Origin of the sequence: Aeromonas sp. R1-2, from assembly GCF_040908505.1 — a bacterium.
GTDB classification, from domain to species: Bacteria; Pseudomonadota; Gammaproteobacteria; order Enterobacterales; family Aeromonadaceae; genus Aeromonas; species Aeromonas veronii.
This window is the reverse complement of the sequence record NZ_JBFODU010000055.1, coordinates 1-56911: the sequence shown is the minus strand read 5'-3', so window position 1 is coordinate 56911 and position 56911 is coordinate 1. Positions and strand designations below refer to the sequence as shown.

Sequence of the window (56911 nt, the reverse complement as noted above, 5' to 3'; positions counted from 1 at the left end):
ACCGGAGGCTTTGCGTCCCGACCTTTCGGTCGGTTTGCCAAATGACTAGATGATTAGTGATGGGCCAAATGTTCGGCCATCAGCATTGTGCACTGCATTGATTCGCTATTTGAAGTTGAATGTTTAAATGCATCATCCAATGGCGCGTAAATCATTCTAACTGGCTGTTTTTAAATTGTTCTCTTATTTGTGAATGGCGTCGAATACCGTTGAATATGCCAATAAGATGCATGCTTGCTGCGTGTTTTGCGGCGTAAAAAAACCTGCCAGCTGAGCTGGCAGGTCGGATGACAAGGCGACACAGATTGACGCCATCAATGGCGGGCGTGCTGCTCGCCGGCGGGGGGAGACAGGGGCGCCATCATCGGCGCCGCGGCGGACTCCTTGCCCAGTTTGAACACCGCAAGTCGCTCATCCAGACTGCGGGAGAGACCGGCCAGCAGCTCGCTCTCCTGCGCCAGTTGCGAGGCGGACTGTGACATCTCCAGCGCCGAGTCGTTGATGCCGCTGACGTTGCGGTTCATATCCTCGGCCACCATGCTCTGCTGCTCGGCGGCGGTCGCGATCTGGGTCGCCATGTCGCTCACATGCTGGATGTGGTTGACGATCAGGGTGAGATCCTGCCCCGCCTGCTGGGATTGGTTGACGCTGCTCTCCGCCAGTTTGCGGCTGGTATCCATGGCATTGGCGGCGGTGACGGCCCGTTGCTGCAGCTGGGCAATGGTGCTCTGGATCTCCTCGGTGGACTGGCGAGTGCGGCTGGCCAGCTGGCGCACCTCGTCGGCCACCACGGCAAAACCGCGGCCCTGCTCGCCAGCCCGTGCTGCCTCGATGGCGGCGTTGAGGGCCAGCAGGTTGGTCTGCTCCGAAATGGCGCTGATGACGGCGGTCACTTCGCTGATCTGCATCACCCCCTCTTTGAGCTGGTTGACCTGCTGGGTGGCCTGCTCCACCTCGGTGGCCAGCGCCTTGATGCCGTGCACGCTGGCGTGAACGTCGCGGTTGCCGAGCCCGGCTTCACCGGTCGCTTCCTGGGTATCCCGCGCGGTATTTTCGGCGTGTCCGGCCACATCGGAGATGGTGGCGCTCATCTCGTTCATGGCGGTAGCGAGCTGGGCCAGCTGATCCCGCTGGCTGGTGACTGCCTGATTGGTCTGCTCGGCAGAGGCGGCGATGCGCAGGGCGGCATCCGCCACGTTGCGAGCCCCCTGGCTGGCTTCCAGCAGGGCGTGGCGGATGGCATCGAGACTCTGGTTGGTACAGCGGGCAACCACTCCCAGTTCATCCTTGCCCTGTACCGGGATGCTCACTACCAGATCCCCCTTGGCGACCCGCTGCATGGCGTGGTTGATCTGGCTGAGGGGGGAGACGATGGAGTGGGTGATGCGCCAGCCCAGCAGCCCCATCAGCAGGATCACGATGGCGGTGGCGGTACCCATCTTCATGTACTGGGCCCAGATGGTCTGCTGAATATCCTGCAGCAGCATGCCGGAACCGAGGATCCAGCCCCAGGGCTGATAGCCGGAGACCATGGAGAGCTTGTCGGCGGTCTCACCCGACGGGCCGACCCACACATATTGCAGAGTGCCCTGTTTGCCCCCTTTGGCGATATCCACCATCTGATACCAGAACTGCCCGGCGGTGGCGGCGCCCCCTTCACCCATTTTCTGGCCGACCAGTTCGGGACGGATAGGGTGAACCACCATGGTGCGGTTCTCGTCGATGACGAATAAATAGTTGTTGCCATCAAAGCGGGTGTTGGTCAGCAGCTTGCGCGCCTCCTGCTGGGCCTGCTCTGCTGGCAGGGTGCTGGCCAGAAACTGGATCTGGCTCATGGCCTGCTCCAGTACCGCATTGAGCCGCGCCTCTCGCTCGCTCATCAGATTGCGCTGGAGCGCGTTGGCCGAGATAAGTAGCAGCGAGACAAAACCGACAAACGCCAGTGCGAGCAGCAAAATCAATTTGCGGCTCACGGTAATATCACCGAGCTTGAACATGACTAAACCCTCATTTCCCTGTTGATTTTATGTGGCTCTGTACCGCGGCAGCCAGTTCGTAAGAGTTAACAACTCATTTACTTTCAGTCTCTTGCCGAGCTTTCTCAAATGAGCGTTTTAACATCAGTATAGTCAGCAGACAGCAACCCCCACTTTTTGGTAGCGTGTTGATGCGCATCCCTGCGCAATTTTTGCCAAAGAGTGTGAATGGTTTGGCATTTCTTCAAAAAAAGGAGTGGGCCCCGCTGCGGGTGACCCCATAACAAGAGGGAATTTATGAGTTCCATTGCCAGGAATTACTTCAACCAGCTCAACGCCGACTACCTGCAGGTGCACAGGCGCAAGGAGGATCTCTTCTGGTCCACCTATATGGGCACCAGCGATGATCAGGCCGGTTTCACCGCGGCCGAGCAGGCCTACAAGGCCTTTTGTGCCAATCCGGCCCGTCTGCCCGAATTGCGGGAGATGTTGGCGCAGGCCGACGAGGATGATCTCAAGCGCGGTCTGCAAGGCTGGATCGCCTTCTTCGAGTGCAATGTGATTGAAGATCCCGCCGCTGCCGCCCTGATGGATGAGCTGGTAGCCGCCGAGGCGGCGCTGTTCGCCCGCCGCAAGGGGCTGAAACTGACCCTGCTGGATGAGCAGGGCCAGCAGGTCGCTGGCAGCCTGCCTGCCGCCAGTACCTCGCTCGCCGCCAGCCCGAACGAGGCGGTGCGCCAGAGCGCGCTCGCCATGTTCCACACCCTGGAGCAGTGGGTGGTCGGCAACGGTTTTCTCGAGGTGGTGGCGATCCGCAACCGCTTTGCCCGCACCATGGGCTATCGCGACTACTTCGACTACAAGGTGCGCAAGAACGAGCAGATGAGCCCGGAGCAGCTGTTTGCCATCCTCGACGACTTTATTGCCCGCACCGACGCCCGGTTGCAGCAGAGTCTGGAAGAGCTGAAGGTTGCCAAGGGGGAGGCGGCCCTGCTGCCCCACAACCTGCGTTACAGCGTGAGCGGTGATGTGACCCGCCAGCTAGATCCTTATGTGCCCTTCTCGCGGGCACTGCGGGATTGGGTCGAGAGCTTCCGCAGGCTCGGCATCCAGTATCGTGGTGCGACCCTGACCCTGGATTTGCTGACCCGGGAGGGGAAATACGAGAACGGCTTCTGCCACAGCCCGGTACCGAGCTTCTTCCAGCAGGGGGAGTGGGTGCCGGCGGTGGTCAATTTCACCAGCCTGGCCGATCCGGCGCAGGTGGGCAGCGGCTGGAGTGGCCTCAACACCCTGTTCCACGAGGGAGGCCACGCCGCGCACTTTGCCAATGTCACCGGCAATGCCCCCTGCTTCTCACAGGAGTTTCCGCCCACCTCCATGGCCTATGCCGAGACCCAGTCGATGTTCTGCGACAGCCTGCTGGACGATGCCGATTGGCTGAAACGTTACGCCAGAAATGCGGCGGGAGAGCCAATCCCCGATGCGCTTATCAAGGAGATGATCGAAGCGCGTCAGCCGTTTCGTGCCTTCAACGAGCGCCAGATCGCGCTGGTGGCCTACTTCGAGCGGGATCTCTACGCCATGGATGAGGCCGAGCGCACCCCCGAGGCTGTGTTGGCGCTGGCCCGCCAGTGGGAGCGCAAGATCCTCGGGGTAGAGAGCCCGCGCCCGCTGCTGGCTATTCCGCACCTCCTTAATCAGGAGTCGGCCTGCGCCTATCACGGCTACCTGCTGGCGCTGATGGCGGTGGAGCAGACCCGCGCCTTTTTCCTCAAGCGTGATGGCTACCTCACCGACAACCCGCGCATCGGGCCGGATCTGGCTGCCCACTACTGGGGGCCGGGTAACGGCATGACTCACGATGAGACCCTGCGCAGCCTGACCGGCGAGGGATTCAGCGCGGTGCCGCTGGCCGAGGCATGCAACCTGAGCGCCGCCGAAGCGTGGCAACAGGCGCAAGCCTGCATGGCCGCCGCCCAGCAGCGCCCCGCGGCTGGCGAGGGAAGCCCGCTTGATGCCCATATCCGGGTGGTACATGGCGCCGAGCTTATCGCCGACAACAGCGAGTCGGAAACCCGCATGCTGGCCGACTTCGAAGCGTGGGTAGCCCAGCGCATCAAGCATTGACGCAGGATGCGGCTCCTTAGGTTGAGCCATTTATGTGGATATAGTCCTGCAACCCGTGCAGGGCTATATCATATCAGCGTAATGATTTTGCAGAAAAATCCGTGTAAACCCAATGTTTCAGTATTTTAATGTTGTTGATAGTGCAATGGATGAAGTAATAAGTTGTCACACTATAGAGTTGACTAATTATTATCCTTTGGACAGAATTGGAGACCTTGCCACCCCCGATGTGAACCGGGTCCGGAAAGTTACAGATCTCTTTAGAGATGGCTGGGCTGCCTTTTCGTGAGGTTTAGATGACTCACCACAAGATACAGGTAGCTCCCGGTCTGGTTCATGCAAGATATCTGCACAATTTGGCCCGTTCCTGAACCCTTGTGGTGCTGATAGGCGACTGCTGTTTTTGTACACGGACTGTATTTTTAGTCTGTCGTCAGTGGGGGTTCTCTCCTGCGTTCTCATCCTCTCCAGCATTTTTAATTATTGAAGTCACTTGAACAGTCATACAGGGCAGCTAATAACTGATTTGTTCAACCGACTGTAGTGATCTCGGATTTTTTGAATGGAGTTGCTTGTGATGAAAAAGATCATGATGGTGTCGGGTACCCGCCCGGAAATAATCAAGCTTGCCCCTCTCTACCATGCTCTCAAGCAGAAGCCATGGGCAGATGTATGCTGGGTGCATACCGGTCAGCATGATAGCATGGCTGTTCAAGTGCTTGATTGTTTTGATATTACCCCCAATTATGCTCTGCTTCGTCATGGTTCCAGCTTGTTTGATTTCAGTCAGGGGTGTCGTGCTCAACTCGAGTCATTGATGGTGCAAGTCGAGTGGGACATGGTGATTGTCCAGGGGGATACAGAAAGCGCCTTTTTGGGTGCCTTGACCGCCTTCTATCATCAGGTTCCCATTACTCATGTTGAGGCCGGATTGCGTACTTATCGCCTCGATCGCCCTTTTCCTGAAGAGGGTCTTCGCCAGATGATTGGGCGTCTTGCCCAATTGCATATGGCGCCGACGGATCGCGCGCGTGACAGCCTGTTGGCTGAACAGGTGCCGACAGAGAGGGTACATGTGACTGGCAATACTGTCATTGATGCCCAGTTATGGGCCAGCAAACGTCACGGTATCAAACGTAAAGGAGATCAACCGGGACATCTGCTGGTGACGGTACACAGGCGCGAAAATTGGGGCAATGAAGTTGCGGGGATCTGCCGTGCCATCGCGCGGCTTGCTACCGCCAATCCCGGTATGCGAGTGCTTTTCCCGGTACACCTAAACCCCGTCATCAAGCAGGTTGTCTACCCACTGCTTGGTCATTTATCCAATGTCACGTTGACTGAGCCTCTGGATTATCTGGCGATGCAACAGGCTATCGCTGATGCATGGTTGGTTATGACGGATTCTGGAGGTTTGCAGGAAGAGGCGCCAACCTATGGGGTGCCACTGCTGGTATTGCGTGAAGAAACGGAACGCCCCGAGGCTGTCGATTCCGGTTACGCACAACTGATGGGGACGGATGAGGAACTCATTGTCCAGCGAGTCAGTGAGCTATGGCAAGCCGGGGACTTTGAGCCACGAGAGATGGCAAATCCGTTTGGGGATGGCCAGGCCTGTTCCCGCATCGTGGCTATCATGGCAGACACTCTGCTGAGGTAATCGGGATGCCGGAATATTGGTTGGTGGATGGTTTTGCTACCTATCTATATGGTCTGAAGCTGATCGCTATCGTAGTGGCAATAGCCATGCTGGTGAGTGGACTGGATGACCTTTTCATCGATGTCGTTTATTGGCTCCGAAGTGCTTGGCGGCGGCTGACGGTTTATCGACAGCACGATCGGCTGAATTATCTGGCGCTTTATGAACGGGAGGAGCAACCTCTCGCCATTATGGTGCCAGCCTGGCATGAAACGGGCGTAATTGGTCAGATGGCGGAGTTGGCTGCGACCCGTTTTGACTATGAAAACTATCAGATCTTCGTCGGTACCTACCCCAATGATCCGGATACTCAGAAGGATGTGGATGAAGTTTGTGCCCGTTTTCCTAATGTGCACAAAGTTGTGTGTGCCCGTCCTGGGCCGACCAGCAAGGCGGACTGTCTCAACAATGTGCTTGATGCCATTTTCCAGTTCGAGCGCAAGGCCAACCTCTCTTTCGCAGGTTTCATTCTTCACGATGCCGAAGATGTTATTTCGGACATGGAGTTGAGGCTTTTCAACTACTTGGTAGGCCGCAAGGATCTTATCCAGATCCCTGTCTATCCCTTTGAACGTAGTTGGTTCAATTTTACCAGCTTGCATTATCTGGACGAGTTTGCCGAATTGCATAGCAAGGATGTTCCGGTGCGTGAGGCTGTGTCAGGTCAGGTACCCAGCGCTGGCGTTGGTACCTGTTTCAGCCGCCGTGCCGTCATCGCGCTGTTGGAAGATGGGGACGGTATCGCTTTTGATGTGCAAAGTCTGACTGAAGACTACGACATAGGTTTCCGTCTTAAGGAAAAGGGGATGGAAGAGATATTCGTCCGTTTCCCAGTCATTCGTGAGGTCAGAAGTACCCCGAATAAGCGTTGGCGACTTGGTATGCATGAGCGGGATACCAATGTCATCTGTGTAAGGGAGTATTTTCCCGATACTTTCCAGACGGCTGTGCGCCAAAAGTCACGCTGGATCATTGGTATAGTCTATCAAGGTTTCAAGACTCACAAATGGAGCCGCAACTGGAAGCTTAACTACTTCCTGTGGCGAGATCGCAAGGGGGCTCTGACCAATTTTCTCAGTTTTACTGCCAGTCTTATTTTGCTCCAGTTACTTGCTCTCTTGTGTTATCAGTGGCTTGCCGAGGATCCCTACTACTTTCTATCTATCTTCGAAGGTGACAACTGGTTGGTCACCCTGCTTTGGATCAACCTGTTTCTTATGCTTAATCGAATGTTGCAGCGCTTGATTTTCGTAACTCGCTACTACGGCATAGTGCAAGGATTTATGTCCATTCCCCGCCTTTTCTGGGGGAATGTAATCAACTTCATGGCCAACTGGCGTGCGCTTTCCCAAATCATTGCACAAGGGGATCCGCGTCGGGTTGCTTGGGACAAAACTACCCACGACTTCCCAAGCTTGGGAGAAGAAAACCGGGCACGGCGACCGTTAGGCCAGATCCTGATTGATCAGGGCGCACTGACCAAGGAGCAGCTTGAACAGGTATTAATGAACCGATTGCCCGGTTTGCGCTTGGGCAGCAACCTGGTGCAACAAGGGTTACTAACCAGTGAACAGCTGGCTGCAGGGGTGGCTGAGCAGAGTGGGGTGAATTGGGAACATGTCGATGCCTATGGTCTGGAGCGATATCTGCTGCACAAGGTTCCGCCCAACGTTGCTATGCACTATGGGGTGTTACCGCTACGTATTGAGGATGGGGTGCTGGTGCTTGCATGTGAGGTTTATTTAGACCCTGTCTCTCTTGGCGCGCTATCTCGCAAACTCCGGTCACCCGTTACCTATGTGATCGCCTGCAGAGGAGAAGTGACCGTGGGCCTTCGTCGCTGGTATGCCCGTGGTCAGCGTATCGACCCAAAAGCATTGCTGCAGCGAGCACTGACGGATGGTCTGGTTACTGAAGAGCAATCAATTACGATCTGGAACCGATATCTGGCCAGTCAGGTGATGTTGCCCGAACTGCTGATCACGCTCGGCCATATAGATGAAGCGGCGTTGCGTTCCTTGTTGCTGCGACATGAGCGAAGCGAATTGACACTCGCCCATTTTCTGGTCGATCAAGAAGTGATCTGTGAGCAGGTGTTGGCTCAAGCTCTTACGCTGCAAGGGGCTTATCAACTGAACCTGTACGAACTGCTGCGGGAAGCGGGAGTGAATGATAGCTGGTTGGCGCAACGCTCGGAGGAGACTATCTGATGCGTCCCGAATTTTTGCTTTTGTCAGGGCTGTTGCTTGGTCAGGGAGTTATGGCTGCTCCCCATGAATATGAATTGGGGCCCGGAGTGAGCAGTTATCAGCGTTTCGTGCTTTATCCTCATTTGCAGAAAGGGTTCTCTGCCATTGAGCGGGGACATCGTGATCGCGCAATTTCCGAGTTCGAACAGGCTCGCAAGCTGCAACCTAAAAACCCGGTCATAGCCCTCTATCTTGCCCGAGCTTATGAGCATTTTGGTCAAGACAAGCAGGCTATGGCGCTGGTGCGCCAGCAGTTAGCTATCACGCCGCAGGATGCCGAGCTATTAACCTTCGCTGAAGGGTTGCAGCGTAAAAAACCATTCGATCCTGACTGTAATTTGCTCGAGTGCAAGGTCGCAAGGGCCGAGCGAAAGTTGTTGGATGCGGACCTGCAAGGGTTGGCTACTTTACTGGATGACCCCGAACTTGCAGCCACCCCACAGGGGTTGACACTGCGGCATGACCTTCTTGCCCGCTCACTGGGTGAACGGAATTGGGGCTTGGCTGCTGGGCAGCTTTCCTGGCTCGATAAAGCAGGAAAACTGAGCCTTGGAGAGCTGAAGCAGTGGTTCAATATGCTACTGACACAAGGGGATGTCACCCAAGCTGTTGTATTGCGTCGCCGTTTGCCGAGTCAAGATGGTGAAGTGGATTCGGCCATCGCACTTGCCCTTGCCAAGGAGCCGGATAGTGCAGCGTTAAGGCGTTATCTGCGGTCTCATTCACCACATTTTGCCAAGGCAGCTCAGGAGCGTGAATGGTTGCAGCTCTCAGCCAATACAGGAATCCTGAAGGGCGACGAGGTGTTGCAATTTGCTGAGAATCAGCGATTTTATGCCAACTTGATGTTGCCTGTATTACGCCAGGAAGGGCGTTGGGCGGAGCTGGATAAATTGCTGGTGAGCGTGCCGTCACACGAGAGTGCTGAGTTGGCATTCGAATCGGCCTTGCATCAGCGCCAATGGCACAAACTGATCAGAGAGGGGCGCTGGTTGATCCGGGACTATGGACAACCAATGAGGCAGTTGGATCGGCTTACTTACCAGTTGCAGCGTGCAGGTTTATTGACGGCGGCTCGCGAGCTGCTCATCGAATATTGGCCCTATCAGGGAGCCAACTTGTCGGATCGAGAGACGTTGATTCGGCGTTTGGCTCTGCTGCAAAAGGATAAGGGGTCTGGCACATTGCCCGATCACCTATCTGAACCATTGAGCGATCCGGCGCTGCGTACTCTGCAGGCCAATCTGTTGGCACTGTCTGGTCAATGTGACGGGGTTATGCGGGTGCTGGGTGATCTCTCAGCCCGTTATGATGCTGACAGCTGGCGTGCTCTCGGAGGTTGTTATCGACACCGCAAGCCGGGCTTGGCTGAATATGCCTTTTCTCGGGCCGCCAGTTTTGGATTGCCTGGTGATGTACGTCAATTTGCCTATCAGGCGTATGAAAATCAGCACTACGATGCAGCGCTCAAGGCCTGGCAGCAGGTTACGCTGGCTTCTGATCAACAAGAGCAAATGGCAGCGATTCGTTCAGCCCTCGCTGCCGGAGATATTGTTCAAGCTCGGCGGTGGCTTGAGCAATATCTGCAGTCAGGGTTGCCTCAGGATGCTGAATACTGGCGAACTTTGGCCAAGACCCAGCAGGATGAACAAGCGATTGCAAGCCTTGAGCAGGCTATTGCCTTGATGCCGCAAGCTGCTGACTATGCCCAGGTGGCGGATCATTATCAAAAACGTGGACAAACGTCGCAGGCGAGTACGGCATTGCAGGTAGCAAACCGCCTTGAGCCGAATAATCGGGAATACCAGCTGGCTTACGGCTATGCCCTTCTGAACAATGGCGAGAAACAGGCGGCCAGTGACTGGTTGGAGTCCCTATATCGGGAGGGGGATACCGAGTTGGCGGAGCAGCTTGTTTATATCAATCAATCCCTGGCTCACAACCCGAAAGCGCGAATGTATGCCACCAAAGCCATTGATGGCGATCAACCGGCGCAATTACGTTACGACTTGAGACGATTGTATGAAGATCTGGGTCGGCGCTGGACTTACAGTTTTGATGCATGGACCGGGAATGGTCAGGGCACGGTCAGTGGCATCGGCGGTAATGCCGTGGCTCAGAGCTATGCCCAGACAGAGTTAGAGTACCGTTTGGGAGAAGAGACCATCCGTGATGGCAAGACGCTCTCCTTGTATGGCCGTCTCTATGGCAGCAGTCAGAGCCAGCGGCTTTACCATTTAGATGAGGGCGACCCGAATGACGGCACCTATATGGAGAAGACTGGCAGCAACCCGCTTGATTTCCGGGATCCCACCCTGGGGATAGGGCTGCGCTGGAAACCATTCGGAAGTCAGACTCTCTTCTTCGCGGCCGAAGAGCTGCTGCCACTCAACAGCAGTCAAGGGGGCGAACACGATACTCTGATCCGTGCCAGCGCTTCTTTTTTGAATGGTGGCAAATATAGTGATGAGTGGCATGTCGGTGATAGTGGCTGGTGGGCACAGAACCTCTATCTGGATGTAGCTCGTTACCTGCGTTCACAGCAGAGCAGTCTGGTGGCTGATTATCGGGTCAGCTACCACCACAAAATTAGGTGGGGTGACACTGTAGAGCCTTATGCGCATGTTCAGGGACGCCAATATTGGAACGACAAGAGTCCGGATCGAGGCTACTACAGTGGCAAGAATGGCATAGTGGAGTATGTGTCGGGCTCTGACGATTACACCCTGCTGATGGGGGGCGTTGGGCTACGCTGGAACCACTGGTTCGGAGAGACTCAATACGATGCTTGGCCCCATAAATTGAGCTTGGGGATCGAATATCAGCACCGGTTGAAGAGTGATCCCGTCATCAAGGACATTAAATCCGGTAATGACTATGACAAAGGCACCCTGATGATGACGATGGGATTGAGATGGTAATGAGATATTGGTTCAAGGGTTTGCTACTCATTCTGCTGGGAATTGTGCTGCCTGCCCAGGCTAGCCAGGGCATCTTCTATCAGCCCCAGTTGCGGGATGCCACCCTCGGAGAGTTGCGCTGGGATGAGATAGTTGCTCAGGTGAAGCAGGAAGGGTTCGATACGCTAATCGTGCAGTGGACTCGCTACGGTGATGCTTTCGCAAAGCCAGAGGAAAGCGCTTGGTTGGCAGCCAGGCTAAAAAGAGCTCATGCCGCGGGGTTGAAGCTGGTTCTGGGGCTTTACGCGGATCCTGCATTTTTTCAACGCCAGGATCAAAGTGCAGGTTCTCTTGCTCGCTATCTTGAGCAGCAGAAAAGTCACAACCATCTTCTAGCCGAAGAGTGGTTAAATCTTCTGGGTGAGGGAAGTATTGCGGGTTGGTACCTACCTGCAGAGTTGGACGATTTCAATTGGCGCGACCCCGAACGGCAAGCACTGCTATCTAGGCATCTGGCCAGCTCTGCCAAGGCGTTGCGCGAAGTGAGTCCGGAACCCGTCTATATCAGCAGCTTCTTCACTGGCAAAATGAGCCCACAAGCCTATCGGGATCTTCTGACCCGCCTGTCAGATAAGGGAGTGAATCTGATGGTTCAGGATGGAAGTGGAACCACAGTGCTGAGCAAGCCGGAGCGTGAGCTCTATCTGGATGTTCTTTCTCCCTGCGAGGGTCGTGTGACTGGTTTGATTCATGAGTTGTTCGTTCAGAAGGGAGAACGCGCAAGTTTTCATGCAGAGCCCTTGGCTGAGCGACAACAGCGGGCACTTATGGTCTCTCCGAGCTCATGTGGTAGCCAACGCTGGTTCTTTTCACTACGTTACTTGCCTGGAATGGCTGACATGCGTTGAATGTTCGTATGAGCGTCGATATCAATATTTGGATCGTTAACCATTACCGGCGAGTATCCGCCGTGTAATCCACTGTGCTCTCGGTGAGCATGCCGGGAGCACGGCGCCTTATGGCTATCCCTTGTTACAGCTGTAGTGGGGGATACCTCACTAGGGATGGGTACGACACCAGGTGTCGCTTTGGCAATAGTGTCCGCGATTTTTCCATCAAATATGTATTCATATGAAGATGAGCGTGAACAGTGAGCGGCAAGGTAATAGATTCGGTGATTCACGCTGTTATGTCTGTTTTGTTAATAGTGTTTTTTGCACTCACCTTTGTGCATAAAGATTGATCTATACATCTTTTTGAGAACCATTCCCATCTTGTCGGATTGACTAAATTGTCCACAGCTGCAAAATCGCCCACCTTGCCACTCCCGATGTGAATCGGGTTCGGAAAGCCTCAGATCTCCGCCCGGAGATGGCTGGGCCGCACATAGGAAAGGTGTGGCCGTTGCCCGCCTTTCACCCTCGAAATCAGCACACAAGTCAGGAAGCCCTCTTGCTCATCAGGCAGGAGCGGACGGGTGTGTATATCCGTATGGCCGTGCAGGGACGATACGACCAGCGTTTGTTATGGGTGGTATGTTGCGAATGAATCGCATCTTTTTGATGTTGGCGCTGTTGCCCCTGCTGGTGTGTGCCAGTGAGGTGGACAGAGTGCGTGAAGCCTGGGTCATCAAGGCCCGGGCGGGAGAGCTGGATGCGGCAGCGCACGGGCTGGATGCTCTCTATCGACAAAGTGGTGATGGCAAGGTGCTCGATGATCTGATCGCCGTGCAGCTGTGGCGGGGTGATCGCAAGGGGGCGCTGGCCGCCTGTGAGCCGTGCGAGCTCAGCCCCATCAGCAACCGTACGCTGGAAGGGGTGGCCCGTGCCGCCCGCGACGAGAAGCGCTACTCCGAAGCGATCAGCTATTACCGCATCCTGCAGGGGCGCGATCCCGCCAACCACAATGGCTGGCTCGGGCTGTTTCTCACTGCCAGTGATCAGGGCAACCGCGAGCTGGCCCGCCGCGCAGCGGCTGATTATGAAGCCCGTTTCGGCCGCGACCAAGCGATCCTCGAAGCCCGCATTTATGCCGCCCGCCAGGGTGAAGATCCCATGGGGGAGCTGCTGGCCCGTCAGCAGTGGCTGGACCTGGAGCCGGACAACCCCGAGCAGGTGCTGGCACTCTATCGGGTAGCCGTGAGCCTGGGGGCGGGGCCTGCGGCAGCAGACCTGATGGGCCGTTACCCCAAGCTGTTCAAACCCGTCGACCGGCTCTGGCTCGACTACTACCAGGCGGTTAATCTGCTGCGGATCTCGGCCCAGACCGAGGATCCGGTGCTGGCCCGCCGTTCCCTGACCCGCACTCTTGCGCTGCAAGAACGGATCCTGGCCCGCGCCCCCCACGATCATGTGCTCTATATCAGTGCCCGCCGAGATGTAGTGGTGACGCTGGTTGCCCTCGGCGAGTTTGCCCGAGCCGAACGGGAGTCCGCTACGCTGCAGGCCGAGGGGCCATTGCCTGACTATGTGCTGGAGGCGCGCGCCGATGCACTGGCCGGGCTGGGGCGGGTGGATGAGGCCTCCGTGATTTACCAGCAACTGGCGACCCCTGCACGGGCCAAAGACAAACGCCTGCTGGAGAAGCGCTTCTATGCCTATTCGGATGGAGAGCGCTATGGCGCGGCGCAGGGGCTGCTGGCCGGTTGGCAGGAGCCACCGACTCGCTGGGATTTCACCGGCAACATGCGGATGGCCAACGACGACTACGAGAAGGTGTTGCAGCTGAAAACCTTGCTGCAGGCCTGGCGTGGTGAGGCGGGCGCGGCAGAGCGGCAGCTGGAAGGATGGCTGAAAACCGCGCCTGCCAATCCCTGGCTCTGGCTGCAACTGGGGGATATCCGCCGCTGGCGGGGTCATCCCGATGAAGCCGAGCAGGCCTATCAGCAGGCTGTGCGCTGGCTGCCAGCAGGACGCACCGTGCTGGCCGAGCCGGGTCGCCTCAACGCCCGGCTCGACAAGGGGGACTGGCAGGGCACGCCGCAGGCCGTGCGCACCCTTGGCAACCTGACCCGGGATCGTCAGGAGTTGCAGCAGCGGCTGACTCTGGAGCAGGCGCCACAATTTGTTACCGACCTGACCCATGGCCGCAACGAAGGGGGCTCGGTGCAGGCCAGCCGTGACTGGAGCTACGACAGCCGCCTCTACAGCGCTCGCACTGATGGCGGTGATCGGCTGTTTGTCCGTCGTCAGGGCAGCTTTGGCGAGTTCGACCAGCAGCCCGAACGCGCCGCCTATACCGGGCTGGGGGCCGAGATCTTTTTCTACCCGCTGCAACTGACGCTAGAGGGGGGCACGGGCAGCGAGCTCAACCACAAAGGCTATCTCTGGAGTCGCCTCGATTGGCGGCTGGATGATCACTGGACATTGGGTGCAGCCATCAATCTCAACAGTGCCGACACCCCGCTGCGGGCATTGGCGCGCGGCAACCACGCCGATCAATACCAGCTCGATCTGGGCTGGCGTCAGGATGAGACCCGCGAGGGGGCACTGCGACTGGAGCAGATGGATATTAGCGATGGCAACCGGCGGCTGACGGCCTCCGGCTGGCTGCGTCAGGATCTCTGGCGCCGGGATCGCTGGTGGTTCGATACCACCTTGCGGGGTGCCACCTCCCGCAACGAGGCGGTGGAGGTTGACTACTTCAATCCCTTGCAGGATCGCAATCTGGAGCTGGAGCTGGCGGGGCGCTACCGGCTGCCGCTGGATGGGCGTCGCTCCCTGCTGCAGAGCCTGACCATGAGTGGTAACCACTACTGGCAGCAGGGCTATGGCAGCGATCAGGGGTGGCAGCTCAGCTATCGCCATGACTGGATCCTCTCTCCCGCCCTCAGCCTGGGCTATGGCCTTGGCCGCCGTCAGGCCATCTATGACGGCAATCCCGAGTTCGGAAATTTCATCTTCGCCAATCTGCAATGGAGTTTCATGTGATGAGACGCTGGCTTGCCCCTTTCGTTTTGCTGCTTGCACTGCTGCCTTCGCTGACGCAGGCGGCCCGGCAACCCGATGACTATGTGGTGCTCTGCTACCACGATATCGTCGATCTGAAATTGACCCCCAACCTCAAGCTCTATCCCCAGACCATCCGGCGCGACACCCTGATCCGCCACTTCAACTGGATCAAGCAGCAGGGTTATCACCCGGTCAGCTTCCAGCAGATCCTGGATGCCAAAGCGGGCAAGGCACCGCTGCCGGAGAAGGCGATCCTGCTCAGCTTCGACGACGGCTACGATAGCTTCTACCGGCTGGTCTATCCGCTGCTCAAGCTCTACAACTATCCGGCGGTCTTTGCGCTGGTGGGCAGCTGGCTGGATGTGGCCGATGACAAGATGGTCCCGTACGGCAATGACAAGCTGCCGCGCGGCTACTTCGTCGGCTGGCCGCAGATCCGCGAGATGCAGGACTCCGGACTGGTGGAGCTGGCCTCCCACACTTTCACCTCCCACTACGGGCTGCTTGCCAACCCGCAGGGCAACGTGCAGCCGGCGGTGACCACCGCAGGCTGGAGCCAGAATGGCTACGAGAGCATGGCCGACTATCGGGCCCGAATAAAAGCGGACTTCGACGCATCGGCCAGCCAGCTCAGGGAGCAGACCGGTCGGGCACCACGGATCCTGGTCTGGCCCTATGGCGCCTTCAACCAGACTGCGCTGGATCTCGCCCGTGCGGCGGGGATGCCCTACACCTTCACCCTGGCGGAAGGGCTCAACAAGCTGAGTGACTCGGGCAGCACGGTGCGCCGCTATCTGCTGGAGGAGGACACCAGCCTCGAAACTCTGGACGAGATCATGGGGGGCAATACCTGGGAGCGGCAGGTGGAGCGGTTGGTGCACGTGGATCTGGACTATGTCTATGACAAGGATCCGCAGCAGATGAACAAGAATATCGACATGCTGCTGGACCGGATCAAGGGTTACGGCATCACCACCGTCTATCTGCAGGCCTATGCCGATGACAACGGCGACGGGGTAGCGGAGGCGCTCTATTTCCCCAACCGCCATATGCCGGTCAAGGCGGATCTCTTCAATCGGGTCGCCTGGCAGCTCAAGACCCGGGCTGGGGTCAAGGTGTTCGCCTGGATGCCGGTGATGGCCTACGACATGGGGCCGAACCATGCCTATGTCACCGACAGCCGTACCGGCGCTCCGGCCAAGGGGCAGTATTTGCGCCTCTCGCCCTGGGATCCTGCCAGCCGTCAAATCCTTTTGGATATCTACGAGGATCTCGGTTTTTACACCAAGTTCGATGGCTTGCTGTTCCATGACGACGCCTTCCTGAGCGACTACGAGGGGCCGATGCCGCTGGCTCGCACCCCGGATGCGCTGCAGGTGCAAGGGGAGCAGAAGACCGATCTGCTGATCGATTTCACCATGGCGCTGCGCGATGCCGCCGCCCGTTACCGGCAAGGGGGCGCCGACGGTCTCAAGACTGCCCGCAACATCTATGCGGCGCTGGTGACCGAGCCGCAATCCCAGCAGTGGTTCGCCCAGAGTATGGCGGCGTTTGCCAAGGCCTATGACTACACCGCCGTGATGGCCATGCCCTATATGGAGCAGGCCGAAAATCCCGACCAGTGGCTGGCCAGGCTGGCGGAGGATTCACTGGCACAGGTGCCGGCCAATCGGCTGGTGTTCGAGCTGCAGAGCCGCAACTGGCGTACCGACCAGCCCATCCCCGATGCCGAGCTGGCGCGCTGGATGGAGATCATCCAGCGCAAGGGGGTGACCAACTTTGGCTACTACCCGGATGATTTTCACAACAACCAGCCGGATCCGGCGGTGCTCAAGCCGGTCTTCTCGGTGCAGACCCAGCCTCAGCCGGCCCAGCTGCCGGTGACGCCGGTCGCAGTCAGTGCCGCTAAAGCCACCCAAGGGGAGGCGATGCGGTGAAGGATCTTCTGGAAGGGATAGCCATCTTTACGTTGGCCTATCCCAGTCTGATGGCCATGGTGTGGGTCTGTGGCGGTCTCTATTACTACTTCCAGTGGGAGCGGCGGGATATCGCGCTGGCCAAGCGGGGGCTGGAGCTCCCCTATTACCCCAGGGTGACCTTGATGGTGCCCTGCTACAACGAGGGGGCCAATGTCGAGGAGACCATCGGCCACCTGCTGCGCCAGCGCTATCCCGATTTTGAGGTGCTGGCCATCAACGATGGCAGCAAGGATGACACAGGTGCGCGGCTGGATCGGCTGGCGCAGCAGGATCCACGCCTGACCGTGCTCCACCAGCACAATCAGGGCAAGGCGATGGCGCTCAACAACGGGCTGGCGGTGGCCAGCGGGGAGATCCTGGTCGGTATCGACGGCGATGCGGTGCTGGATTATGACGCGGTGCGCTGGATGGTGAAGCACTTCATCGAGAGCCCGAGGGTCGGGGCGGTCACCGGCAATCCGCGGGTACGCACCCGCTCCACCATCATCGGCAAGATCCAGACCGGCGAGTTCAGCTCCATCATCGGCCTCATCAAGCGGGCCCAGCGTATCTACGGCACCGTCTTCACCGTCTCCGGAGTGGTGGTGGCCTTTCGCAAGCAGGCGGTCGAGGCGGTCGGCGGCTGGAGCAATGACATGGTGACCGAGGACATCGACATCAGTTGGAAGCTGCAGCTGGCCGGCTGGCTCATTCACTACCAACCGCAGGCGCTCTGTTGGGTGCTGATGCCGGAGACGGTACGCGGTCTCTACAAGCAGCGGTTGCGCTGGGCACAGGGGGGCGCCGAGGTCTTTCTGCGCTACGGCTTGCAGGCGATGCGCTGGCGCAACCGCCGCTTCTGGTTGCTGCTGCTGGAGTATCTCTCCAGCGTTGCCTGGTGCTACAGCATGTTGCTGCTGGCGCTGATCTGGCTGATTGAGCCTGACGTGAGCGGACTGGCGGTGGGTCATCTGTTCCAGTGGACCGGGGTGATGATGACCGCGATTTGTCTGGTGCAGTTCGGGGTCAGCATCTTTATCGACAACCACTACGACAAGAGCATGGCCCGCAGCTTTATCTGGTGCGTCTGGTATCCGCTCATCTACTGGCTGCTCAATCTGGTGACCGTGGTGGTGGCGGTGCCCAAGGCGATCCTGCGTCGTCGTGGCCAGTTGGCGGTGTGGGAGAGTCCTGACAGGGGGGAGTCGTTCCGTGACAAAACATAAGCTGGCGAAGGAGATGATCATCAGCAACGGTACCCGGCGCAGCTGGAAGTATCGGCTGCGGGATCTGCTGATCCTGCTGGTGACCTGGGTCGGCTGGATTTTTCTGGCCCTGCAACCCTGGCTCAACTATCTGGAGGCGGAGGAGGATGAAAGCTTTATCGGCTCGCTGGATGCCATCGAAGTGGGGCAACTGTTTCTTGCCCTGCTGTTTGGCATCTTCCTGCTGATCCACTCCTGGGCAAAATACAACAGGCTGCTGCACTGGTTGGTGGGCAAGCGAACGGCCTCAAAAGCGCCGTAATCATGAGGGGCCAGTCGGCCCCTCTTTTGTTTCCGTTTGTCACACATTGCCACACAAGCTTCCCCCTATGGCAAAGTCTTGTGACCGGACGGGTGTGTAATGGTGCCATCAGCAGGGAGATGAGGCCCTGCAGCGATGGAACCAGGGTGCATGTTATGACGGGTAAACGGGTTTGGTGGCTGTTGCCACTGCTGGCGGTCGGGGTCTGGTGGCTCGGTTATGTGGGGGATGCCAACGGGGTGTGGCCCTGGCGCCATGAGATGTTGCTGCTGACGGGTCTGCTGGGGATGACCTATATGGCCATTTCGCTGTTGCTGGCGTTGCGCCTGCCGAAGCTGGATGTGTGGTGTGGCGGTCTGGATCGGATGTTGCGATTGCACCGTCAGGCGGCCATCGGCGGCGCATTGGTGCTGACCGCCCACTGGCTGCTGGTGGAGGCCCCCAAGTGGGCGGTCTCGGCAGGTTGGTTGAGTCGTCCCGCACGGCGTGGGGCCAGCGGTGCCGAAGTGGGTGCCGGAGCAGGCAATGGCATCTCGCTCCATGCCCTTGGCAATACCCTGGGGAAGTGGAGTTTCTATCTGCTGATCGCGCTGGTGGTGCTGAGTTTGCTGGCGCTGGTGAGTTATGGTCGTTTTCGACTGATCCACCGGCTGGCCCCGCTCATCTATCTGGCGGGCTGGTGTCATGGGCTCTGCCTGTTGCCTCAGGTGGGGGCCATGACCCCGGTGGGGGTATCAGTCTGGCTGGTTGGCGGGATCGGCGCTATCGGGGCCCTCTACTCCCTGCTGGGGCAAGTGGGGGCGCGGGATCGCCATCCGGGCCGGGTCATTGCGGTGCGGGCGCTGGCGGATCAGACCTGCGAGCTGACCATGCAGCTGGAGCGGCCGCTCGCCCATTACCGCCCGGGCCAGTTTGCCTTCTTCGAGTTTGACGCCAAGGAGGGGCCGCACCCCTTTACCCTGGTGCGGGTGTCAGCGGATCGGCGCCAGTTGGTGATCGCGGTGCGGGCACTCGGGGATCATACCCGTCAGCTGGTGGCAGAGGCGCGCGCCGGGGATGGAGTGGTGGTGACCGGGCCCTATGGCGCCTTTGTTGCGCCGCAAGGGGGAGGCCGAGCCCTCTGGCTGGGGGCTGGGATCGGTATCACGCCGTTCGTCGCCTGGCTGGAGGGGCTGGCTGCCCGTGGGGAGCGGGGCGAGGGGATCACCCTGATCCAGTGCGCGCCGGACCTAGTGGGGGCTGTCTATCACCAACGGTTGGCCGAGCTCTGTCATCGCACCGGTGTGCGTTATCAGTTGCATCTGGACAAGGCGGCCGGGCGGCTGGATCTGGCCCGCATCGCGCAGGATGCGCCCGAGCAGGTGTGGTTTTGCGGGCCGGAGGGGATGGCAGATGCCCTGACCCGGCTGTTGCCGGACGGGCATCTGCATCGCGAGCTGTTTCGCTTTCGTTGAGCTCGATGAGCGCCGTTATTTGGCGCTGGCTGGCAACTGCTTGAGGGCGGCTTGTACTGCCGCCTCCAGTTGCGGGTCGCGCCCGGCCACCATGTCGGCGGGAGTGAGGGGCACCTGCAGATCCGGGATCAGCTCCTGATTCTCGTAGAAGGTACCGTCCGGCTTGCGCAGCCCCAGGGTCGGAATGCCGTAGGAGAGGCCCGGGATCAGCCGGGAGTCGTGGCTGTAGACCATGGTGCCGGTGCCGGGCACCGGATCGCCGACGATGGGGCCGACCTTGAGGGCACGGTAGTACTCGGGGAAGGCGGAGCCTTCCGAGTAGCTGCCAGCGTTGACCAGCACCACCGAGGGCTTGGTCCACTGGCGAGTGGCGGCGTCGGTTTCACCCTTGCCCTGACGGGGCCAACTGCTAGCCATCCCCTTGGCGCTGCCGCTGCCGGTCAGAAACTCCACCAGGGTATTGGCGAGATAGCCGCCGCTGTTGAAGCGGACATCGACGATCAGCGCATCGCGATTGCGCTGTCTGCCGAGGGCATCCGCCACCACTGCATCGTAGACCTCGCTATTCATTGCCGGCAGATAGACGTAGCCGACCCGTCCTCCGCTCAGCCTGTCCACCAGCTCCCGCCGTTTCTCAATCCAGCGATCCTGTTGCAGCTGGTACTCCTGCTGTTTGTCGATGGCGGTGAGCACCACCTCGTCAGTTTGCTTGTTGCCCTCCTGCTGGAAGGTGAGGGCAAGCCGGGCGCCAGCCTGATGGTTGAGGGCCTGATCCAGCTCGGCCAGATTGGCAATCGGGACGCCGTTGATGGCGAGCAGGCGGGCGCCCGGGGCGATATCGCTCTCCTGATCCAGCGGGCCGCCAGAGAGCAGGGCGGTGAGCATCACCCCTTGCTCGCTATCCTGCCAGTAGCCGCCCAGGCTGGCGGTCTCGTCCGCCATGCGCGGGAAGGGGGCGGGGCCGCTGCCCCAGGTGTGGGAGACATTGAGCTCGCCAGCCAGCTCCGCCAGCAGGTTGCCAAAGTCCCGCGGGTTGCCGATGCCCGGCAGCAGGCGGCGGTAAGCGGCGACATAGCTATCCCAGTTCACCCCGTTCATATCGTCCAGATAGAACTCGTCCCGGGTGAGCCGGGCGATCTGATCGAAGGCGGCGGTCATGCGTTCCTGCCAGCGGCTGGTGGGTTGCAAGGCGAAGGGGGCGCTGGTGGCTTCGCCGGAGTCGAAGTGGATCCGGGTGATCTCCCCATCTCGCACCAGGGTCGCCAGGGTGCCCTGCTGGTTGAGGCTGGCCAGCGCTGGGCCGGGCTGTTCACCAAACAGTTCGCTGGTTTTGCCCTTGCGCAGATCCTGGCTGTAGCCCTTGATCTCGCTCTCGCTGTTGACCCCCATCTCCTCCACCAGATAGATCAGCTGGTCGCCGATGATGCGGCTGGCGAGCAGGGTGCCGGTGGGTTGCAGCAGCAGCGCTTCTCGATGGTTAAGACGATCGCTCTCAAAGCCGTATCCCCCTTTCGGCGGCTCCAGTTCGGCAATCGCATCGGCTCTGGCGGCGCGGCTGCTGTAAATGCCGAGCAGGTTGGTGACGAGGGGCTCGCCATCGGGCCCCAGTGCGCCAAATCGGGTCGATTGCCAGTAGAGAATGGCGCCATCCTGGCTCCAGCCCGGTTGCCCATCCTGATAGCCGTTGAGGCTGACATTGACCGGTTTGGCCTTGGGATTGGCCGTGTCGATCACCGCGATCTCCTGCTCTGCCGCATCGGGGCGGAAGGTGAGCGCCAGATGGCGGGAGTCGGGGGCAAAGGCGAGATGCACCTCGTGGCGCGACGGGTTGAAGCTGGCAGGCACCAGCTCCCGCTGCTTGTTGCTCGCCAGATCCAGCAGGTGGATGGCCTGGCCATCCACCACGAAGGCGAGTTGCTTGCCGTCGGGGGAGAGCACCGGACGGCTGATCCCCTTGTCGGGTATGGCCAGCAGCAGACTCTCGGTCAGAGTGCCGGGATCGCTGAACAGCAGATCCGGATCTCCCTTGCGCAGGCGATAGAGGGCAGCGTGCCCCTGCTGCTCCGACAGATAGATGAGAGCACGCCCCTGCTCGGCAAAGAGGGGGCTGGATTGCTCGCTCGGATCTCGGGTCAGCTGGCGCACCCGCTCCCGCTCGGGGTCGACGGCAAACAGGTTGCCCTCGCTCACCAGGATCAGCTCATCCGCCTCTTCGCTGACCAGCGCTTCGTCTGCCAGGGTCAGGGTCTCGCTCGTCTCATCCGGCGCGCTCGCCACTTGCGGGGTGAGGGTCAGCTTGCGTGGCTCGCTGCTATCGGCATCGAGGCGATAGAGCTCGCCCAGCCATGACCAGACCAGATCGCCATTGCGAGAGGCGCTGAGCCCCCGCACCGGATGGCCCTGATAGTGGGTCAGCTGTTGCTCCTTGCCGCTGGCAAGATCCCGGCGCCAGACGTTGAAATCGCCGCTGCGCTCGCTCAGGTAAAAGAGGGTATCTCCCTTGTCGCTCCAGACCGGATCGGTGGCCGCCACCCGATCTTCGGTCAGCTGCTTGTGCTGCTTGCCATCAAACAGCCAGAGACGGGGTACCGCAAACGAGTGCTGATGCTTGCGAAAGGGTTGATCCGCCGCGGGCATCTGATAGGCGAGCCGCTCCCCGTGGGGGCGGGCCAGGGTCGCAGGCAGCGGCAGATCGGCCTGCAAGGTGCCGCCGGTGATCGGGGTCCAGTAGAGCTCGCCCCATTGGTAGCCTTCCGCGACAAAATGGTCGGCATCGGGCGCCCCCAGGCGCTGGCTGCTCAGCAACAGCCGTTTGCCATCGGCGCTGAAGGCTTGCGGTAGATCGGTGCGCGAATCGCGAGTGAGGCGCACCATCTCGCCGCCGCTGGCGGGTACCACGAACACATCTTCGTTGCCGTAGAGATTGGCGGCAAAGGCGATCTGTTTGCCATCCGGCGACCAGATTGGCCGCTGGCTCAGGTAGTCGCTGCCAGTGAGCGCCGTGGCGGGGCCACCCTCGGCACTGGCGACAAAAATGCGCCCCTGCCAGGTGAAGGCAAGCTGCTTGCCATCGGGGGAGAGGGCGGGCTCGCGCAGCCAGAGTGCATCGGCGGCGACACTGGCGGGCAGCCAGAGCAGGAGTGGCGAGAACAGCAGGGTGGCGAGGCGGCACGAAGAGCGCATGGCATGATCCTGTCGGGGAGTGGAGTGTTATCTTCGCCGATCATTGCCCCGGGTGCCAGCGCGATAATTTTTTGTATCTTGTTGTTTTAACTGTTAATTACCAATGCCAAATGACGGCGTTCAAGGAAGATGGCCTGGCTGCGGCAAGATATGTTTTGCCGGGCATATTGAGTATTGATGGCGATCCAATATCATGGCGCTCGCTCGCCGCTCGGCGGGCATCGTTCAGATGATCTGGTAACAAGAAAAGCCCGCACCAGAGGCTTGTCGAGGGATGGAATGAGAGCCGTATTACTGTGTTTGTTGGGGCTTTGGCCCGCATTGAGTTTTGCCTTTACCGAAAAAGCCGATTTGGTGGTGGTCAAGAAGTCGACCTATAGCCTGACCCTGATGAAGGATGGCAAAGAACTGAAGCGCTACTGGATTGCTCTGGGCCCGGCGCCCAAGGGGCACAAGCAGCAGGAAGGGGATCAGCGTACGCCGGAAGGGCGCTACACCCTCGACTACAAGAAGACCAATTCCGGCTACTACAAAGCCATCCATATCAACTATCCGAACCTGGATGACATCAAGCGCGCCAATGAGCTGGGTGTTCGTCCGGGTGGCATGATCATGATCCACGGCCAGCGCAACAGCATTGGCAACCGCAGGGTTCAGCCTTCCAACTGGACCAATGGCTGCATCGCCATGCTCAATCACGAGCTGGATGAGGTGTGGGACGCCGTTGACCCGGGTACGCCCATCGTCATCGAGCCCTGATCCCCTTGTGCACGCCCGCGACTCCGCGGGCGTTTTATTTCCCGCCAGTGATGACGTGACAGCGCTTGCTGTCCCGTGCTAGTTTTTTCGGCTCGCTTTGGCTGTGACAAGGAAGATCACATGATGTCAGTAACGAGCGTGCCCGAGCGAACGGGGATGCTCTGGTGGCGTGCCACACTGGATATGCTCCCGCTCTCCATTTCTGTGATCCCCTGGGGGATCCTGTGTGGCGCTTTGGCGTTGCAGGCAGGGCTGAGTCCGCTTCAGGCTCAGCTGATGTCGTTGCTGGTCTACGCCGGAGCCGCCCAGCTCTCGGCCACGACCCTGTTCGGGGCGGGCACGCCCCTGCTGCCCATCATGAGCTCCACCATGGTGATCACTTCCCAGCATCTGCTATACGGCTTCACCTTCCGCCGTGACGTATTGCCGCTCTCCCTGCGCTGGCGTGCCAGCCTTGCTTTTTTCCTGACTGATGAGATGTTCGCTGTGGCGCTGAAAGACCGGGAGCGCAGCGGCCACTTTGATCCGGCCTACGCGCTCATCGCGGGATTCGTCTTCTATCTGTTCTGGAATCTGGCGACCCTGCTCGGCATCGCGGCCGGTCAGTACATCGATGGACTGGACAGCATGGGGCTGGATTTTGCCATCGCGGCCACCTTCATCGCCATGACCATTCCCGCCATGAAAAACTTGCCCATGGTGGCGGCCACTCTGGTGAGCGGCGGCACAGCGTTGCTTACCAAGCCGCTGCTGGCGGAGATCCACATCATCGTCTCGGCTCTGGCTGGCATGGTGGTGGGCTATGTGCTGCACCGGATGAGGAGGTAGCGTGAGCTGGCTGATGATTGGCCTGCTGGCCCTGATCACCTTTTTCAACCGCTTCGCCTTCTTTTCTCGGTTGACCCGATATCAGCCGGGTGCCGAGATGGGGGCGTTTCTCGGCTTCTCGGCCCAGTCGGTGCTGACTGCCATCTGGTTGCCCATCGTCTTTAGCTACGAGCCGGGGATAGGTCTTGACTGGGATCCTGACTATCTGACCGCCACCCTGTGGGTGATGCTCTTGACCCTGTTGCGGCTGCCGACTCTGGTTGTGGTGGTGGGTGGAATGGGGGGCTTCTTCCTGCTGCGCTGGCTGGGAGGCATAGCTGAGCTCTTGCCTTGGTGAAGCGCGAGCCGTGATCTTGTGTAATGGATGTCATTATTCGACATCCGTCATGTCATGAATGTCACTTCAAAAAAAGCCTGCAAATGGTGAGGATATGGGCTCTGTCCGTGAAGGAGTGTCCCATGTCTTTGATCGAAACCTGTCAGCGTATCGTGCGCGATCCCCATCTCTCCGCCGCCCAGAAGAGCCACGCACTGGCGCTGGCCGCCGAGAATGCGTTGCCCTACCCCGACCTGCCTGCCGCAGTCGCCGAGGCGATGGAGCAGGGATTTATCTGCGACATGTTCGAAGGGCACGCCCCCTACAAGCCGCGCTATGTGCTGCCGGACTATGAAAAATTCCTGAGTCAGGGATCCGCCTGGCTGGAGCTGGCGGCGCCGCAGGATTTTGACGAGGCGCTCAACGCCCTGCGCATTCTCTATCACCATGTGCCCTCCGTCACCGGTATGCCGGTCTGGCTGGGGCGCCTCGATCATCTGCTGCTGCCCTTTGTCGGCGAGCTGGATGACGAGACCCTCTATCGCAAGCTGAAGGGGTTCTGGGTCTATCTGGACAGGGTGCTGCCGGACGCCTTCATGCACGTCAACATCGGGCCGGATGACAACCGTATCTGCCGTCTGATCCTGCGTATCGACAACGAGCTCAAGCAGGTGGCGCCCAACCTCACCTTCTTCCACGATCCCGAGCAGACCCCGGACGATCTGCTGCTGCAGGCGGTGAAGAGCATCGCCGAGTGCAGCAAGCCGCACATCGCCAACTACCCGATCCACCGCGACACCTTCGACAATCGCGGCTTTGGCATCGTCAGCTGCTACAACGCCTTGCCGCAGGCCGGTGGCGCCAATACCCTGGTGCGCATCTCCCTCAAGCGGGTCGCCGAGCAGTGTCAGGGGATCGATGACTTCCTCGGTTGCCTGCTGCCCCATTACTGCCGTTTGGCTTCTCAGCTGATCGAAGCGCGGGCTGCTTTCTTGCATAAGGAGTCCGGCTTCTTCGACAGCTTCCTGGTCAAGGAGGGGCTGCTGGATGAGGATCGTTTCGTTCCCATGTTTGGCATCTACGGCATGGCGGAAGCGGTCAATATCCTGATGGATAAAGAGAATCTGCCGGATCGCTACGGCCATGGCGAGGAGGCGAACCAGCTTGGCTATCGCATCTCGGCCCAGCTCTCCGCCTATGTGACCACGACCCCGCAGACCCATGCCTGGGGTGGCCGCGCTTTGTTGCATTCGCAAGGTGGCCTCAGCATCGATGTGGCTGTTACCCCCGGGGTGCGCATTCCCTACGGGCATGAGCCGGATCCGACCAGCCATGTGCTGGCGCTGGCGCCGCACCACACTTATTACCATTCGGGGATCAGCGAGATCCTGACGCTGGATCCCACCATCCGCCAGAACCCGCAGGCGCTGTTGCAGCTCTGCAAGGGAGCGCTTGCCATCGGTATGCGAGAGTTCACCGCCAACGTGGCCGACAGCGATCTGGTGCGGGTGACCGGCTACATGATCCGCAAGAGCGACGTGGCTCGTTTTGCAGAAGAAGGCTCGCGGTTGCAGACCACCTGTCTCGGTGCCGAGGCGAGTGAAGTGGCCGCCATTCGTCAGAGGGCTCCGCGAGTGGTCGCCCACGAATCGACTATCGGCGAGTATTGAGTTCGCACCGATGGCTGATGTCTTGCCAACACGCAGCGCCCTGGTAAGCAGGGTGCTGCCGTTCTCCTGTGTCGACGGGCCGGGCAACCGGCTGGTGCTGTTTCTGCAAGGGTGCAACTTTCGCTGCCCCGGCTGCCACAATCCCCACACCATAGGGCTGTGCGACGATTGCGGCGACTGCCTTGCGGTCTGTCCGAGCGGCGCCCTCTCCATGAGCGAAGGCAAGGTTCATTGGCAGGCGGTGCTCTGTACCGATTGCGACGCCTGTCTGGATGCCTGCCCGCGCAGTGCCAATCCCAAGACCACAACCATGACGGTGGACGACGTGCTGGCCCTGCTGCGCCGCTACGGCCCGCTGCTGAGCGGGATTACCGTCTCCGGCGGCGAGGCGACCATCCAGCTCCCCTTTGTGGTTGCGCTCTTTACCGCCATCAAGGCTGCGCCTGATCTGGCCCATCTCACTTGCCTGCTCGACAGTAACGGCTCGCTGGCCGACAGCGGCTGGCAGCGGCTATTGCCGGTGCTCGATGGCGCCATGCTCGATCTCAAGGGCTGGCGCGACTCGGTGCATCACACCCTGACCGGCTATGGCCGCGAGCGGGTGCTGGGGTCGCTGCAACTGCTGGCACGCCACGGCAAGCTGACCGAACTGCGGCTGCTCCATGTGCCGGGCAAGAGCGATTTTCTGGATGCGAGTGGTGAGCTTGACGCGGATCTTGCCGCCTTCTTGCAGCGGCTGGGGCCTGTGCCCATTCGCCTCAACGGCTTTCGCCACCACGGGGTGCGGGGGGAGGCGGCGCAATGGCCAGAGGCTCACCAAACCGAGCTGGAACAGTTGGCCAGTCGTTTGCGTGCAGCCGGATTGGGGCCGGTCTCACTGCCTGCCTTGATGGGCTGAGTGGCTGCGTCATCCGGTGACCGTCATGGTGTGAGGCGCGGCATGGAAAGGCCGCAACTGTGATTTCTGTCTATTGGAGGGGGCGAGAACGGCGGCTAGAATAATGGCCATCTTCTTACCCCTCAATGACAGATAATCATGAGTGAAAGCAAGGCGTTATATCGGGTTCAGTTTATTTGCCACAGCGAGCGCTACGAAGTCTATGTGCGCGAAGTCAATCAGGGCCAGCTGTTCGGTTTTATCGAGATTGCCGACTTTGTCTGGGACAACCACACGGCGCTTATCGTCGATCCCAGTCACGAGAAGCTCAAGAGCGAATTTGCCGATGTGCGCCAGACTCTTATTCCCATGCATCAGGTGCTGCGCATCGATCAGGTGAAAAAGCAGGGGGCAGCTCGCATCACGGATCTGGGCAGCAACGTCGCCTCCTTCCCCAGCCCCATCTATACCAAACGTCCCTAGTCCCTACTTGCCGTTGATGTTTCACCGGGGTGAAACATCTATCTCTTCTCGTTGTCGTCCGGCTCAGGGCTCAATCAATTCGCGACCCAGTTGCAGGATCCGCTGGCGGAACCAGTGACGGGCCGAGCCATCACCGGCCGGGCCATACCAGACCAGACTGTGACTCACCTTGCCGTAATCGAACGGTGCCGGACGCATCACCAGATCCGGCTGACTGGCCATGCAGGCCGCCCAGCCTCCGATGGCGGTGAGGATCAGGTCGGTTTGAGGCAGCAGGGCCGCCGCGCTGGCGAAATCGGGCAGGGTGGCGCCAATCTGGCGACGCACCTGCAGCTGGGCCAGGCTCTGCTCGAAGAAGGGGTTGGCCAGCTCCTGATCCCGGATGGCGATATGGCGCCAGCTCAGGTAGGCATCGAGATCCCAGGGCTTGGCCAGCGCGGGGTGGTCTTTGCGCAGCAGGCAGACCAGTTTTTCTTCCCGCAGGGTCTCCCACACCAGCCCGGGCTGGCGCGGCAACGGCTGGCTCTGGTCATGGGGCAGGATCACGAAGTCGAGTTTGCCCGCTGCCAGCGCCTCCAGCCCCTGTTCATCCTTGTTCCAGATCTCCGGCACCATGCCCGGCACCTCTTTCATCAGCTGACCCAGAATGGGGCCCACCGGCCAGGTCATCACGCTCTCGCGCAATCCCAGCCGCAAGCTGCCCTGCCACTGCTGCGGGTTGAAGGCATTCTGGCGAGTGAGGCCGTTCAGCTCCCCCAGCAGTCGATGCAGGGTGGGAGCCAGTCGCTCGGCCATGGGGGTGAGCAACAGCTGGTTGCCCTGACGGTAGAGCAGTTGATCCCCCAGCAGATCTCGCAGTTGGTTGAGGGTTTTGCTGACGGTGGAAGGCGTGGTGCAGAGCCGCTCGGCGGTGCGGGTGACGCTCTGGTTGTCGAGCAGCAGGTGCAGGGTGACCAGATGGCGACCTCCCAGCCTAGAGAGAGCGATCAGATCCATAGTGGCTCCTGAAATTGATGAAGATAAACAGGCTTGGAATCAGAAAGATTCAACGTGACCTGCTGGCATTCTCTCACAGCAGGGGGAGGGTGAGCAGACCCATCAAGAGGTGACCGCGAACGCAACAGACAAAAAGCCCCGCCAAAGCGGGGCTGATGCGGATTAGCCTTTGAGCACCGCCGCCATGGCGTCAGCCACATAGTCGACGTTGCGGCTGTTGAGGCCCGCCACGCACATGCGGCCGGAGCGCACCAGATAGACGGCGAACTCTTCGCGCAGTCTGTCAACCTGCTCCGGGGTGAAGCCGGTGTAGCTGAACATGCCGCGCTGGTTGATGAAGTAGCTGAAATCGCGGCCCGGCACCTTGGCGCTCAACACCTCGTAGAGCTTCTGGCGCATCGCCTTGATGCGGGTGCGCATCTCGGTCACTTCACCGACCCACATGGCGTGCAGCTCCGGCTGGCTCATCACCGCCGCAGTGATCTGGCCACCGTGGGTGGGCGGGCTTGAGTAGTTGCGACGCACGGTGGCCTTCATCTGACCCAGCACCCGGCTCGCCTCTTCGGCATCCTGACAGATGACCGACAGACCACCGCAGCGCTCGCCGTAGAAGGAGAGGTTCTTGGAAAACGAGTTGCTGACGAAGAAGCTGACGCCGGCGGCCACCATGGCGCGAATGGCGTAGGCATCCTCTTCCAGCCCGTCACCGAAGCCCTGATAGGCGATATCCATAAAGGGGATCAGGTTCTTCTCGACCACCAGTGCGATCACCCGATCCCACTGGGCACGGGAGAGATCCACCCCGGTCGGGTTGTGGCAGCAGGGGTGCAGCAGCACGATGCTCTTGGCCGGCAGAGTGCTCAGGCAGTCGATCATCGCATCGAACTGCACGCCGCCAGTGGCCGCATCGTAGTAGGGGTAGTCATGCACCTTGATGCCGGCCCCCTCGAACATCGCCTTGTGGTTGTCCCAGGTCGGATTGCTGACCCACACCTCGGAGGTCGGGAAGTAGCGCTTGAGCAGATCGGCGCCGATCTTCAGCGCGCCGGAGCCGCCGATGGTCTGGATGGTGGCGATACGTCCCGCCTTGACCGCTTCATGGTCGGCACCAAACAGCAGGTGTTGCACTGCGGTGCGGTAGTTGGCGGCGCCTTCCATCGGCTGGTAGGGGCGTGGGGCCGGGGCGGCGGCGCGCTGGGCTTCGGCCTGCTGCACCGACGGCAGCAGCGGAATGCGCCCCTGCTCGTCGTAATAGAGGCCAATCCCCAGGTTCACCTTCTGCTCGCGGGTGTCTCTGTGGAAGGTCTCGACTAGCGTCAGGATGGGGTCGCCAGCGTAGGCATCGACGTGTTCAAACATGGGGGATCCTTGAAATTGACTGTCCAGTAAAACCGGCGGTCAGCCGGGCTGGACATCATGGCGCAAAGCTGGCGGTGGCTCAAGCCCGATGCTGGTCGAGCCTGAAGGGATGGCGCCGCGATCCTGCTCACTTCAAATAGGATCGCAGGACGCTGACCACCTGATCCAGATCCTCCAGCCGCTCGGCCGGGGTGGCATCGGGGGCGCCGAGATGCTCGCGCATATGCCCCTTCAGCACTTCCAGCATCAGGCCGTTGACGGCGCCGCGGATGGCGGCGATCTGCTGCAAAATGGCGGTGCAGTCGCTCTCCTGCTCCAGCGCGCTCTCCAGCGCACCGGCCTGCCCCTTGATGCGGCGCACCCGTGCCAGCAGCTTCTTTTTGTCGTGAATGGTGTGGGACATGACGGATCCTCTCGATCAATAAAACTATACTGGGGTATAGTATATTGCATCATCGCTCTCAGGAGAAATCCATGTCATCCCTCACTCAATCACACTGCCATCAACCCGTCATCCACGAGGGCAATCCGCTGGCCGAACAGAAGACCCGCTGGGCCGTATTGCTGACCGTCATCATGATGGTGGCGGAGATCGGCGGCGGCTGGCTCTATAACTCCATGGCGCTGCTGGCCGATGGCTGGCACATGAGCTCCCACGCGCTGGCGCTCGGTCTCTCGGTGCTGGCCTACCGCGCCGCCCGCCACTTCGCCCGCGACCACAGATTCAGCTTCGGCACTTGGAAGATCGAGGTGCTGGGTGGCTTCACCAGCGCCCTGTTGCTGGTGGGAGTGGCTGGGCTGATGCTGTTCGAGTCGGTGTTCCGGCTGCTGGATCCCAGCCCGATCCACTATCAACAGGCGATCGCTATTGCGCTGGTGGGGCTGCTGGTAAACCTCGCCTGTGCCTGGCTGCTCAAGGATGATCACGGCCACCATCACCACGGCCACCATCATGAGCATCACGACCACGATCATCATCATGACCATGGCGATCACCACGGCCATCAGGATCTCAACCTGCGCGCCGCCTATATCCACGTGCTGGCGGATGCGGCCACTTCCGTGCTGGCGATTCTGGCGCTGACTGGGGGTATGTTGTGGGGGGCTGACTGGCTCGATCCGCTGATGGGCATAGTGGGTGCCGGGCTAGTCGCGGTGTGGGCCTGGGGTCTGTTACGCGACTCCGGTCGGGTGCTGCTGGATGCCGAGATGGATACCCCGCTGGTGGCGGAGATCCGCGAGGTCATCGCCGAACTGCCACAGACCGAGATCCGCGATCTGCACGTCTGGCGGGTAGGGCAGCAGCAGTATGCCTGCGTGCTCTCTTTGCTGATGGTCAATCCGCTACCGGCGCAGCAGATCCGCGAGCGGCTGGCGATCCATGAAGAGCTGGTGCATGTGACCATCGAAATCGCCAGCGAATAAGTAATGATCGGGCTCATGCACACACAAACATTAGTGAGAGATTTATGTTGGTAAAAATAACCACATGGTTGGCTATTTTCACCAATAATCTCTTTTTGAATTTCCTCAGTAAATTCCCATCTATATGTAAAACAACAATAATTTTTCTTGGCACGGCTCTTGTAATGCTATGGGAAGAGATAGCCATCCCATCAACAAGGAGCCAGACCATGAGCGTATTCAGCCGCCTGACCGACGTGATTAATGCCAACCTGCACAGCCTGCTCGACAAGAGTGAAGAGCCGGAGAAGATGCTGCGCCTGATGATCGAAGAGATGGAGCAGGTGCAGGTCGAGATGCGTACCCAGGCCGCCCGCGTGATTGCTGAACAGAAGCAGCTGGAGCGTCACCAGCAGGGGTTGCAGGCGCAGATTCTGGAGTGGTCGGCCAAGGCCGAGCTCGCCATCCAGAAGGGACGTGAGGATCTGGCCCGCGCCGCCCTTACCGAGAAGCTGGCGGAGGTCAAAAAATGTGAACAGCTGGAGCAGGACAAGGCCCGGGTGGCCGAGGTGCTGGCCCAGCTCACCGCCGACAGCGAGCGGCTGGCAGCCAAGCTGACCGAGGCCCGCGAGAAGCAGAAGCTGCTGACCTTGCGCGAGCAGACTGCCCACAGCCGCATTCGTGCCCGCGCCCAGGTGGACAACCAGCGGATGCATGAGCTGATGGCGCGCTTTGACGGTTTTCAGGGCCGGGTCGATCAACTGGAGGCCCAGCTGGAGGCGGCCACTCTGGGGCAGAATCCCTCGCTGGAGGCCCAGTTCCGCGAGCTGGAGCTCAATGACGAGATCGAGCGCGAGCTGGCTCGCCTCAAAGGCCAGAAGGCGGAGGTGTAATCATGAGCCCCTGGCCCAAGGATCTGGTGCATCGCAAGCTGACCGGGGTCTGCGCCGGTATTGCCAGGCGGTTGGGGGTCTCCAGAGTCACGGTGCGGGTGGTGGCACTGCTCGCCCTGATCCTGATGCCGCCGCTGGCACTGGCCGCCTATCTGCTGGCGGTGCTGGTGATGCCGCCCCGTTATGAATTGAAGCGCTGGCTGGATTGACCGAAGGGTTGATCAGCCGGCAGAGAAGGTACTGATAAGGAGCAAGTTATGCTGGAATTTTTCATATTGCTGGTGGTGCTGCTGGTCATGGCACTGACCGGTTTTACCCTGGTAGCCATGTTGCTGGTGAGCGGCCTGTTCGTGCTGCTTGGGGCGCTGGGCGGCATGCTTGCTCTGATCATCAAGCTTGCCCCCTGGTTGCTGCTGGTGCTGGCGGTTTGCTGGCTGATCAGCAACCGCAGCAAGCGTTCCAATACCTACCTCTAACCCGCCTGAGGTTGTGCAAGACGTTGTGTGATGCTCCCTGATTTCCCCTTTCCGGCCACTCATCGAGTGGCCTTTTTTTGCCTGCACCCCTTAAGGTCGGGTCGTTTCGGGTAACCACTGGGGGCTCCAGCTCTGCCAGAGTGCCGGGCTGTGGATCAGCTGCTCCTTGAAGGATTTTGGCTGCTGCTTGAGGCGATATTCGATGCGCAGGGCCGCCCCCTTCTCGCCGACTTCCTGCTGCCACTCCAGCGTCAGTGGCCCCTTGCCGCGCAGGGCGCGAGCGCCCTTGCCACTCTGGTGCTGGCCCAGACGGCGCAGCGGGTCCGTGCTAATCCCGGTATAGAGCAGGCCGGTGGCAGTACGCACCATGTAGACAGACCAGCGGGAAGGGGTGGATGGTTGCGGCGCTGGAGCGGTGGTCGCGGGTTCTCTCATTCAAATTCTCTGTGCCAAACTCAGAGGCAGCTCAAGGAGGTGCGATGAGAGTCTGGTTTTGGTTGTGGTTACTGTTGTCGGTCCCGGCTCTGGGGGAGACGATCCGTCTCTACGATTACCATCAGCATCCCCCCTTCAACACCGGAGTGGATGCAGGGCTGAGCCGCGAGTTGGTCAAGTATCTCAATGAAAAGCTGGGGGGTGAACCCAGAATCGAGCTCTGGCTGGTCAATCGGGCCCGGCTGGCGCTGGAGATGGCGGATCCCGACTTTGACGGTCTGGTGGTCTGGGTCAATCCGGCCTGGGTGGGGGATCCCCATCGCGAGCGCTATCTCTGGACCTTTCCGGTGATGCGCGACACCAACGAGCTGGTCTCGAACATTGACAACCCGGTCACCTATCGCGGGCCTGACTCCCTCAAGGGGCTGGTGTTTGGCGGGGTGGAGGGCTACCGCTATCAGGGGATCGATGATGCGGCTGGCCGCGGGGAGCTGGTGCGTCAGGATGCCAAGAAGGTGAAGACCAATCTTGAGCTGCTGGTGCGCGGCCGCATCGATGTGACGCTGGTGAGTGGTTCATCGCTGGGCTTTTTCATCGACTCACAGCACTATCAGGGCAAGCTGTTTATCTCGCCCTTCCCCCAATCCAGCTATACCCGCCATATCCTGCTGCCCAAATCCCGTCCCGAGCTGCATGCCACCCTCAACGACATCGCCGAGCAGATGGACAGAGATCCCCGCTGGCACAAGGTGTTGGAGTCCTATCGCGGTACGCCCTGAGGGCGGCGCTTGAGCCGATGCAGTGGCAACAGGCTCACCAGCAGACCTGCCCAGACAAAGGCGAAACCTACTGCCTTGATGGGGTCCGGCGCCTCACCAAACCAGTAGATGGCGAGCAGGAAGGCGAGGCTGGGCTCGATATATTGCAGCAGCCCCACAGTGCTCATCCGGGTTCTCGCTACTGCGTAGCAGAACAGCCCCACCGGCAGCAGGGTGGCGGGCGCACTGCCCATCAGCAGCAGCTTGTCGGCCAGATCCCCATTCACGAATGCCCCTTCCCCGTGCCACGCCAGCGTGCCGATGATGATCAGCGCGACGGGCAGTTGCACCATGGCTTCCAGATAGAGGCAGGTGCCGGTGTCGTAGTGGATCTTCTTCTTGATAAGGCCATAGCAGGCGAAGTTGGCCCCCATGATGAGGGAGAACCAGGGGAGCTGGCCGTAGCAGAACAGCATGTAGGCGAGACCCGCCAGCGCCAGGGCGACCGCCAGATGCTTTTGCGGGGTGAGTCGCTCTTTGAGGAAGATGACGGCGAATACGATATTGAACAGCGGGGTCATAAAGAAGGCGAGGCTGGTGGTCAGCACTTGCCCGGTAGTGAGGCACCAGGTGAACATGCACCAGCTGATGGACATGACGGGGCCCGCCAGCAGAATGAGGCCGAGCTGGCGCGGCTCGCTGCGCAGTTGTGCCCAAGGCACCTTGTGGCCAAGCAGCAAAAACAGGGCGCCCAGCAGCACCACAGACCAGAGCACCCGGTGGGAGATCAGCTCCCACATGTTGACCTCGGGCATGAATTGATAATAGAGCGGTAGCATCCCCCACAGGATGAAGGAGAGGGTCGCGGTGCCGGTACCTAGCCAGTTTTTCATTATTGTCCGTTTATTAAATTAAACGCCCATGACGATAGTAGGGGGCGCGCCCTGTTTCCACAAGAGGGAAAACAGGGAAATGCTGGTACTATCAACGTCATGCAGCGAATCGATAAGTTGTTTGAGCAAATCAGGGCCTGCCGTCTGTGCGAGGCTCATCTGCCGCTGGGGCCTCGTCCGGTGATCCGCGGGGCCGAGAGTGCCCGCCTGCTGATCATCGGTCAGGCGCCCGGCACTCGGGTGCATGCCAGCGGTATCCCGTGGGATGACCCCTCCGGTGACCGGCTGCGCCAGTGGCTCGGGGTCGATAAGGCCACCTTTTACGACGAATCCCGCATCGCCATCATGCCGATGGGGCTCTGCTATCCCGGCAGGGGAAAATCCGGCGATCTGCCACCGCGCCCCGAATGTGCGCCTACCTGGCACGACAAGGTATTGATGCTGTTGCCCAATATCGAACTGACCCTGCTGATCGGCCAGTATGCACAAGCCCATTACCTGCGGGGGGCGGCCAAGGGATCGCTCACCGACACGGTGCGCAGCTGGGCCGACTATGGTCCCGGCTGGCTGCCGTTGCCGCATCCCTCCCCGCGCAATACTCTCTGGCTGAGGAAGAATCCCTGGTTCGAACAGGAGATCGTCCCCCATCTGCAGCAAAGGGTCCCCCGCTTCTTGGGAGACCCTGAGTATTAGAGCGCTGGCTCGGCCAGCGGTTTTGGCTTGCTGCGCGCCATGGCGATGAGTGGCAGGACGATGCAGATACAGCCCAGCAGCAGCGGCAGGCCCGGCTGCTCGTCAAACAACCATACCCCGATGGCCACCGCCATCAGCAGACCGGTGTACTCCGCCGAGGCGATCTTGCTCGCCTCCGCCTTGCGATAGGCCACCACGCACAATCCCGCATAGACCATGATCAGCGCCGAGGAGCCGAAGGCGGGCCACCACATCTGCCACTGCCAGTCGCCCCCTTCCCACAATGCCAGCGCCAGGATAAAGGGCATGCTCAGCACGTTGGTGAAAAACAGGGTCTGGGCGATGGGCTGCTTGAGCGGGATCCGCTTGATCAGCAGGTTGTTGAGCGCCATCGATAGCGCCACCCCGAGCGCCGCCAGCGCGGCCCAGTTCACTTCGGTCGGGCGCAGCACGATCAGTACCCCGATAAACCCGATAACAGCGGTCAGCACCTTCTGGCGCGAGATCGCTTCCCCCGCCATCCACACTGCCAGCGGCACCATCATCAGGGGGGCGGCATAGAAGAGGGCATTGGCAGTGGCGAGCGGCAAGCGGGTGAGGGCCACCACCATCAGGCAGACGCCGACCGCCCAAATATGGGCCCGCAGCAGGTGCCACTTGATGGCCACCGGTGGGTTGCGGCGCCATGACCAGAGCAGCCAGGGCATCAGCAGAATGGCGGCCGAGAGCTGGCGGAAAAAGACAAACTGGAAGATGGGCTGATCCGGCTCCAGCACCTTGACCAGCGCATCGGAAAAGACCGCCACCATATTGCCCAGCACCAGATAAAGGATGCCGATCCCTACTGCATTCATACCACCTCCCACTTCAGATGAGCGGAGGGTAGCGTGCCGGTTGATATCCAGTAAAATGATAAAAAATGACCACTCATGAGATATTTAGATAATGAAGCTTCCTCCCCTGCGTGCGGTGCAATATTTCGAGGTGGTGGCCCGGCTGCTCAGCTTCTCCCGCGCCGCCCTTGAACTGAACGTCAGCCAGAGTGCGGTCAGCCACCAGATCCGCCTGCTGGAAGATTTTCTGGGTGAGCGGTTGCTGCTGCGTCAGGGGCGGTTGCTCTCGTTGACTCCACAGGGGGAGAGCTACTTCGAGGGAATTGCCGCCGGGCTCGGCCAGATTGCCCAGAGCAGCGAACAGCTGCGTGGTGGTGGCGAGATGCGGCTGCGCCTCGCGGTCTACAGCTCGTTTGCGGTGAAGTGGCTGATCCCGCGGTTGGCCGGATTGCGCCAACTCTACCCCGAGCTGGATTTGAGTCTGGAGATGGTGGCGGAAGACCCCGAGCTCTCCGATCGGGTAGCGGATTGCTTTATCACAGTCTCACCCCACGGGCGGGGCTACTGCCACGACCTTATCTATCAGGAACGGCTCTTTCCGGTCTGTAGTCGCCGTCTGTTGCAGCAGATCAGCGGGGAGTGGCCCGAGGCAATCTGGCAGTTGCCGCTGCTGTCGGTGCAGTCCATTTACAAGGCGCGGGGGGAGGATTGGCAGCGCTGGGCCAAGGCGGGTGGGCTGGTGATTCCGGACGAGGCGCAGATGCACCATTTCAGCCATGTGCTGCTGGCGATGGAGGCGGCGGCCTGGGAGCAGGGGGTGGCGTTCGTGAATGACTACATGCTGCGCCCCGATGATCCCCAGCTGGTGGCCTTACCGGTACACCAGCTGGAGACGGGGGATGCCTTCTACTTTACCTGCAAGCGCTCGCGGGCCCATGAGCCCGCCATCAGCCGGTTACGCCAGTGGCTGATGATGGAGACACGCCAGAGCATGCCGCTCTAGCGTGGTATCAAGCCTTCTTGAACTGGCTTAGGACAAACAGGCTGGTGGCGCAGACGACGACCGAGGGGCCTGCCGGAGTGTCCTGATACCAGGAGAGGGTCAATCCACCCAGCACGGCGAGGCAGCCGATCAGCGCTGCAAAACCGGCCATCTGCTCCGGCGTCTGGCTAAAGCGGCGGGCGGTGGCGGCGGGAATGATCAGCAGGGAGGTGATGATCAGCGCCCCGACAAACTTCATCGCCACGGCGATCACCAGCCCGATCAGCAGCATCAATACGCAGCGCAGCACATCGACCCGGATCCCCTCTACCCGTGCCAGCTCTTCCGAGATGGTCATGGAGAGCAGGGGATCCCACAGTCGCCACAGGGTGAGCAGTACCAGTGCGCCACCGCCGTAGATCCAGAGCAGATCCATCGGTTGTACCGAGAGCAGGTCGCCGAACAGGTAGGCCATCAGATCCACCCGCACGTTATCCATAAAACTCAAGGTAACCAGACCGAGGGACAGGGCGCTGTGGGCCAGAATGCCGAGCAGGGTATCGGTGGCCACCTGCTGGTTGCGACTCATGATCACCAGCAGCATCGCCATGGCGAGGCAGCAGACCACCACCGCCAGGGTGAGATCGACCTGCAGCAGGATGCCCAGCGCGATGCCGAACAGGCAGGCGTGGGAGAGGGTGTCGCCAAAGTAGGCCATCTTGCGCCATACCACGAAGCTACCTAGGGGACCGGCCAGCAGGGCGATGCCGAGACCGGCCGCGAGGGCGTATAACAGAAAGCTGTCCACTTGAATGTCCTGTTGCTTGCGCTATTTGCTGTGAGCGTTGTTGCGAGAGGGCAGGCGGATGACGGGAGCCTGCGGTTCATGATGGTGGTGTTCGCCGTCGCAGTGGTGATGGTGGGTATAGACCGCCAGCACCTCCTGCTCCGGTCGCCCGAACAGGCGGGCAAATTCGGGGTGGCGCGCCACGCTTTCCGGCTCGCCATGACAGCAGACATGGCGATTGAGGCAGATCACCTCGTGGGTGCTGGCCATCACCAGATGCAGGTCGTGGGAGACCATCAGCACGGCGCAATTGAACTCGGCGGCGAGCTGACCGATCAGGGCGTAGAGCTCGATCTGGCCGGTGATATCGACCCCTTGCACCGGCTCGTCCAGCACCAGCAGCTCGGGCTTGACCAGCAGGGCGCGGGCCAGCAGCACCCGCTGCATCTCACCACCGGAGAGCTTCTGCATCCGGTTTTCCAGCAACCCTTCTGCGCCAACCCGGGCTAGCGCTTCCTCGATGGAGAGGCGGCTGTTTTTGCCCAGTTGCAGGAAGCGACGCACTGTCAGCGGCAGGGTGGGATCCAGATAGAGGCGCTGGGGCACATAGCCGACTCTCAGATCGCGGCTGCGGGTGATCTTGCCCGAATCTGGGGTGAGCAGACCCAGCACCAGCTTGCTCAGGGTGCTCTTGCCCGCCCCGTTGGGGCCGACGAGCGTGGTGATTTTGCCTTTATTGAGGGTAAAGGAGACCTTGTCGAGCACAGAGCGTCCATCAAACGAGAGAGAGACCTCTTTCAGCTCTACCAGTTGGCTCATGACAACTCCGGGGTTTACAGCCAGTGAGAGTTATAATATAACAAAAAGCGGCTGTTATATTATCACATACTCACCCCCTGACGAGATTCACCAATGAGAATTATTGCGCTTTTCACTGCCCTGCTGGCGGTGAGTTTGCCTGTTCGTGCCATTGAGGTACTGACCACCATCAAGCCGCTTGGCTTCATTGCCGCGGCGATCACTGACGGCGTGAGCGAGCCCAAGGTATTGCTGCCGACCGGTGCCTCTCCCCACGATTTCTCCCTGCGTCCCTCCGATATTCGCAGCATCAACAGTGCCGATCTGGTGGTGTGGGTTGGCCCCGAGTTGGAAGGCTTTATGGCCAAACCGCTGGCCAATCATCCCCATGCTCTGGCCCTGACTCAGGTTGAGGGGATGCCGCTGTTCAACTACGCGACTCAGGATAGTCACGACTCCCATGATCATGATGATCACGATCATGCCGCCCACGAGCACGGTGATCATGATGAAGGGCATGAGGGACATCATCACGAAGGGGTCGATCCCCATATCTGGCTTGGCCCGACGCAGGCCAAAGTGATTGCCAAGGCGATCGCAAGTGAATTGGGCAAGCTGGATCCGGCCAATCAGGCTCGCTATGACGCCAACCTCGCGGCATTTGATGCCAAAGTGGATGCCAAAGACAAGGTGATTGCCGGCCAGATGAAGGCAGTGAATGAGAAGGGGTACTTTGTCTTCCACGAGGCGTATGGCTACTGGGAGCGCCACTACGGCATGAGTTCAAAGGGTCACTTTACCGTGAGCCCTGAGCGTCGCCCGGGCGCCAAGACCCTGGTGGATATTCGCAAGGCACTGGAAGAGAAGCAGGCGAGCTGCATTTATGCCGAGCCGCAATTCTCACCAGCTGTGATCGAATCGGTGGCACGCAATACCGGCGCCAAGGTGCTGTTGCTTGATGAGGTGGGTGAACAGGTGCCACTCGGCCCGGATGGTTATCCCCAATTCATGCAACAACTGGCAGACGCATTCGCCCAGTGTCGCTGATCGCCTGCTGAGCCTCTCATCCGGAGGGACTATACTGACCTCCAGCATCTGACATGGAGTGTCCGGTATGAAATGGTTGTTGATCCCGGCCTGTACTCTGGCGCTATGTTGCGCCAGCGTGCAGGCTTCGCGTCTTTCCGAATATATTGCCAGTCCGGATCTGCGGGCCAAGCTGCAGGAAGTGTATGGTGGCCGGGCCATTCAGCGGGCCGAGGCATTCTCTCGCCTGCTCACCCCCAGAGCGGGTACAACCGACCAGCAGAAGATCGAGCTGGTGAACAACTACTTCAACAATCTCACCTACAGTGAAGACCCCAAGCTGTGGGGTGATGAGGATTACTGGGCCAATCCGCTGGAGTTCATCGGTGCCCGGGGTGGGGATTGCGAGGACTATAGCATCTCCAAGTACTATACCCTGATGGAGCTGGGGGTGGATGAGAAGAAGCTGCGGCTGGCCTACGTCAAGGCGGTGCGTTACAACCAGTTCCACATGGTGACGCTCTACTTCCCGACACCCAAGGCTGATCCACTGGTGCTCGACAACATCAACAGCCGGATCCTGCCGGGCAGCAAGCGTACCGATCTCATTCCCGTTTACAGTTTCGATGCCAAAAGCATCTGGATCATGAAGTCACGGCGGGAAGGGACGCTGGCGGGGAGTGCCGATCGGTTGGCGCAGTGGACATCGATGAAGACCCGTTTCTCCAGCGAGCAACTGCGCTCTCCCCGTCGTCAGTTATAGCTTGCCCGCCGCCTTCAACTCATCGAAATATTTCGCCGCGCCCGGATGCTGCTCAATACTCAGCACCGGGCCGGTTTTATTGCGTGCCCGGTGAAACATATTGGCGTAGCCATAAGTCTGCTCATTGAACTTGGTCTGCTGGGTCAGCATGGCCTTGGTCAGGCGATAGACAGACTCTTCCGGCATGTTTGCATTGGTGACCAGGGTGGCGGCAATGGCAAAGGTGGGAGTTGCCTTCAGATTGCCGGGGTAGATGCGGGCGGGCACCTGACTACGTTGGTAATATTTGACCCCTTTGAGTAGCTGATCACGGGTGGCCCCATCGATGGGGAGGAAACTGACTGCGCAACGTTTGGCGGTGTCGAGCACAATCCGGTTAGGGTGTCCCATCACAAGTGCAAATGCATCGATCTGCTTGCTGCAGAGCGCATCCGGCAGGTTGGCCATGCTCTTCAGATCGAGATCCTGTTCTTTCGCTCCCAAGATGTTGAACAGGGTCAGCGCCGTCTGGCGGGTTCCTGAACTCTTCAACCCCATGTCGATGGGGGCAAGCTTGAGCTGTTCCAGTGAAGTGATATCGCCATCGGCTCGGATCACTATGGTGAAGGGCTCGGCATGGGTGGCAAACAGGGCGCGCAGCTCAGGTTGCGGCTGCGTGGCAAAAGGGCCCAAGCCCTGGTTTGCCTGATATAGCCAGTCTGACTGCACCATGGCGTAGGAGGTCTCGCCACTCTTCAGCCGCTTCAGGTTTTCTATTGAACCCGATGAGCTCTGCAATGTGCACGCAAGTTGCTCATCGACCTCATGGGCCAGACGGCAAAACTCTTTGGCTATCTGGTGATAAATCCCCTGCTCACCCCCGGTGGTGATAGTGACGGTTTCAGCCATCAGGCCGGGTTGCCACAGCAGGGGCAACAGCATGGCGAGCTTCTTCATGATTGCGCCTCCTTGGCATAACCATCGATACCCCAGGTCCGCAGTTTGTCGATGTCGCGACACTCTCCCGATTCTGCTAGCAGGGTATAACCAGCGGCATGCATGGTCTGGGAGAGCAGATTCCAGTAGAGCGGTTCATCGGTCAGCTGACAGCTGATAAAAATGGGATTGAGCGGGTCAAGTTGATTGAAGGTATCCGCATTGAGGGGAATGGCGCTGAAGGCGAGCTCACACCCCTGTTCCTGCAACGCAGCCAATGTGGCTTGGCCGTGGGCGGGAAAGGTGACCACATCCCAGCGCCAATCCAGTGTTTTGCCGCGGCCCTGGCTTAGCAGAGGGGCGATCTCGGACCATTGTGGGTGATTGAGCAGGGAGAGGGGCAGCAAGACCCCTTCTATATGAGAGTGCTGCCACTGTTGCAGGGCGCTCTGGATGGTTGCGAGATCGCTGTCGGCACCGAGGGGCTGACTGGGCAAGAAACGCTGATAGAGCGCGATCTCCCCTTGTGTGGAGAGAAATTTTTGCAGTTGCCCGCCTTCCGGCAGTGGGCTCACTCCTTGCAGCGGCTGTGGGGGCGTCAGTAGCAGCTGTTTTCCCAGCTGGGTGATTTTGAGTCGTTGTTGCAGCAGATCCCGTTTGCGTTCGGAAACCAATTGGTTGATGGAAAGTGCCACTTCTTTGAGGTCTTGCAACCAGGGAGTGGGCAGGGTGCTGTTGAACTGGTGTTTGCGGATACGGATCAGCTGCAGGTTGATCTGCTCCAGGGGCTGCAGCAGGCGTTGGCACACCAGGGAGATGATCAGGGTAAATACGACGAGGCCCGCCAGCAGCGCCAGACCGGTGCGACTGATGGCATTCCACAGATGCTGATAGGCGTAGCCGCTATGCCCCTCAAGGGTCAGAGTACCCAGCATGCGCCAGCCATCGGTCAACTCTTGCTCAATCTTGACGGGGGGCATGCCGATAACCGAGGGAAGCCAGCCGGGGACATTTTGCTGGGTAGAGTGGAAGACCTTCTGAAACAGCACCTGACCATCCGGATCCACCAGAATGACCGAGCTGACGAAACCGCCATCGAACATGGCATTGACTATGGTCTCGGCCAGCACATTGTCGTCATTGAGCAGGGTTCCTTGCAGCACCAGCCCGAGAGCGGTGATGGCGGTTTCCAGGTTGGCTGACATCTGGTCGAGAATGGATTGGCGGACCGTCGTGACTTCCAGTGCAAACAGCAGCGCTGCACCGATCAGGAACAGGACGACAATTATTCTGATTAACAGTTTTGCTAACGACATATCCACCCCATGGAAAAGTTATCGCAACATTTCAGGTTTCTATTCAGTATCGAATCCGACCCGGTTCTTAAAAATAGGAAAAAATGGTTAAAAAAGACGATCATTTCTGCCCATCCGGGCGGGTTATGCATAAAATGTGAGGTTCATGCAGATTGTGATGAACTATTTGTAACTATTTGTGTCCAACAAACAGTTTTATACGGTTTTGTCACAACTGACATCGCAACTCACACTCTTTAGATCTAAATACAGGATAGCGGATGAAACGTCTCCGTCCCTTGGTAGTACAGGCTGCCAATTGGGAACCACCGGTTCCCCGCAAACACTTTTACGCCATGCTGATGCTGACGGCCATGACCCTGTCAGCAGTGGCATTATTGCCAGCTCCGGGTGACATCCTCGAGCGGCCGCTGCGTCTTGAGTTGCCCATTGATACCGCAGGTACGGCAACCAACGAAAACAACACCGACTTTAACGAAATTCCCGATCACGAACTGGTTGATCAGAGTGCGCCGGATGACGACATCCCGGTCGACACCACCCCCCAGTGGCAGGATTACCGGGTCCGCAACGGCGAAAACCTGACCGCCATTTTTAACAATCTCGGTCTATCCACCACCACCCTCTACAAGGTGCTGGACGCGGACAACAAGAACTATCTGGCGCGCCTCAAACCGGGCCAGAATATCGAGCTGCTGATCGATCAGGACAACATCCTGCAGCAACTCAAAATCCGCCTGAACATCAAGCAGACGCTGGTGATGGCGCGCAGCGACGATGCCTATACCGCCTCCATGATCAATGAGAAGGTTGAGTGGCAACCGCAGCGTTACAACGGCGTGATCAACGGCAGCTTCTATGTCAGTGCCCGCAATGCGGGGATTCCAGCCAACCATATCCAGAAAATTGCCAACCTGTTCCAGTGGCGAATGAATTTCGCCAAGGATCTGCAGAAGGGCGACAAGTTCAAAGTGCTGGTACGCCAGGAGACGGTGGAAGGCAAGAGCACTGGCAACAGCCAGCTGCTGGGTGTGGAAGTGACCAGCCAGGGCAAGACGGTGTCGGCCTGGCTCTCCGATGACGGCAATTATTACGACGGTCAGGGCAACAGTCTGGAGCGCGGATTCCGCCGCTACCCGACCCACAGCCGCTATCGGATCAGCTCCAACTTCAACCCAGCGCGCAAACATCCGGTAACCGGTATGGTGCGTCCTCACGAGGGCACTGACTTTGCGGTGCCGGTGGGCACGCCAGTGCTGGCGACTGGCGATGGTATCGTCCAGAAGGCAACCAGCCACCCGCTGGCGGGTACCTATATCGTCATCAAGCATGGCCGTACTCTCTCTACCCGTTATCTGCACCTGAGCAAGCTGCTGGTCAAAACCGGTCAGCGAGTGAAGATGGGCGACAAGATCGGTCTCTCCGGCAACACAGGTCGCTCGACCGGTGCTCACCTGCACTACGAGCTGCGGATCAACAATCGCCCGGTCAATGCCATGACCGCCAAGCTGCCGATGGCTGAACCCCTGAGCGGCAAGGAGCGTCGTCAGTTCCTTGCCAAGGTGAAGAGCTATCGCAAGGAGCTGGCCGCGGGTTGATTCCTGTCGTCACCGCCTGAAATGAAAGGCCCCGCCAGATTGGCGGGGCCTTTTTACATGCGCCGTGAGGGTCAATAACCCTTGTCGAAGTCGATCTTGCCATCCAGTGGCTGGCCATCGATAAAGCGGATGTAGTTGCGCACAAAGATCTGGGCCACATCATCCGGGAAGCTGTAGGCGCTGTTGTGGGGGGTGACGATGAGGTTGGGTTGGCCCCACAATGGACTGTCGGCGGGCAGCGGCTCCTGCTCGAACACATCCAGCACTGCCATCGCCAGCTTGCCGGTACGCAGTGCGGTGAGCAGATCGCCCGAGTGCACGGCGCTGCCACGACCGACGTTGAACAAGATGGCGCCCGGTTTGCAGTGTTCGAAGCGGGCGGCATTGAACAGATGACGGGTATCGCGGGTGGCTGGCAGCACGCTGACGATGACATCGGCCTGCGCCAGCATCTTGTTGAGCGCAGGTAGCTGATAAACCTGATCAAACCCGGCCCGCTCCCGACCGCTGCGGCTGATGCCCAGCACCTTCATGCCAAAATGTTTGCCGGTGTGGGCAATATGCTGACCAATGCTGCCGGTCCCCAGGATCAGCATGGTGCGCCCCTTGAGGCCCTGATAGGGGTGGCTTTGCCACAGTCGCTGTTTCTGCTGTTCCCGATAAAGGGGGATTTGGCGCATCAGGCTGAGCAGATGACCAAAGACATACTCGCTCATCAGCGGGCCGAAGATGCCGCGCACATTGGTGAGCTGGTAGTCGCGGCGACTGTCAGGGTCGAGCAGCACATCGACTCCCGCATAGGTGGACTGGAACCAGCTCAGCTTGTTGGCTTTGGGCAGCAGCGGTTTGGCACGGGCCGGTTCGGCCATCAGAATATGGGCTTCGCCGATCAGCTTCTCGGCATCGCTCTGGTTATCGGCTCGCAGAATGCGCAGATGGGGGAGATTGGCGGCCTTGAGCAGCCGTTCGTAGTGAGCATTATCCTGGCTGAGCAAAAGAAGGGTACGTTGGCTCATACTCTTGTTCCTTATCAGAATTTGCGGCGCAACAAGATGCCGCTCTCGACCCATCTTACCTGACTTCATATCGCAACATAGCCGACCAGGGCGCTTTTTCGTTTTCGCCGCGCGCCTCGTGGGCTACAATCTGCCCCACATTTTGCAAAGGATCCGACTCCAGTGTTTGGTGACAAGTTTTATAAGCGACTGGCCGAGCTACAGCCTTGGCAACAGACCGTCTACACCCTGGCGCTGGCAGAGCGCATGTACCCCAACTATGCCCTGTTCTGTCAGGCTTCCGGCTTTGGCAATGCAGGCGCTTTCCGGCATGCGCTGGATCAGATGTGGGTCTACCTCACCGTCAAGGGATCCCGGGTCAATCTGGGTGCCATTCTCGAAGAGTTCGAGTCTCACATTCCGGATCCCCGCAAGTTTGAATCCTACGGAGCCTACCCCGCGCTGGATGCTTGTGTTGCGCTGGGCTGCGCCTATAACTCGGTGATCTGCCGGGTCGGCGAAGAGGCCAACGATGCCAGCCATGCGTCAGTCGGTACTGTGGCCGGTTTTATCGAGCTGCTGGAAGAGCGGGATCTGACCGAAGAGGAGCTCTACGAGCACGAGTACATGGAAGCCGAGCTGGAGTTCCAGGTCGAGCTGCTCAAGCGGGTTGCCCATGAGCGCGACAGCGATCGTATCCTGGCCATCAGAGCATTCGCCTCTCAGGATGGCGTCTCCAATATCGGGATCAGCCTGGAAGAGTAATCCTCTACGACCCCTGATAGAACAAAGCTCCCTTTCGGGAGCTTTTTTTATGCCTGAAATTGTTCAGCAGCTTATGCCTGCTCTTCGGTGAGGGGTCTGACGCTCAGCACCGGGGCGGCATCGATTTCGTCTGCATTCATCATGGAGGAGATGCGTTGCAGGGAAGAGAGCAGCAGGGTCTGCTCCCACGCTTCCAGCGCCTGAAAACGCTGGATGAAGCGCTCTTGCAGCGGGGTCGGGGCCTGGGCCAGCAGGGCGCGGCCTGCGTCAGTCAGTGTCGCGTGAACCTTGCGCTTGTCGGTATTGCTGCGAACGCGCTGCACCAGTTGGCGGCTCTCCAATCGGTCCATGATGGTGGTGGCGGTGGCCTGGCTCATGTTGGTGTGATCGGCCAGCTGGCGCATGGAGATCTGTCCCAACTCGTCGATCCCTTTGAGCAGCAAAAGTTGCGGGGAGGTTAGCCCGGCTTCTTTGATTAAGCGCCTGGAGTGCATGTCGATGGCACGAATAATCTGGCGCAGGGCGACCAGCACTTCATCATGTTTTTCCATGGGGTGTGCGTCATTGGAGGGCTATGGAGAGGGGCAAAATTTTCCGCCTAATTCGTCACAAGGTCAATATGGTTTTTGCTGTAATGATTTCTGCTCTAATTAATTTTGTGTTAGGTTGACGGGCATTTCACGGAATTCACCCTGACATTTGAGGAGCAAAATGATGAATGACGAGCTGGATATCAAGTCTCTGGTGGCCGAGTTACGTGTGGTCAGAGTGCGCTATGAACTGCCGGATACCTCGGCTTTTGTGCGCTATCAGCCTGCCTATGATGAAGACCCCAACAACCTCAAGGTACACCACTATGATGGTGAGTTACCCCTCTCTTGCAGTGAGACAGGTACTTTCAACCTAAAGGAGTTGGTGAACGAATTGCGCTACGCCTATGTGCTGGTGCACCTCTTTCCTGACGAAAGTGCCATGAACTTTTATCTGACCGGCCTCGATACCGGCCTGGCCCAGCTGGAATTCATCGGTGGCTCATACGACTTCAACCGCCTCTGGATCACCAGCGGTATCTCCAATCTCGGCGTCCCCATGGCCATCTTCCTTGGCAAGCGTCACGCCGTGAATGGCCAGCCCTCGGTTTCGCTGGTGGATCACCGCGAACAGGTGGCTGGCAAACTGGTCTATCGCGCCATCGGCGGTGCCGGTGATCATGTAGGCGAAGACTTTTTCAACAACGACTAAGGAGGCTGGATGCGAGCAAGCAAAGGGCTATTGAAAGGCCTCAACCCGACCATGGCCATGACGGCCCTCACCGTGATCACCCTGTTTTTACTGTTTGGCGTTTTTGTTCCCGATACCGCGGCCGCCTGGTTTGTCGGTGCCAAGGATCAGATTATTGCCGGGTTCAAGTGGTACTACATTCTGGTGGTCGCCCTGTTCCTGTTCTTCGCTGTCTACCTGATGTTCAGCCGTTTTGGCAGCATCCGGCTGGGTGACGACGACCAGGTACCGGAGTTCGGCTACTTCGCCTGGTTCTCCATGCTCTTTAGCGCTGGCATGGGGATCGGTCTGGTGTTCTGGAGCATCGCCGAGCCGATGAACCATCTGCAGGGCAATCCATTCATTACCGAAGGGATGACCCCGGAAGCGGCCCAGATCGCCATGCGCCTCACCTTTTTCCATTGGGGCCTGCACCCTTGGGCCATCTATGTGATCGTCGGCCTGTCACTTGCCTTTTTCAGTTATCGTCGCAAGTTGCCGCTGGCTATTCGCTCCGTGCTTTACCCTATCCTCGGTGAGCGGATTTACGGTTTCTGGGGCCATGCGGCCGATGTGCTGGCGGTGTTCGGCACTGTCTTCGGGGTGGCGACCTCCCTTGGTCTGGGGGTCTCCCAGATGAATACCGGCCTCAACCAGATGTTTGGTATGGCGGTGTCGCAGTCCAACCAGCTCTGGCTGATTGGCGGTATCAGCCTGATCGCCACTCTGTCGGCGGTTTCCGGGGTCGGGCGCGGAGTGAAGATCCTCTCCGAGCTCAATATCTGGCTGAGCGTCTTCGTTCTCGCACTCTTTCTGGTGCTGGGGCCGACCACCTATATCCTCAACGCCTATGTACAGAACATCGGTGATTACCTGCAGAACATCGTCAAACTGAGCTTCTGGACCAACACCGAGGCCAACGGCACCTCGGCCTGGCAGTCGAGCTGGACGGCGTTTTACTGGGGCTGGTGGATTGCCTGGGCGCCGTTTGTCGGCATGTTTATCGCCCGTATCTCCAAGGGGCGTACCATTCGCGAGTTTGTGCTTGGTGTGTTGCTGGTGCCCTCGCTGCTCGGCATGTTCTGGCTCACCGTATTTGGCGGTACGGCGATGAATCTGGAGCTGTTTGGCGGTGGCGGCGTGGTCGCTGCGGTCAATCAGGATGTGACGCTGGCGCTCTACAAGACGGTCGAGCTGCTGCACTGGGATACCTTCGGCTGGATCGCCAAGGCCGTGTTGACCCTGCTCATCTGCACCTACTTCATCACCTCCAGTGACTCGGGCACGCTGGTCATCACCACCCTGCTCTCCATCGGTGATCAGGAGCCGCCGGTGCTGCACCGCGCCGTATGGGGTCTGGGGCAGGGGCTGGTTGCCGCCATCCTGCTGGTTTCCGGCGGCCTGGCAGCCTTGCAGGCGGCCAGCATCATAGCGGCGCTGCCCTTCTCGGTGATCATGTTGGCGATGTGCTATTCGCTGATGCTGGGGCTCAAGCAGGAGAGCCAGCGCCAGTTCGAATATCGCCAGAATCTCAAGCGTCACGATGGCTCATCCCATATGAGCCTGATGGAGCGAATTGGTCCGGCATAACAGCACCAGCAGGGGTTAGCGTCCCCTCACATATTAATCTGGATGCAAAACGGCCGCCCTGGCGATGCTCTCCTTGCGGAGCTCATCATCAGGGCGGCCGTCTGTTATGGGGCCGAGGTTACTCCTCGATAAAGGTCCACTCATCCTTGACCCGGCTGATGGCATCAGTACGCTTTTTGGCGAGCAGCTCCTTGATTTCTTCCCCTTTGAAACCGGCCGCCACTATCTCTTTCACCGGCACCGCCTGGGCGGCAGCCAGTGCTTCGGCCACATAGTCCGGCTCGGCGTAGACCCGCTCCTCGAAACCGGTGCGGCCATGGAAGTCGGCGCGGCAGGCATCCAGCAGCTGGGCAAAGCGCTCGGGGCGGCGCCAGGCATCGGCCTTGTCGAACACCTTGAGCAGGGTGGCTGGCTTGAGCTCAAAGGCGATATGGATGTGGGTATGCAGATCGCTCACCAGCAGCGCCAGATCCCGGCACTCGTTGGGAACCCGGAACCGCTCGCACAGGGCGCGAATAAGCGGCAGCCCTTTCTGGCCGTGACCGTGATGGCTTGGCCAGAACTCCTTGGGGGTTACTCCCTTGCCAAGGTCGTGGCAGAGGGCGGCAAAACGCACGGTCAGCTCGGGGGAGATCCGGCACGCCTGCTCCAGCACCATCAGGGTGTGGATGCCGGTGTCGATCTCCGGGTGCCACTTGGCCGGGGCGGGGACGCCGAATAGAGCGTCGATTTCGGGGAAGAGTGCCTTGAGGGCGCCGCACTGGCGCAGCACCTCGATAAAGATCTGCGGGGTCGGCCCCAGCAGCACTTTCTCCAGCTCCTTCCAGACTCGCTCCGGCGTGAGGTGGGCCAGCTCGCCAGCGGCCGTCATCTCGCTCATCAGGGCGAGGGTCTCCGGCGCTATGGTAAAGCCCTGAGCGTGGAAGCGGGCGGCGAAGCGGGCGACCCGCAGGATGCGCAATGGGTCTTCGGCAAAGGCGGGGGAGACGTGGCGCAGCAGCCGCTTTTCCAAATCCTTGATGCCGCCGTAGGGATCATGGAGCTGGCCCTGATCATCCTCGGCGATGGCGTTGATGGTGAGATCCCGGCGCAGCAGATCCTGTTCCAGCGTCACATCGGGGGCGGCGTGGCAGACAAAACCGGTGTAGCCCTGACCCTGTTTGCGTTCGGTACGGGCGAGGGCATACTCCTGCTGGGTTTTGGGGTGAAGAAACACGGGAAAGTCGCGGCCGACCTGGGTAAAACCCAGCGCCAGCATCTGTTCCACGGTGGCGCCGACCACCAGATAATCTCTGTCGCCCTGCGGCAATCCCAGCAGGCGATCCCGCACTGCGCCCCCAACCAGATAAGTCTGCAAACCGTCTCTCCCGTCATCAATCGTGGGGCCGAGTATATCGTCTTTGTTACCGCTTTGCTGCCTGAGCACCACCTGCCCGCAGCGCCAGTCAGCGCGGCTTTGACTTGGGCGTGACGAGGCCTTACGCTGCCGCACCAGACAGCTGGCGCTGTGCTGCGGGATGACTTTATGCCCGCTCAGGCCAGATGAGCCGAAGGAACCGCAGAGTTCCCCATATATCAACGACATGAGAACAACGTGAATCAATCAACCTTCGCAAGCCGGGTTCTGGAGTGGTACGAGCTTCATGGCCGCAAAACCCTGCCCTGGCAGCAGGAGAAGACCCCTTACCGGGTCTGGGTCTCGGAGATCATGCTGCAGCAGACCCAGGTCGCCACAGTCATCCCCTATTACCAGCGTTTTATGGCGCGCTTCCCCGATGTGGTGGCGCTGGCCGATGCTCCTGTCGACGAGGTGCTGCACCACTGGACCGGGCTGGGCTACTACGCCCGGGCCCGCAACCTGCACAAGGCGGCCCAGCAGATCCGCGATCACTACCATGGTCTCTTTCCCGAGAGTTTTGACGAGGTGATGGCGCTGCCGGGCATTGGTCGCTCAACCGCCGGGGCCGTGCTGTCGCTCTCTCTGGGTCAGCCCCACGCCATCCTTGATGGCAACGTGAAGCGGGTACTCACCCGCTGGCTGGCGCTGCCGGGCTGGCCCGGCCAAAAAAAGGTGGAGAACGAGCTGTGGGAGATCGCCATCCGGCTGACCCCAAAACTGGGCGTGGCGCAATACAATCAGGCGATGATGGATATCGGGGCGACAATCTGCACCCGCAGCAAGCCTGCCTGTGATCGCTGTCCGGTGCGGGCCGATTGCCAGGGGCTGTCGCAAGGCAAGCCCACCGCCTATCCCAACAGCAAGCCCAAGAAGAGCATTCCGGCTCGCGATGGCATCATGCTGCTGATCCGTCACGGTGATGAGTTGCTGCTGGAGAAGCGGCCGCCGCAGGGGATCTGGGGCGGGCTCTACTGCTTCCCGCAGGTGGCCTCGCTGGCGGAGGTGGATGGTCTGCTGGCGTCCCTCGGCCTGAGCCATCACGGTTATCGTGAACTGGCCGGTTTTCGCCATACCTTCAGCCACTTCCATCTCGATATTCAGCCGCTGCTGATTGACATTGATGAGGCGCAGCCGCTGCGGCTCATGGAAGCAGATAACCGACTCTGGTATAACTTACGCCATCCTGCCGAGGTGGGGCTGGCGGCCGCCACGGCCCGCCTGCTCGCCTATCCAGAGTTACAACCATAGAGGTCAACATGAGCCGTACTGTATTTTGCCAACGCCTGAAAAAAGAGGGCCCGGGTCTGGATTTCCAACTCTATCCCGGTGAGCTCGGCAAGAGGATTTTTGACAACATCAGCAAGGAAGCCTGGGCCGAGTGGCAGAAGAAGCAGGTGATGCTGATCAACGAGAAAAAGCTCAACATGATGAATCTTGAGCATCGCCAACTGCTGGAAAAAGAGATGGTCAGCTACCTGTTTGATGCAGGTGAAGTGCAGATCGAAGGTTACACCCCGCCTGCCCAGTAAGCTCTCCGGCTGTTGTACGTGTGAACAGGTGCGGGAATGACGCCACACTGGCGTGACCGCTCCTGAAGTCGCAGCAAATGAATGATGGGCAGCTCTGCTGCCCGGTTTGAGGATCCTATGGGCCGAATTTTTTGGCTGCTGTGCACCCTGCTGTTTCTCTCTGCCTGCTCATCCTCCCCCAAGCCCAGCGGGAGTGAGGATGACGATCTGGTCAATGGCAAGGACATCCGCGGTTTTGAACACATGATCAGCGCGCTCTCCCATAACGTGAACGAGATATGGGGGCGGGAGGCGCTGTTTGCGGGCAAGTTTGACTACGTAAAATACACGGATCAGTACAAGAGCCGGGCCCACATCGACTTCTCCAGCGGTCACATCATGGTGGAGACGGTCTCGGGCATCGATCCCCGCGCTCACCTGCGTCGCGCCATCATCGAGACCCTGCTGACGCCGGACGATCCGGCGGAAGTGGATCTTTACTCCGATCGGGAAATTCTGACCGGCGGCGAGCCTTTCCTCTATGGTCAGGTGCTGGACAATCAGCGCCAGCCAATCCGCGCCTCCTGGCGCGCCGAGCGTTATGCCGATTACCTGCTCAACACGGCGATGAAGAAGCGCACTCTGGGGATCCGCACCATCTTCTTCGTCGATATTCCCATGGTGGCCAACCATGAAGATCGACGCGGCTACAAGTATGCGGGGATCATCCGGGAAGCGTCGCGCAAATACGGCGTGCCGGAGAGCCTGATCTATGCGGTGATCAAGACCGAGAGCAGCTTCAACCCCTATGCGGTGAGCCATGCCAACGCTTATGGCCTGATGCAGGTGATCCCGGCTACCGCCGGTCGTGACGTCTATGTTCGGGTCAAGGGCAAGAACGGCCAGCCGACGCGGGAGGAGCTGTTCAACCCGGCCTACAACATCGATGTCGGTACCGCCTATCTGCACCTGTTGCAGACCGTCTATCTGGCGGATATTCAGGATCCGCGCTCCCGTCGCTATGCGGTGATCTCCGCCTATAACGGTGGCGCTGGCGGGGTGCTCAATACCTTCTCCAGCGATCGCAAGGCGGCGCCGGGCCGGATCAACCGGCTCTCCCCCGAGGCGGTCTATCAGGTGTTGACCGAACAGCATCCCAAAGAGGAGGCGCGCCGTTACCTCTACAAGGTCAATCAGGCCGAGAAGGGGTTCAAGAGAGCCTTTTCCAGTCGGGCCGGTTAAGCGGTGACGCTGGGTTAACCATGCAAAAGGGCGCTTGATATCAAGCGCCCTTTTAACGTCTGGCCAGTTCGTCGTTGAAGTGGCCTTATTTGGCAATAAAGCCGCCCTTGGTCTGCGGGGCCGCGCCCACTTTCTCCAGGGTTTTGACTTCCACTTCGGTCTTGTTCCAGCTGTGGTCCACTTCACCACGGATACGGATCTGATCATCCGGGCCCACTTCGGTGCCACGCCACACATCCTGATCCACTTCGACCTCCACTTCACCGCTGGCATCGCGGAACAGATAGTTCTCGCCGCCCAGGTGCTTGACCAGTTTCCCTTCCAGGGTGGCCCAGCTGTCATCGGCCAGATCTTTCAGTTGAGCAACGGAAACCTTGTTCTGCTCTTGCGGGCCGGTATAGGCCGCCATGGCAAAAGAGGAGACAGACATCAGGGTCAACAGTCCGATTACGCTTGCGCTTGCCTTGTTCATTTCATACTCCTGTCGTTGGTATGGGGGCATTGTGCCGGGGGGGGCGTGAAACAAGCGTGAAAGAAATAGGCTGGTGTGATTGTCTGTTTTGTGAGCGCAAGCGATTTCATCGGTGTCGGAACATGTGTGATTTCATCTGGAACTGTAATCTGTCGCCTTCACCAGAAGTCAGTGGCAGCAGACTCTTCCCATGCCTGTCGCCACTCGAGGAGAAGTCCGCAGGTCTCACCTGCTTAATCGAAGAGCATAACAATATGAAAAAATGGCTTGTTTGTTTATTGGGGTTAATGGCATTGACCGCGCAAGCGGCAGAGGGACGCCAACCTTTTTCCCGGGTCGTGATGTTTGGTGACAGCCTCTCCGACACCGGCAAGATGTACAAGAAGATGCGGGGGTATCTCCCCTCCAGCCCACCCTACTTCAACGGGCGTTTCAGCAACGGCCCGGTGTGGCTGGAGCAGTTGGGTGACGAGCGCTTCCCCGGTCTGGTCGTGGCCAACGAGGCGGAAGGCGGTGCAACGGCGGTGGCCTATAACCATCTGGGCGCCCTGAACGGCTGGCTCGGTTTCTGGTCCTGGGATCCCAAATATCAGGTGATCAACAACCTCGATTATGAGATCGATCAGTTCCTGAAAAAGGACAAGTTCCGCCCCGATGATCTGGTGGTGATCTGGGTCGGTGCCAACGACTATCTGGCCTATGGCTGGAACACCGAGCGGGATGCGGATAGGGTGATCGATACCATCCGGCTGGCATCCAACCGGTTGGTGCTCAACGGCGCGCAGCAGATCCTGCTGTTCAACATTCCTGATCTGGGGCAGACCCCGTCAGCCCGCAGCATGAAGGTGGTGGAGAAGGTGCGCCATGTGGCCAGCTACCACAACCAGAAGTTGCAGAACCTCACTCGAGAGCTGGCTCCCCTTGGCATCGTGAAGCTGTTCGAAGTGGACAAGCAGTTTGACGAGATGATGCGCGATCCCCAGCAGTTTGGTCTGAGTGACACTGAACACGCTTGCTACGGTGGCGGCTATACGTGGAAGCCGTTCTCCGGCAGCGCCGCCGAGGTGGCTGCGACCCCGGCTTTGAGTGTCTCCGAAAGAGTGGCTATTGCCGGTAACCCGATCCTGGCGCAGGCGGTGGTGAGCGGGCAGGCAAAAGGGCGAGCTGCGACTCTCAACTGCGATGAGCATATGTTCTGGGATCAGGTGCATCCGACCAAGACGGTGCACAAGGTACTGAGCCAGCGTGTTGCTGACTTTATCGATCAGCACTACGAGTTTGTTCGTCACTGATATCGCTTCGGGCCAGCATGTTGCTGGCCTTTTTTCCCTTTCAGCCCTCATCTGTGCGTCTTTTTGCGTCACATTCAGTTCAAATAACAAATGTTTGTTGCTGTTTTTGTAACGTGGTTGCGTTAGAGTGTTTTTTGTTAATTGATATCAGTGACTTGAAAATAGGCTAACGTTGATATGCTGCGATCGCTTTTGGGTGGTTGCACCTATAAGACGAGGTGATATCAATCAACCTCCTCCTACATAAAGTTGCAGAGGCTCAAACATGAAAAAATCATTGATTACCTTGCTGGTTACCGGCTTGCTGGCGGCCAATGCCCAGGCTGCCGGTCAGGACAACACTTGGTATGGCGGTGCCAAACTGGGTTGGTCCAACTTCTACGGCATTGATGAAAGCAATGCCCTGACCCTTGGCAATGAGACCAACGATGCCTTGGGTGCAGGCGTGTTTGGCGGTTATCAGATCAACAAGAATCTGGGACTGGAGCTGGGTTACGACTATCTGGGCAATTACAAATACGATGCCACTACGGCGGCAGGCGCTTTCAGTGATGAAGTAAAAGCACAGCTGGCTCAACTGACCCTGAAACTGGGCTTCCCGGTTACCGATAATCTGGATCTGTATGGTCGTGTCGGTGGCGGTTATGGCTGGGCTGATACCAAGAGCGATGTCTACAAAGATGACAGCCGCTTTGTCATGGTCGGTGCACTGGGTGCCGAGTATGCGTTCAACCTCGACTGGGCAGCTCGCCTGGAGTATCAGTACACCACCCCGTATGGCAGCCGCGATGATACCGGTCTGAGAATGGATAATGGCCTGCTCTCGCTGGCAGCGGTTTATCGCTTTGGTCAGGTAGCCCCTGTGGCGCCCGCCCCGGCCCCGGAACCTGCTCCTGCACCTGTGATGGTTGAGAAGCAGTTCACCCTAAGTTCCGATGTGCTGTTTGACTTCAACAAGGCGACCCTCAAGCCAGAGGCCAGTCAGGCACTGGATAGCCTCTATAGCCAGATTGAAGAAGCACGACCCAAAGATGGCGTGGCAACCGTAATTGGTCACACCGACCGTATCGGTTCCGATGCCTACAACCAGAAGCTCTCCGAGCAGCGTGCCCAGACCGTTGCCAACTATCTGGTTGGTAAAGGGATCCCGGCCGCCAAGATCAATGTGGAAGGGCGTGGTAAATCCTCACCGGTTACCGGCGACAGCTGCGTCAGCAAGTCCAAGCGTGAGCTGATCGTCTGCCTGGCTCCGGATCGCCGTGTTGATGTGAAAGTCGAAGGTGTCAGCGAGGTGCAGGAGTAATCCTTCAGACTGAGAGGGTCTCCAATGGGGCTGTGATGAACAGCCCCTGTCGGAGCAAGAGAGACCAAAAAGCCAGTCAGTTGATCTGACTGGCTTTTTACATTGGCATGTCCCGTCCTGAATATGGTTTACACCTTTCCCCCCAATAAATGGAGAACCCGATGGGACAAGGTGTGAAACGGACACAGCGCGATTACTCGC

General features: G+C 59.3%; 50 protein-coding genes and 1 riboswitch (1 of these 51 cut by a window edge). Of the genes, 34 read left to right on the top strand and 16 right to left on the bottom strand.

Annotation, left to right across the window (positions count from 1 at the left end):
• Positions 1 to 49, bottom strand: a riboswitch (cyclic di-GMP riboswitch); it reaches 37 nt to the left of the window's first position.
• Positions 50 to 314: 265 nt separating this feature from the next.
• The gene (locus tag AB5Y76_RS19030) at positions 315 to 1997 is read right to left on the bottom strand and encodes a methyl-accepting chemotaxis protein (RefSeq protein WP_263718496.1); all 1683 of its coding nucleotides are present in this window, start codon (positions 1995 to 1997) and stop codon (positions 315 to 317) included.
• Between the two features lie 276 nt (positions 1998 to 2273).
• On the opposite strand from AB5Y76_RS19030, the gene AB5Y76_RS19025 reads away from it, so the two are divergent.
• The 10 genes from AB5Y76_RS19025 to AB5Y76_RS18980 all read left to right on the top strand — a co-directional run bounded on the left by AB5Y76_RS19025 (position 2274) and on the right by AB5Y76_RS18980 (position 19843).
• Positions 2274 to 4106, top strand: coding sequence for a M3 family metallopeptidase (locus AB5Y76_RS19025; protein ID WP_263718493.1), 1833 nt, complete (start codon positions 2274 to 2276; stop codon positions 4104 to 4106).
• A gap of 562 nt (positions 4107 to 4668) precedes the next feature.
• Positions 4669 to 5766, top strand: a complete 1098-nt coding sequence (gene wecB, locus AB5Y76_RS19020; protein WP_115522694.1) for a non-hydrolyzing UDP-N-acetylglucosamine 2-epimerase — start codon at positions 4669 to 4671, stop codon at positions 5764 to 5766.
• A 5-nt stretch (positions 5767 to 5771) separates the two neighbouring features.
• Positions 5772 to 8015, top strand: a complete 2244-nt coding sequence (nrfB, locus tag AB5Y76_RS19015) for a cyclic di-3',5'-guanylate-activated glycosyltransferase NrfB (protein ID WP_263718487.1) — start codon at positions 5772 to 5774, stop codon at positions 8013 to 8015.
• Positions 8015 to 10975 (top strand): tetratricopeptide repeat protein, encoded by a 2961-nt coding sequence (locus AB5Y76_RS19010; protein WP_263718485.1) that lies wholly within the window; start codon positions 8015 to 8017, stop codon positions 10973 to 10975. The genes nrfB and AB5Y76_RS19010 overlap by 1 nt, the downstream gene beginning before the upstream one ends.
• Positions 10975 to 11862, top strand: a complete 888-nt coding sequence (locus tag AB5Y76_RS19005; protein ID WP_263718483.1) for a DUF4434 domain-containing protein — start codon at positions 10975 to 10977, stop codon at positions 11860 to 11862. Before AB5Y76_RS19010 ends, AB5Y76_RS19005 begins: the two co-directional genes overlap by 1 nt.
• 636 nt (positions 11863 to 12498) lie before the next feature.
• Positions 12499 to 14883 (top strand): poly-beta-1,6 N-acetyl-D-glucosamine export porin PgaA, encoded by a 2385-nt coding sequence (pgaA, locus tag AB5Y76_RS19000; protein ID WP_263718481.1) that lies wholly within the window; start codon positions 12499 to 12501, stop codon positions 14881 to 14883.
• A complete protein-coding gene (gene pgaB, locus AB5Y76_RS18995) occupies positions 14883 to 16841 on the top strand; it encodes a poly-beta-1,6-N-acetyl-D-glucosamine N-deacetylase PgaB (protein ID WP_263718479.1) in 1959 nt (652 codons plus the stop codon). The genes pgaA and pgaB overlap by 1 nt, the downstream gene beginning before the upstream one ends.
• Entirely contained in the window at positions 16838 to 18088 is a 1251-nt protein-coding gene (pgaC, locus tag AB5Y76_RS18990; RefSeq protein ID WP_082182316.1) for a poly-beta-1,6-N-acetyl-D-glucosamine synthase, read from the top strand. Before pgaB ends, pgaC begins: the two co-directional genes overlap by 4 nt.
• The gene (locus AB5Y76_RS18985) at positions 18075 to 18389 is read left to right on the top strand and encodes a hypothetical protein (protein WP_368177810.1); all 315 of its coding nucleotides are present in this window, start codon (positions 18075 to 18077) and stop codon (positions 18387 to 18389) included. The genes pgaC and AB5Y76_RS18985 overlap by 14 nt, the downstream gene beginning before the upstream one ends.
• A 155-nt stretch (positions 18390 to 18544) precedes the next feature.
• A complete protein-coding gene (locus tag AB5Y76_RS18980) occupies positions 18545 to 19843 on the top strand; it encodes a ferric reductase-like transmembrane domain-containing protein (RefSeq protein ID WP_263718472.1) in 1299 nt (432 codons plus the stop codon).
• A 15-nt stretch (positions 19844 to 19858) separates the two neighbouring features.
• On the opposite strand, the gene AB5Y76_RS18975 is transcribed toward AB5Y76_RS18980, so the two are convergent.
• Positions 19859 to 23026 carry a S41 family peptidase gene (locus AB5Y76_RS18975; protein WP_263718470.1) on the bottom strand — a complete coding sequence of 1056 codons (3168 nt, stop codon included), beginning with the start codon at positions 23024 to 23026 and terminating at the stop codon, positions 19859 to 19861.
• 279 nt (positions 23027 to 23305) lie between these two features.
• Here AB5Y76_RS18975 and AB5Y76_RS18970 point away from each other — a divergent pair, with 279 nt between their 5' ends.
• The 6 genes from AB5Y76_RS18970 to AB5Y76_RS18945 all read left to right on the top strand — a co-directional run bounded on the left by AB5Y76_RS18970 (position 23306) and on the right by AB5Y76_RS18945 (position 27959).
• Positions 23306 to 23785, top strand: a complete 480-nt coding sequence (locus AB5Y76_RS18970) for a murein L,D-transpeptidase family protein (protein WP_047434434.1) — start codon at positions 23306 to 23308, stop codon at positions 23783 to 23785.
• 120 nt (positions 23786 to 23905) lie between these two features.
• Positions 23906 to 24613: an AzlC family ABC transporter permease gene (locus AB5Y76_RS18965; RefSeq protein ID WP_021230918.1), complete on the top strand. Its 708-nt coding sequence runs from the start codon at positions 23906 to 23908 to the stop codon at positions 24611 to 24613.
• 1 nt (position 24614) lies between these two features.
• Positions 24615 to 24950 carry an AzlD domain-containing protein gene (locus AB5Y76_RS18960; protein WP_005340292.1) on the top strand — a complete coding sequence of 112 codons (336 nt, stop codon included), beginning with the start codon at positions 24615 to 24617 and terminating at the stop codon, positions 24948 to 24950.
• A gap of 122 nt (positions 24951 to 25072) precedes the next feature.
• The gene (locus tag AB5Y76_RS18955; protein WP_263718464.1) at positions 25073 to 26599 is read left to right on the top strand and encodes a YjjI family glycine radical enzyme; all 1527 of its coding nucleotides are present in this window, start codon (positions 25073 to 25075) and stop codon (positions 26597 to 26599) included.
• Positions 26600 to 26609: 10 nt separating this feature from the next.
• A complete protein-coding gene (locus tag AB5Y76_RS18950) occupies positions 26610 to 27497 on the top strand; it encodes a YjjW family glycine radical enzyme activase (RefSeq protein WP_263718462.1) in 888 nt (295 codons plus the stop codon).
• 138 nt (positions 27498 to 27635) lie between these two features.
• A complete protein-coding gene (locus tag AB5Y76_RS18945; RefSeq protein WP_005340296.1) occupies positions 27636 to 27959 on the top strand; it encodes a DUF1820 family protein in 324 nt (107 codons plus the stop codon).
• 63 nt (positions 27960 to 28022) lie between these two features.
• Here the strand turns inward: AB5Y76_RS18945 and AB5Y76_RS18940 are convergent, their stop codons facing one another.
• The 3 genes from AB5Y76_RS18940 to AB5Y76_RS18930 form a co-directional block, all read right to left on the bottom strand.
• Positions 28023 to 28955: a LysR family transcriptional regulator gene (locus AB5Y76_RS18940; protein ID WP_263718459.1), complete on the bottom strand. Its 933-nt coding sequence runs from the start codon at positions 28953 to 28955 to the stop codon at positions 28023 to 28025.
• 162 nt (positions 28956 to 29117) lie between these two features.
• Positions 29118 to 30314 carry an amino acid aminotransferase gene (locus AB5Y76_RS18935; protein WP_263718458.1) on the bottom strand — a complete coding sequence of 399 codons (1197 nt, stop codon included), beginning with the start codon at positions 30312 to 30314 and terminating at the stop codon, positions 29118 to 29120.
• A gap of 127 nt (positions 30315 to 30441) precedes the next feature.
• Positions 30442 to 30717, bottom strand: a complete 276-nt coding sequence (locus AB5Y76_RS18930; RefSeq protein WP_368177809.1) for a metal/formaldehyde-sensitive transcriptional repressor — start codon at positions 30715 to 30717, stop codon at positions 30442 to 30444.
• 71 nt (positions 30718 to 30788) lie between these two features.
• Here AB5Y76_RS18930 and dmeF point away from each other — a divergent pair, with 71 nt between their 5' ends.
• From dmeF to pspG, 4 genes are all read left to right on the top strand, one after another.
• Positions 30789 to 31739 carry a CDF family Co(II)/Ni(II) efflux transporter DmeF gene (gene dmeF / locus AB5Y76_RS18925; RefSeq protein WP_263718457.1) on the top strand — a complete coding sequence of 317 codons (951 nt, stop codon included), beginning with the start codon at positions 30789 to 30791 and terminating at the stop codon, positions 31737 to 31739.
• A gap of 209 nt (positions 31740 to 31948) precedes the next feature.
• Entirely contained in the window at positions 31949 to 32611 is a 663-nt protein-coding gene (gene pspA / locus AB5Y76_RS18920; protein WP_058057954.1) for a phage shock protein PspA, read from the top strand.
• Positions 32612 to 32613: 2 nt separating this feature from the next.
• Complete coding sequence (locus tag AB5Y76_RS18915) at positions 32614 to 32820, top strand: PspC domain-containing protein (protein WP_005335873.1); 207 nt, start codon at positions 32614 to 32616, stop codon at positions 32818 to 32820.
• 48 nt (positions 32821 to 32868) lie between these two features.
• Positions 32869 to 33087: an envelope stress response protein PspG gene (pspG, locus tag AB5Y76_RS18910; RefSeq protein ID WP_005335871.1), complete on the top strand. Its 219-nt coding sequence runs from the start codon at positions 32869 to 32871 to the stop codon at positions 33085 to 33087.
• A gap of 90 nt (positions 33088 to 33177) precedes the next feature.
• On the opposite strand, the gene AB5Y76_RS18905 is transcribed toward pspG, so the two are convergent.
• Complete coding sequence (locus AB5Y76_RS18905) at positions 33178 to 33522, bottom strand: GIY-YIG nuclease family protein (protein WP_263718451.1); 345 nt, start codon at positions 33520 to 33522, stop codon at positions 33178 to 33180.
• 44 nt (positions 33523 to 33566) lie between these two features.
• On the opposite strand from AB5Y76_RS18905, the gene AB5Y76_RS18900 reads away from it, so the two are divergent.
• The gene (locus tag AB5Y76_RS18900) at positions 33567 to 34301 is read left to right on the top strand and encodes an ABC transporter substrate-binding protein (protein WP_108541231.1); all 735 of its coding nucleotides are present in this window, start codon (positions 33567 to 33569) and stop codon (positions 34299 to 34301) included.
• Here AB5Y76_RS18900 and rarD read toward each other — a convergent pair.
• On the bottom strand, positions 34283 to 35173 hold the full coding sequence (gene rarD, locus AB5Y76_RS18895; protein ID WP_139440940.1) for an EamA family transporter RarD: 891 nt from the start codon (positions 35171 to 35173) through the stop codon (positions 34283 to 34285). The two genes, AB5Y76_RS18900 and rarD, sit on opposite strands and share 19 nt — an antisense overlap.
• A 99-nt stretch (positions 35174 to 35272) precedes the next feature.
• On the opposite strand from rarD, the gene AB5Y76_RS18890 reads away from it, so the two are divergent.
• Positions 35273 to 35866, top strand: coding sequence for a uracil-DNA glycosylase family protein (locus AB5Y76_RS18890; protein WP_263718441.1), 594 nt, complete (start codon positions 35273 to 35275; stop codon positions 35864 to 35866).
• On the opposite strand, the gene AB5Y76_RS18885 is transcribed toward AB5Y76_RS18890, so the two are convergent.
• Positions 35863 to 36720, bottom strand: a complete 858-nt coding sequence (locus AB5Y76_RS18885) for a DMT family transporter (RefSeq protein ID WP_005335858.1) — start codon at positions 36718 to 36720, stop codon at positions 35863 to 35865. The genes AB5Y76_RS18890 and AB5Y76_RS18885 overlap by 4 nt on opposite strands.
• A gap of 91 nt (positions 36721 to 36811) precedes the next feature.
• On the opposite strand from AB5Y76_RS18885, the gene AB5Y76_RS18880 reads away from it, so the two are divergent.
• Entirely contained in the window at positions 36812 to 37702 is an 891-nt protein-coding gene (locus tag AB5Y76_RS18880) for a LysR substrate-binding domain-containing protein (RefSeq protein WP_263718439.1), read from the top strand.
• A 7-nt stretch (positions 37703 to 37709) separates the two neighbouring features.
• On the opposite strand, the gene znuB is transcribed toward AB5Y76_RS18880, so the two are convergent.
• Both znuB and znuC read right to left on the bottom strand, forming a co-directional pair.
• Positions 37710 to 38489, bottom strand: a complete 780-nt coding sequence (gene znuB, locus AB5Y76_RS18875) for a zinc ABC transporter permease subunit ZnuB (protein ID WP_033115078.1) — start codon at positions 38487 to 38489, stop codon at positions 37710 to 37712.
• A 21-nt stretch (positions 38490 to 38510) separates the two neighbouring features.
• Positions 38511 to 39287, bottom strand: coding sequence for a zinc ABC transporter ATP-binding protein ZnuC (gene znuC, locus AB5Y76_RS18870; RefSeq protein WP_005354861.1), 777 nt, complete (start codon positions 39285 to 39287; stop codon positions 38511 to 38513).
• Positions 39288 to 39380: 93 nt separating this feature from the next.
• Between znuC and znuA the strand changes: the two genes are divergently transcribed.
• Both znuA and AB5Y76_RS18860 read left to right on the top strand, forming a co-directional pair.
• On the top strand, positions 39381 to 40313 hold the full coding sequence (znuA, locus tag AB5Y76_RS18865) for a zinc ABC transporter substrate-binding protein ZnuA (RefSeq protein WP_263718434.1): 933 nt from the start codon (positions 39381 to 39383) through the stop codon (positions 40311 to 40313).
• Positions 40314 to 40380: 67 nt separating this feature from the next.
• The gene (locus tag AB5Y76_RS18860; RefSeq protein ID WP_042052461.1) at positions 40381 to 41055 is read left to right on the top strand and encodes a transglutaminase-like cysteine peptidase; all 675 of its coding nucleotides are present in this window, start codon (positions 40381 to 40383) and stop codon (positions 41053 to 41055) included.
• Here the strand turns inward: AB5Y76_RS18860 and AB5Y76_RS18855 are convergent.
• A complete protein-coding gene (locus tag AB5Y76_RS18855) occupies positions 41050 to 41991 on the bottom strand; it encodes a TAXI family TRAP transporter solute-binding subunit (RefSeq protein WP_263718433.1) in 942 nt (313 codons plus the stop codon). The two genes, AB5Y76_RS18860 and AB5Y76_RS18855, sit on opposite strands and share 6 nt — an antisense overlap.
• Positions 41988 to 43286: a LapD/MoxY N-terminal periplasmic domain-containing protein gene (locus tag AB5Y76_RS18850; RefSeq protein ID WP_263718432.1), complete on the bottom strand. Its 1299-nt coding sequence runs from the start codon at positions 43284 to 43286 to the stop codon at positions 41988 to 41990. Before AB5Y76_RS18850 ends, AB5Y76_RS18855 begins: the two co-directional genes overlap by 4 nt.
• Positions 43287 to 43546: 260 nt before the next feature.
• Between AB5Y76_RS18850 and mepM the strand changes: the two genes are divergently transcribed.
• Complete coding sequence (mepM, locus tag AB5Y76_RS18845) at positions 43547 to 44884, top strand: murein DD-endopeptidase MepM (RefSeq protein WP_005354854.1); 1338 nt, start codon at positions 43547 to 43549, stop codon at positions 44882 to 44884.
• A gap of 71 nt (positions 44885 to 44955) precedes the next feature.
• Here mepM and AB5Y76_RS18840 read toward each other — a convergent pair whose 3' ends face one another.
• Entirely contained in the window at positions 44956 to 45900 is a 945-nt protein-coding gene (locus AB5Y76_RS18840) for a D-2-hydroxyacid dehydrogenase (protein WP_005363043.1), read from the bottom strand.
• A 162-nt stretch (positions 45901 to 46062) separates the two neighbouring features.
• Here AB5Y76_RS18840 and AB5Y76_RS18835 point away from each other — a divergent pair, with 162 nt between their 5' ends.
• The gene (locus AB5Y76_RS18835) at positions 46063 to 46644 is read left to right on the top strand and encodes a YjaG family protein (RefSeq protein WP_021231718.1); all 582 of its coding nucleotides are present in this window, start codon (positions 46063 to 46065) and stop codon (positions 46642 to 46644) included.
• A 71-nt stretch (positions 46645 to 46715) separates the two neighbouring features.
• Here the strand turns inward: AB5Y76_RS18835 and AB5Y76_RS18830 are convergent, their stop codons facing one another.
• Positions 46716 to 47195, bottom strand: a complete 480-nt coding sequence (locus tag AB5Y76_RS18830) for a MarR family winged helix-turn-helix transcriptional regulator (protein ID WP_013723454.1) — start codon at positions 47193 to 47195, stop codon at positions 46716 to 46718.
• Positions 47196 to 47358: 163 nt separating this feature from the next.
• Here AB5Y76_RS18830 and AB5Y76_RS18825 point away from each other — a divergent pair, with 163 nt between their 5' ends.
• Together AB5Y76_RS18825 and AB5Y76_RS18820 are read left to right on the top strand one after the other, a co-directional pair.
• The gene (locus tag AB5Y76_RS18825; protein WP_064339378.1) at positions 47359 to 47886 is read left to right on the top strand and encodes a hypothetical protein; all 528 of its coding nucleotides are present in this window, start codon (positions 47359 to 47361) and stop codon (positions 47884 to 47886) included.
• A 9-nt stretch (positions 47887 to 47895) separates the two neighbouring features.
• The gene (locus AB5Y76_RS18820; protein ID WP_005335834.1) at positions 47896 to 49494 is read left to right on the top strand and encodes a BCCT family transporter; all 1599 of its coding nucleotides are present in this window, start codon (positions 47896 to 47898) and stop codon (positions 49492 to 49494) included.
• Positions 49495 to 49612: 118 nt separating this feature from the next.
• Here the strand turns inward: AB5Y76_RS18820 and AB5Y76_RS18815 are convergent, their stop codons facing one another.
• Complete coding sequence (locus tag AB5Y76_RS18815) at positions 49613 to 50851, bottom strand: multifunctional CCA addition/repair protein (protein WP_263718425.1); 1239 nt, start codon at positions 50849 to 50851, stop codon at positions 49613 to 49615.
• Between the two features lie 237 nt (positions 50852 to 51088).
• Between AB5Y76_RS18815 and mutY the strand changes: the two genes are divergently transcribed.
• From mutY to mltC, 3 genes are all read left to right on the top strand, one after another.
• Positions 51089 to 52141: an A/G-specific adenine glycosylase gene (gene mutY, locus AB5Y76_RS18810; RefSeq protein WP_263718424.1), complete on the top strand. Its 1053-nt coding sequence runs from the start codon at positions 51089 to 51091 to the stop codon at positions 52139 to 52141.
• Between the two features lie 8 nt (positions 52142 to 52149).
• On the top strand, positions 52150 to 52422 hold the full coding sequence (locus AB5Y76_RS18805) for an oxidative damage protection protein (protein ID WP_005335828.1): 273 nt from the start codon (positions 52150 to 52152) through the stop codon (positions 52420 to 52422).
• A gap of 117 nt (positions 52423 to 52539) precedes the next feature.
• The gene (gene mltC / locus AB5Y76_RS18800; protein ID WP_031227922.1) at positions 52540 to 53643 is read left to right on the top strand and encodes a membrane-bound lytic murein transglycosylase MltC; all 1104 of its coding nucleotides are present in this window, start codon (positions 52540 to 52542) and stop codon (positions 53641 to 53643) included.
• An 85-nt stretch (positions 53644 to 53728) separates the two neighbouring features.
• On the opposite strand, the gene AB5Y76_RS18795 is transcribed toward mltC, so the two are convergent.
• Entirely contained in the window at positions 53729 to 54115 is a 387-nt protein-coding gene (locus AB5Y76_RS18795; RefSeq protein WP_005335826.1) for a YgiW/YdeI family stress tolerance OB fold protein, read from the bottom strand.
• Positions 54116 to 54369: 254 nt separating this feature from the next.
• Between AB5Y76_RS18795 and AB5Y76_RS18790 the strand changes: the two genes are divergently transcribed.
• Together AB5Y76_RS18790 and ompA are read left to right on the top strand one after the other, a co-directional pair.
• Positions 54370 to 55407, top strand: coding sequence for an SGNH/GDSL hydrolase family protein (locus AB5Y76_RS18790; protein ID WP_069526899.1), 1038 nt, complete (start codon positions 54370 to 54372; stop codon positions 55405 to 55407).
• 265 nt (positions 55408 to 55672) lie between these two features.
• The gene (gene ompA / locus AB5Y76_RS18785; RefSeq protein ID WP_005335824.1) at positions 55673 to 56710 is read left to right on the top strand and encodes a porin OmpA; all 1038 of its coding nucleotides are present in this window, start codon (positions 55673 to 55675) and stop codon (positions 56708 to 56710) included.
• Positions 56711 to 56911: the final 201 nt, after the last annotated feature.

Excerpts from the sequence above, each read along its gene's own strand:
- AB5Y76_RS19030 (WP_263718496.1), bottom strand. The coding sequence starts at position 1,997 with ATGTTCAAGCTCGGTGATATTACCGTGAGCCGCAAATTGATTTTGCTG.
- AB5Y76_RS19025 (WP_263718493.1), top strand. The coding sequence starts at position 2,274 with ATGAGTTCCATTGCCAGGAATTACTTCAACCAGCTCAACGCCGACTAC.
- wecB (WP_115522694.1), top strand. The coding sequence starts at position 4,669 with ATGGAGTTGCTTGTGATGAAAAAGATCATGATGGTGTCGGGTACCCGC.
- nrfB (WP_263718487.1), top strand. The coding sequence starts at position 5,772 with ATGCCGGAATATTGGTTGGTGGATGGTTTTGCTACCTATCTATATGGT.
- AB5Y76_RS19010 (WP_263718485.1), top strand. The coding sequence starts at position 8,015 with ATGCGTCCCGAATTTTTGCTTTTGTCAGGGCTGTTGCTTGGTCAGGGA.
- AB5Y76_RS19005 (WP_263718483.1), top strand. The coding sequence starts at position 10,975 with ATGAGATATTGGTTCAAGGGTTTGCTACTCATTCTGCTGGGAATTGTG.
- pgaA (WP_263718481.1), top strand. The coding sequence starts at position 12,499 with ATGAATCGCATCTTTTTGATGTTGGCGCTGTTGCCCCTGCTGGTGTGT.
- pgaB (WP_263718479.1), top strand. The coding sequence starts at position 14,883 with ATGAGACGCTGGCTTGCCCCTTTCGTTTTGCTGCTTGCACTGCTGCCT.
- AB5Y76_RS18980 (WP_263718472.1), top strand. The coding sequence starts at position 18,545 with ATGACGGGTAAACGGGTTTGGTGGCTGTTGCCACTGCTGGCGGTCGGG.
- AB5Y76_RS18975 (WP_263718470.1), bottom strand. The coding sequence starts at position 23,026 with ATGCGCTCTTCGTGCCGCCTCGCCACCCTGCTGTTCTCGCCACTCCTG.
- AB5Y76_RS18970 (WP_047434434.1), top strand. The coding sequence starts at position 23,306 with ATGAGAGCCGTATTACTGTGTTTGTTGGGGCTTTGGCCCGCATTGAGT.
- AB5Y76_RS18965 (WP_021230918.1), top strand. The coding sequence starts at position 23,906 with ATGATGTCAGTAACGAGCGTGCCCGAGCGAACGGGGATGCTCTGGTGG.
- AB5Y76_RS18955 (WP_263718464.1), top strand. The coding sequence starts at position 25,073 with ATGTCTTTGATCGAAACCTGTCAGCGTATCGTGCGCGATCCCCATCTC.
- AB5Y76_RS18950 (WP_263718462.1), top strand. The coding sequence starts at position 26,610 with ATGGCTGATGTCTTGCCAACACGCAGCGCCCTGGTAAGCAGGGTGCTG.
- AB5Y76_RS18945 (WP_005340296.1), top strand. The coding sequence starts at position 27,636 with ATGAGTGAAAGCAAGGCGTTATATCGGGTTCAGTTTATTTGCCACAGC.
- AB5Y76_RS18940 (WP_263718459.1), bottom strand. The coding sequence starts at position 28,955 with ATGGATCTGATCGCTCTCTCTAGGCTGGGAGGTCGCCATCTGGTCACC.
- AB5Y76_RS18935 (WP_263718458.1), bottom strand. The coding sequence starts at position 30,314 with ATGTTTGAACACGTCGATGCCTACGCTGGCGACCCCATCCTGACGCTA.
- AB5Y76_RS18930 (WP_368177809.1), bottom strand. The coding sequence starts at position 30,717 with ATGTCCCACACCATTCACGACAAAAAGAAGCTGCTGGCACGGGTGCGC.
- dmeF (WP_263718457.1), top strand. The coding sequence starts at position 30,789 with ATGTCATCCCTCACTCAATCACACTGCCATCAACCCGTCATCCACGAG.
- pspA (WP_058057954.1), top strand. The coding sequence starts at position 31,949 with ATGAGCGTATTCAGCCGCCTGACCGACGTGATTAATGCCAACCTGCAC.
- AB5Y76_RS18915 (WP_005335873.1), top strand. The coding sequence starts at position 32,614 with ATGAGCCCCTGGCCCAAGGATCTGGTGCATCGCAAGCTGACCGGGGTC.
- pspG (WP_005335871.1), top strand. The coding sequence starts at position 32,869 with ATGCTGGAATTTTTCATATTGCTGGTGGTGCTGCTGGTCATGGCACTG.
- AB5Y76_RS18905 (WP_263718451.1), bottom strand. The coding sequence starts at position 33,522 with ATGAGAGAACCCGCGACCACCGCTCCAGCGCCGCAACCATCCACCCCT.
- AB5Y76_RS18900 (WP_108541231.1), top strand. The coding sequence starts at position 33,567 with ATGAGAGTCTGGTTTTGGTTGTGGTTACTGTTGTCGGTCCCGGCTCTG.
- rarD (WP_139440940.1), bottom strand. The coding sequence starts at position 35,173 with ATGAAAAACTGGCTAGGTACCGGCACCGCGACCCTCTCCTTCATCCTG.
- AB5Y76_RS18890 (WP_263718441.1), top strand. The coding sequence starts at position 35,273 with ATGCAGCGAATCGATAAGTTGTTTGAGCAAATCAGGGCCTGCCGTCTG.
- AB5Y76_RS18885 (WP_005335858.1), bottom strand. The coding sequence starts at position 36,720 with ATGAATGCAGTAGGGATCGGCATCCTTTATCTGGTGCTGGGCAATATG.
- AB5Y76_RS18880 (WP_263718439.1), top strand. The coding sequence starts at position 36,812 with ATGAAGCTTCCTCCCCTGCGTGCGGTGCAATATTTCGAGGTGGTGGCC.
- znuC (WP_005354861.1), bottom strand. The coding sequence starts at position 39,287 with ATGAGCCAACTGGTAGAGCTGAAAGAGGTCTCTCTCTCGTTTGATGGA.
- znuA (WP_263718434.1), top strand. The coding sequence starts at position 39,381 with ATGAGAATTATTGCGCTTTTCACTGCCCTGCTGGCGGTGAGTTTGCCT.
- AB5Y76_RS18860 (WP_042052461.1), top strand. The coding sequence starts at position 40,381 with ATGAAATGGTTGTTGATCCCGGCCTGTACTCTGGCGCTATGTTGCGCC.
- AB5Y76_RS18855 (WP_263718433.1), bottom strand. The coding sequence starts at position 41,991 with ATGAAGAAGCTCGCCATGCTGTTGCCCCTGCTGTGGCAACCCGGCCTG.
- AB5Y76_RS18850 (WP_263718432.1), bottom strand. The coding sequence starts at position 43,286 with ATGTCGTTAGCAAAACTGTTAATCAGAATAATTGTCGTCCTGTTCCTG.
- mepM (WP_005354854.1), top strand. The coding sequence starts at position 43,547 with ATGAAACGTCTCCGTCCCTTGGTAGTACAGGCTGCCAATTGGGAACCA.
- AB5Y76_RS18840 (WP_005363043.1), bottom strand. The coding sequence starts at position 45,900 with ATGAGCCAACGTACCCTTCTTTTGCTCAGCCAGGATAATGCTCACTAC.
- AB5Y76_RS18830 (WP_013723454.1), bottom strand. The coding sequence starts at position 47,195 with ATGGAAAAACATGATGAAGTGCTGGTCGCCCTGCGCCAGATTATTCGT.
- AB5Y76_RS18825 (WP_064339378.1), top strand. The coding sequence starts at position 47,359 with ATGAATGACGAGCTGGATATCAAGTCTCTGGTGGCCGAGTTACGTGTG.
- AB5Y76_RS18820 (WP_005335834.1), top strand. The coding sequence starts at position 47,896 with ATGCGAGCAAGCAAAGGGCTATTGAAAGGCCTCAACCCGACCATGGCC.
- AB5Y76_RS18805 (WP_005335828.1), top strand. The coding sequence starts at position 52,150 with ATGAGCCGTACTGTATTTTGCCAACGCCTGAAAAAAGAGGGCCCGGGT.
- mltC (WP_031227922.1), top strand. The coding sequence starts at position 52,540 with ATGGGCCGAATTTTTTGGCTGCTGTGCACCCTGCTGTTTCTCTCTGCC.
- AB5Y76_RS18795 (WP_005335826.1), bottom strand. The coding sequence starts at position 54,115 with ATGAACAAGGCAAGCGCAAGCGTAATCGGACTGTTGACCCTGATGTCT.
- AB5Y76_RS18790 (WP_069526899.1), top strand. The coding sequence starts at position 54,370 with ATGAAAAAATGGCTTGTTTGTTTATTGGGGTTAATGGCATTGACCGCG.
- ompA (WP_005335824.1), top strand. The coding sequence starts at position 55,673 with ATGAAAAAATCATTGATTACCTTGCTGGTTACCGGCTTGCTGGCGGCC.